Below are 43,627 nucleotides of genomic sequence, written 5' to 3'. Positions count from 1 at the left end.
TCGTCCTGAGCCAGGATCAAACTCTCCAAAGAATTTGATATAGCTCTTGAAAATGACGAAGCTTGCGCTTCATTCAAAAATTGTAAAACATTTTTTGCCTCATCGTTCAGTTTTCAAAGTTCGTCTGCCGCCCATTGGCAACTCTTAAAATAATACAAGTCATCGACACAGTTGTCAACCACTTTTTTTATTTCTTTCCGCTGCCATCAGCGGCAACGTTTATTAATTTACCGTATGTTGAACTGAAAGGCAAGTGTTTTTCAAAAACTTTTTAAAAATAATTTTTGACCTCATAAAAACACCCCCGTCCCAGTCAAGCTGGAACAGGGGCAACGTCACATCAAGTCGGCACTTATTGCTGATGACGCATTGTCGGGAAGAGCAAGACGTCACGAATCGATGGCGCATCTGTAAGCAACATGACAAGACGGTCGATCCCGATTCCAAGACCGCCAGTAGGTGGCATGCCATACTCGAGCGCCTCAAGGAAATCGTTGTCGAGCTCGTGCGCTTCGTCATTTCCTGCTTCCTTCTCAACCAACTGAGCTTCAAAACGCTCACGTTGGTCGATCGGGTCGTTCAACTCAGTGAACGCGTTCGCGTGCTCGCGACGAACGATGAACAGCTCAAAACGATCTGTGAAGCGTGGATCTTGATCATTCTTTTTCGCAAGCGGTGAGACTTCGACCGGATGACCTGTGACGAAAGTCGGTTGAAGCAACGTCTCTTCTACTTTTTGTTCGAAGAATTCATTCACAATATGACCGAACGTCATATGGTCTTGAATTTCGACGCCATGCTCTTTCGCAAGTGCACGGGCTTCTTCGTCCGACATTTGCTGCCAGAAGTCGACTCCAGTCTCTTCTTTCACCAAGTCGACCATGTGGGCACGTTTCCACCCAATGCCGAGATGAATCGTATCTTCCCCATACTGGACATCTGTCGTGCCAAGCACTTCTTTCGCCACGTGGGCAACCAATTCTTCCGTCAAATCCATAATGTCGTTGTAATCCGCATATGCTTCATATAGTTCGATCATGGTGAACTCTGGGTTGTGACGTGTCGAAATTCCCTCGTTTCGGAAGACGCGTCCGATTTCATAGACACGCTCAAGTCCACCGACGATGAGACGTTTCAAGTGGAGTTCGATCGCGATTCGCATATAAAGTTCCATATCAAGCGCATTGTGATGCGTCAAGAACGGACGAGCCGCTGCACCACCGGCGATCGTATGAAGCATCGGCGTCTCCACTTCAAGGTAACCACGTTGATTTAGGAAGTTACGGATTTCTGAGATAATCCGGCTACGCAAAATAAACGTCTGACGTGAATCATTATTTGTAATTAAGTCAAGATAACGTTGACGGTAACGTTGCTCCACATCTTTTAATCCGTGATATTTATCCGGAAGCGGACGCAATGCTTTCGTCAACAGTTCAAACGCTTCAACGTGAATCGACAATTCTCCCACGTTCGTTTTGAACAACTTCCCTTTCACACCCACGATATCACCAAGATCCGATGATTTGAACAAATCAAACGCCTCGTCACCGACATCATTCTTGCGAACATAAATTTGAATCTGGCCTGTGACATCTTGAATGTGGGCAAAGAAAACTTTCCCTTTTCCACGTTTCGTCATGATTCGGCCAGCAAGCGTCACGTCGACGTCTTGTTCAGCGAGCGCTTCTTTCTCGATCGCCTCATATTGTTCGTGCAATTCACCGGCATGGGCCGAGCGTTCGAACCGCTGTCCAAACGGGTCTAAACCACGTTCACGCATTTCCGTCATCTTTTCAAAACGCACCTGCATTTGGTCGTTCATTTCCAACTCGTGACTCACTACTCCATTCACTCCTCTATACGTATTGGGTTTCTCTCTAATAAAAAACTGTCGACCTAATGGCCAACAGCACAGCCTGAGCCGTTCGCTCATTGCGTAGCGCTTTTTCGCCAAACAAGCTTACCATAAATCACTTTTTTACACTAGTTCACACTTCTTGCATCTGTCGTTCGAGTTGCTCGACGAAATGGTACAAAATGATCCCGAACGTATCACGTGATTCAGCCTCATTGATTTGCTTGCGAACCGGGCCGCTCCCTTTCAATCCTTTTAAGTACCAAGCCGCGTGCTGACGCATCTCACGAACCGCCGTCAACTCACCTTTGATGGCAATCAAACGATCAAGGTGAAGCATACAAATATCAATCTTCTCCCGCGCTGCCGGTTCTGGCGGAAGCTCGCCCGTCTCCAAATATTGAACCGTCTGGTAAAGCATCCACGGGTTCCCTAAAGCGGCACGGCCAATCATGACGGCATCAACGCCGTAATGGTCAATCGCGTGTTTCGCTTCTTGCGGTGTCGAGATATCGCCATTCCCGATAATCGGGACGGTCGCAATCTTTTTCGCCTCGCCAATCCATTCCCAGTTCGCCGTTCCTTCATATTGTTGGGAACGGGTCCGGCCATGAATCGCAATCGCCGAGGCACCACCTGACTGGGCAGCACGTACATTATCAAGAATATAAATATGATCCTCATCCCAACCGAGACGCATTTTGACGGTGACCGGCTTTTCGACCGCGTTCGAGACGGCATTCACCATCTCATACACTTTCTCCGGGTCGAGCAACCACTTCGCCCCCGCCTCGCACTTCGTTACTTTCGGCACAGGACACCCCATGTTGATATCGATAATGTCCGCATTCGTGTTTTGATCGACATACGTCGCCGCCCGCACGAGCGTGTCTTTCGATCCGCCAAAGATTTGAAGACTGAGCGGTTTTTCACGCTCATCGACGTAAAGCATCCGAAGCGTCCGTGCGTTTTCTAGTAAAATCCCTTTATCACTCACCATCTCGGCGCAGACAAGCCCGGCACCGAACTCTTTCGCGATGAGACGAAATGCCGGATTCGTGACACCGGCCATCGGGGCAAGCACGGCCCGATTCTTAATGTCCACGTTTCCAATCTTAAATCCTGACATAGATCCACTTCCTTTTATAGACGTTAAACCGAATCAACGAGCGACTGTAACGATTCAAGCCGAACCACATCGCGTCGCTCCGTTTCCGGGAGCGCGAGGAATAGGTTTTGAACCGTCTGGCCTCTCACCTCGAGCGTCGGAGCGATTTCCGCGAGCGGGGCGAGGACAAAAGCGCGTTCATGCATCCGCGGATGCGGTACAGACAAGTGCTTCGATTGTATATCTTCGCCGTTATAAACCAAGATGTCAAGGTCGATTGTACGGGGTCCGTTCTTGAAGAGACGTTCCCGACCAAGCTGCCGCTCGATGTGTTGTAACCGCTCGAGCGCATCTTCAGCTGACCGTGCCGTGACGACTTGAACGACCATATTATAGAACGAAGGCTGTTCTATGTATCCGACTGGCGCCGTCTCATAAACCGACGACCGACTCGTGACACGAAGCCCCTCTGCCTCCATCGCTTCAATCGCTTCATGTAAGTAGCGGGCCCGATCACCGATATTTGACCCGAGTGCGACGTACATCATCCGTTTCGCCTCCGCGTCATCTCGATGGCGACCGAGTCGTAATGCCCTGGGATCGGCGGATCCGGTTTGATCACTTTGACGGTCACGCTTTGGATTTTATCGCTATGCGCAAGTACGGCTTGCGTGATCCGTTCCCCGAGCGTCTCGAGCAAATTGACCGGTTCACCCGTGACGATGTCTTCTGTCACTTGATACAAGCCGGCGTAACTTACTCCATCGTTTAAATCATCTGACATTCCAGCCGGGGCAAGGTCGAGTTCACACATCAAATCGATATTGAACCGTTGCCCGAGTCGATTCTCTTCTTCAAACACACCATGATACCCATAAAAGCGCATCCCGTTCACAAACATTTTATCCATGTTGTCCGCCTCCTAACATCACGTCCATCATCCGCGCGGCCCGTTTATTCGCACGTACGTCATGTACCCGCACCCAGGCACACCCTTTCATAATGCCGAGACACGTTGTCGCGATTGTCCCTTCGCCTCGTTCCTCGGTCGGTAAATCGAGCGCCTGTCCGATAAACGATTTCCGTGACGTCCCGAGGAGTACCGGATAGCCGAGGTTTGTGATGACGTCGAGTCGGTTCATCAGTTCGAGGTTCTGTTCATAGTCTTTCGCGAAGCCGATGCCCGGGTCGAGCCAAATCAATTCGTCAGGTAAACCTGCTTCATGAGCGAGTTCAATCGACTCCTGAAGATCTCCGACGACTTCTTCAATGAAATGCCCGTAATTTCGATTGTCGCGATTGTGCATTAAAATAATCGGCACGCGATATGTTTTCGCCACGGTCACCATCGAGCGGTCGCCCCATTTCGAACCCCACACATCGTTAATGATATCCGCTCCAGCCTCGAGGGCGGCACGCGCGACTTCCGGCTTGTACGTATCAATCGAAATCAACACGTCGAGCTCTTCTTTTAAACGGCGAATGACCGGAACGACCCGCTCAATCTCTTCCTCAGCCGTTACGAATTGCGCGCCCGGCCGTGTCGACTCACCCCCGACGTCGATTGCATCGGCCCCGTCTTCGACGAGCTGTTTCGCATGTGCGATCGCATCGTCAAGCGTCGTGTAACGACCGCCATCCGAGAACGAATCCGGTGTTACGTTCAAAATCCCCATTACGTTCGTCATCTCGCACTCTCCTTTTCAATCGTCTTCATCACGTGTCGCCACGCCTCCATAAACCGCGTTCCTTCTTTACCAGGGAAGTGTCGACCATAAAATTCTGTCACCGGTGCAATCTGTTGAACCGAGTTCGTCAACCAGATCTCTTCCGCCTCGGCCAACTCCTGAAACGTAACGTCTTGCTCTGATACGTCAAACGTCTCCATGACCCATTGCCGGGTCACACCGGCGAGCGCGCCCGAAGAAAGCGGCGTCGTAAAGAGACGACCGTCCCGCTCCGTCCAAAACACATTCGAGACAAGTCCTTCTACGACGTGGCCCAACTCATCCGCAAACAATCCTTCGGCTTCACGGTCCATCAGGGCACGCTTCCCGAGAATATTGTTCATATAATGATGGGACTTTAACCGAAACGCGGCTTCGGGACGACTCCGAGGGAGCGGTAACGCCTCGAGCCGTTTTTCAACTGGCGTAAACGCCTCAGCGAGCGGTTTCACGAGGAGTGTCACGTTCGGCCGCTCGTACCGCTCGTCATGAAGCCCAAGTGGCGCGACACCGGCTGATACGTTGAGGCGAATGTAGAGGTTCGGAGCCGCATTTTGCTCGACGACGGCTTGAATGGCTTGCTCGATGTCTTGTTTTCGGTAAGGCAAGTCAATCCATAGCGCCTCTAAACTATGGGTGAGCCGCTCCCAATGCGCGTCAAACAAGAACGGTTTCCCGTTAAACGTGCGAAACGTCTCAAACAAGCCCATCCCATACAAGAAACCATGATCGTACACAGGGACGGACACTTCTTCACTTCCACGTAACTCGCCGTTATGCCAGAGCCACATGACGGTACACCTCGATAAAGTTTCGAATCATCTCTTTCCCATGTTCCGTTAAAATCGCTTCCGGGTGATATTGTACCCCTTCAATCGACAATGTCTTATGACGAAGTGCCATGATTTCGCCTTCTCGCGTCTCAGCCGTCACGTCGAGGCAATCCGGAAGTGAGGTCCGACTGACCGCAAGAGAATGATATCGGGTGACTACTGTCTCTTGTGGGACACCTGTGAAAATGGTTTTCCCGTCATGCTGGATTTTAGACGTCTTCCCATGCATGAGCCGATCGGCGTGAACGACTTCTCCGCCGAACGCTTGCGCAATCGCTTGGTGCCCGAGACATACGCCAAGAATCGGGATTTTTCCGGCAAACGAACGAATCGCTTCTACACTGATGCCCGCCTCGTTCGGGGTACAGGGCCCTGGGGAGATGACAAGGTAGCTCGGAGCTAGCGTTTCGATTTCTTCGAGGGTAATGTCATCGTTTCGACGGACGACGAGCGCTTCCCCGAGTTCTCCAAAGTATTGAACCAAGTTATACGTAAATGAATCATAGTTGTCGATGAGTAAAATCATGTTGTCTCCTCCGCTTTCGCTTTCGCCGCCCAGAGCGCTTTCGCTTTTGACAACGATTCTTCATATTCTGCGACCGGGTCTGAGTCGATGACGATTCCTGCGCCTGCTTGAACATAAGCCGTACCGTCTTTGACAATCATCGTTCGAATCGTAATGTTAAAAACGAGGTCATCATCCCAACTGATCCAGCCGTACGACCCGGTATAGATTCCGCGGCGAACCGGTTCGAGTTCTTCGATAATCTCCATCGTCCGGATTTTCGGTGCGCCCGTGATCGTACCGCCTGGGAACATTGCCCCGAGCGCCTCGGCCCCTGAGACGCCGTCTTGAATCAGGCCGCGAACGTTCGAGACGATGTGTTGGACGTGCGAGTACTTTTCAATCACCATCAACTCGTCGACATGAACTGTGCCGTACGCGGCCACTTTTCCGAGGTCGTTTCGCTCCAAATCCACAAGCATAACGTGCTCAGCCCGCTCTTTCTCGTTATCTAGAAGGGTTCTAGCTAGCTCCATGTCTTCCGCCTCGTCACGTCCCCGCGGCCGTGTACCGGCAATCGGCCGCGTCGAGATGGCCGCTCCATATTTCTCAATCAGTAACTCCGGCGAAGCCGATACCATCGTTAACACATCGTCTTTGAAGTACCCCATATACGGCGACGGGTTCATCTCACGAAGCGTATCGTAGACGTATCGCGGATCGGCGAGGAGCGGTTCAGATTGTCTGACGCTCAAGTTGACTTGGAAAACATCGCCTTCCACAATGTAGTCTTGAATCGTCTGCACCGCCGCGACAAATTGTTCTTGAGAAAGCGAGCGCGCACGCTCCACATCACGATGGACGACAGGCGCGAAGGCATAATGTGTCTCCGTCTGCCAAAGCGCCGCGAAGCGATCAAGTTTTGCTTCGACGTGTTCTTCAGCCGTGACCATGAGGTAGAGCAACGAATCTTCCTCATCGAAAACGGCCACTTCGTCGAATAACAAGAAGGAGACGTCGGGCGTCGCCAAGTCATCAGCCGCTTCACGAGGTAATCGTTCGAGCGTTCGAGCCACGTCATAGCTCACATAGCCGATCATCCCGCCAAAGAATGGCGGGGCCCCATCCGGACGTTTAACCGCGTAACGCGAACGGACCGTTTCGACGATATCAAGTGGACGACCATGTAGCGCCTCAACCCCCGTTTCCGTCGTCAAGGTTCCCGTGTGATCTTTCACGTGAAGCGTTCCGAACGGCTCGACGCCCGCCATCGTATACCGACCGGCCCGTCCACTCTCGAGCCAGGCGTAATGCGACTTCCCTTCCGTCAACGTTAAATACGTGTCATACATCTTCTGTTTTGTCATGTGGATTGTTTTGAACGCTGTCGTCCGCACATTCGATTCCCCCGTTCTTCTAGTTCATGCCTCTAATTGTACACAAGAAAAGGCAGTTCCCGAAAGAAGTTGTCTCCTAGGAACTGCCTCATAGTTTATGAACGGACACTGTCCGATTCTTCGTCGAATTGGTAGAGCGGTGTGCTCAAATAGCGTTCGCCGTTTGACGGGATAATCGCGAGCACGTTCTTGCCTTTGCCGAGACGTTTCGCCGTATCGACCGCTGCCGCGATGGCTGCCCCTGACGAGATCCCACCGAGGACACCGTTCGTTCGTGCTGCAAGTCGAGCGTATTCAAACGCTTTGTCTGTCGTGATTTGCAGGACGCCTTCGTAAATCTCTGTATCGAGAATGGAAGGGACGAATCCGGCGCCGATGCCTTGGATTTTATGTGGCCCCGGCTTTCCGCCTGAAAGGACCGGTGAATCAACAGGTTCGACTGCCAAGATTTGAACGTCCGGGTATCTCGCCTTCACTACTTTCCCGGCACCTGTAATCGTGCCGCCCGTGCCAACACCGGCGATGAAGGCATCGACGTCTAATCCGGAAGCCTCGAACGCCTCGACAATCTCCGGTCCCGTCGTCATCTCGTGAACGTTCGGGTTAGCGACATTATTGAATTGTTGAGGGAGAAAGTAGCCGTTTGCTTCCGCTTCTTCCGTCGCGCGACGAATCGCGCCACCCATTCCTTCAGGGCCTGGTGTCAAGATGAGTTCCGCACCGTAGCCGCGGAGCAAGTTGCGACGCTCCATGCTCATCGTCTCCGGCATAACGAGAATCGCTTTATACCCTTTCGCCGCGCTAACCATCGCAAGCCCGATCCCCGTGTTTCCACTTGTCGGTTCGATAATGGTGTCGCCCGGCTTCAAGATGCCTTCTTTTTCAGCTGCCTCGATCATCGCGAGCGCGATTCGATCTTTTACGCTTGAACCTGGGTTCATATACTCTAACTTCATATAAACCGTTGCGTCTTCTGGACCGGTCAGTCCGTTCAATTTCACAATCGGTGTCTTCCCAATCAAGTCTGTCACTGAATCTACGATACGCATGTTACTTCCTCCTCATAATTCCGACTATTCCGATAATGTAATCATACCCTATCGAATTGAAAATATGCAATTTGGAATGAAGCCGCTTAACGTGCTTGTTGTTTCATCGCTTCTAACTGTTCTGCCGAGAAGTGATACTTTTCACCACAGAAGTGACAAACCGCTTCCGCGCCGCCATCTTCTTCAATCATTTGACGAATCTCTTCCGCGCCGAGACCGATAATCGCCCGTTCCATCCGCTCACGGCTACATGTGCAGTTGAACTGGACCGGTTTTTGGTCGAGCAATTCAAGGCTATCACCAAGAAGCATTTCAAGCATTTCTTCCGGTGTTTTCTCTTCGCCAATTAACACGGATACCGGCGGGAACGTCTTCAATGCGGTTTCGAGTTTTTGAATCGTCTCTTCTGACGCGTTTGGCATCAATTGAACGATGATACCACCTGCTGCGAGAATCGACTCGTCTTCAGGAAGAACGAGAACGCCGGCACCGACGACTGACGGCACTTGTTCCGAAGTGGCGAAGTAGTACGTGAAGTCTTCACTGATTTCGCCCGTTTGAATTTCAGATGACCCACCGACGTAATCTTTTAAACCGAGGTCTTTAATGACTGAAATCGTCCCACGCCCGACCGCTTCGCCGACTTTGAGCTTTGTAAGGCCATGGTCGTTGACGAACGTGCCACCTTCGACTCGCGGATGCGAGACGTATCCACGCACGTCGCCTGCCGTATCCGCGTCAACGATAATCTTTCCAATCGGGCCATCCCCTTCGACTTTAAGGGTGACACGCGCCGCCCCTTTTTGCATCGCCCCGATCATTGTCCCAATCGTCATCGTTCGACCGAGGGCTGCTGAAGCGACCGGTGTCGTCTGATGACGGAGTTGTGTTTCAAAAATCGTCTTTGTCGTGCGGACGGCAAAGGCACGGACCTCACCATTGAACCCGAGGGCACGGACGAGGTAATCGGCTTTCATTTGGTCAAGTAATGCTTGTTGTTCTGGTTGAATCATATCGTGTAACTCCTTTGTATTCATTTCTGGTTGCGTTCATAAATGAGGCGAAGCCCATCAAGCGTCAAGAACGAATCGACGACATCGATGGTTTCCGCATGTTCGCTAATCAATCGGGCGAGTCCCCCCGTCGCGATGACGGTTGCTTCCCCGACTTCTCGTTTCATGCGACTGACGATGCCATCGACTTGGGCGACATACCCATAGTACGTCCCCGACTGCATCGCTTGAATCGTGTTCTTTCCGATGACGGTCGGCGGAGTGGCAAGTTCGATGCGCGGTAACTTTGCGGCACGTTGATAGAGCGCCTCGACCGAGATCATAATACCCGGCGAGATAATACCGCCGTGATAACGCCGGTTCGCATCGATATAACAATACGTCGTCGCCGTCCCGAAGTCGACGATGATGAGCGGCCCGTCATATTTGGCAATTCCGGCGACCGCATTGACGATGCGGTCTGCACCGACTTCACGCGGATTGTCGACGTGAATATCGAGACCTGTCTTTACGCCAGGACCCACGACGATTGGACGGACGTTGAAGTAACGTTGCGACATCTGTTCGAGCGGAAAGATGACCGGCGGGACGACAGACGAGAGAATGACGCCATCGATTTGGTCAAAAGAGACGTTCGTATGGTCAAACAATGACTTAACGAGCATCCCGTACTCATCGGTCGTTTTCGTGCGGTCCGTCGAGATGCGCCAATGGTGAACGAGCGTCTCTCCATCGTACATCCCAAGAACAATATTTGTATTCCCAACATCGATCACTAAAATCATGATATGTTTCCTCACTTTGTTGTCAATTACAGTTCGCTCGAATTATAACACGAAAAAAGACGAATGCCTCATGAAGGGCATTCGTCTCTTCCACTTACCGTGAATCGTTGTTCGGCCGTTCTGTCGGTGTCGCTTCAGGCTTATCGCCTTCTGGGACGACATCCGGCTTCACTTCTTGAACAGACTCGGGTTGATCGATGACTTGTCCGTGCTTGACGGCCGCCTCATCTTTCTTTGCCTCGTCTGAATCGTTCGTTTCATCGGTCGGTTCTGCCGGCTCGTGCGGGAGGTACTCGCGCGTCTCAATCAAGTGACGAATTTGCTTCGAGTCGAGTGTTTCGACTTCAAGAAGCGTCTTCGCAACGAGTTCGAGATCAGCGCGACGATCCGTCAACACTTGCTTCGCTTTCGCGTAGCAACGGTTGATGATTTCACGAATCTCGAGATCGATTTCTTGCGCGATGGCATCCGAGTAGTTTTGTTCCGTTTGGAAATCACGGCCTAAGAACACTTGACCGCCATGGTTCGAACCGAGCTGGAGCGGTCCGAGCTTGTCGCTCATTCCGTAATCCATGACCATCTTCCGTGCGATTCCAGTCGCGCGTTGGAAGTCATTGCTCGCACCCGTCGATACTTCACCGAAAATAATATCTTCGGCGACACGACCGCCGAGGAGTCCGACGATCTTGTCTTCAAGCTCAGGTTTTGTCATGAAGTAACGGTCTTCTTTCGGAAGCATGACGACGTAACCGCCTGCGTTCCCACGTGGGACGATCGTTACTTTATGCACTTCATCGGCATTCTCAAGCTCAATTCCGATAATCGTATGACCTGCCTCGTGGTAAGCGACGATGTTTCGTTCTTTCTCCGAAATGACGCGACTCTTCTTCGAAGGACCGGCGATGACACGGTCAATCGCCTCTTCTACATCAACGATCGAGACCGCTGTCCGGTTTGAACGGGCTGCAACGAGTGCTGCCTCGTTGAGTAAGTTCTCCAAGTCCGCACCTGAGAAACCAGGTGTCCGCTGGGCGATCGACTTCAAGTCGACCGTCGAGTCGAGCGGCTTGTTGCGTGCGTGGACTTTCAACACTTCTTCACGGCCTTTGACGTCAGGGCGATCGACCGTGATTTGACGGTCAAAACGTCCCGGACGGAGAAGGGCCGGGTCAAGAATGTCCGGACGGTTCGTCGCGGCAATCATGATGATGCCTTCGTTATCACTGAATCCATCCATCTCAACAAGAAGTTGGTTAAGCGTCTGTTCACGCTCATCGTGGCCGCCACCTAAACCGGCACCACGTTGACGTCCGACCGCGTCAATCTCATCGATGAAGATGATACACGGTGCGTTTTTCTTCGCATTCTCGAACAAGTCACGGACACGTGATGCCCCGACCCCGACAAACATCTCAACGAAATCAGAACCTGAAATCGAGAAGAATGGTACGCCGGCTTCACCCGCCGCTGCACGAGCGAGGAGTGTCTTACCTGTCCCTGGAGGACCGACAAGAAGAACACCTTTTGGAATCCGCGCACCAAGTTTCGAGAACTTGCGCGGGTCTTTCAAGAACTCAACAACCTCAATCAGTTCTTGCTTCTCTTCGTCCGCTCCGGCAACGTCCTTGAACGTCACGCGGCGCTTCTCTTGGTCGTATAGTTTCGCCTTCGATTTCCCGAAGTTCATTACACGACCGCCACCGCCGCCACCTTGGGCTTGGTTGAGCAAGAAGAAGAACAAGATGAAGATGATGATGAACGGTAAGATCGCAAATACGATACTGAACCAGTTCCCGCTCGACTCCGCTTCTTCGACACTAATGTTCGTATTCGCACGAAGTGACGAGAGCACTTCGGCATATTCGGCCTCGTTGGCCGGGATGTTCGTTTCAAAACGCTGGTCGTCATCTCCTGTTAAATCACCTGTAATCGAGATGGCACCCGGAATTTCTTGCACGGTCGCCGTTTCAATCCGACCTTCTTCCACATATTCCAAGAACTCCGAGTACGTGAGCGTCTCGCTCTGGCTACTCGGGTTTTGTAAATATTGAAGGAACAAGATCAAGGCTAGGAAAATCACACCGAAAACTAAGGTGTTTTTCACTGCACGATTCATTCTCTGCCTCCTATTCCGAGAAACGATGTTCTCGCCCATTCAGTATATGTGTATACTTTGGGTATTTCTTTTATCTTACCACGTCACATTTTCAAAAGAAAAACGTTAGCCCCCGTAAACACTCGGCTTGAGCACACCGACGAAAGGAAGGTTGCGATATTTTTCTTCATAGTCGAGCCCGTAACCGACAACGAATTCGTGCGGAATAATAAAACCGCTATAATCTGCTGACAGTCCGTTCTTACGGCCCGATGGCTTGTCAAGTAACGTGACAATCTTCACTGACTTGGCTTTACGGTACTTGAGGAGGTCGACGAGATACGCGAGCGTGAGCCCACTGTCTATGATATCTTCTACAATCAAGATGTCGCGACCTTCTACAGACGTGTTTAAATCTTTCTCAATTTTTACTTCACCTGTCGATGACGTCCCACCGTGGTAAGTAGATACGTCCATGAAGTCCATCTCAAGATGAATGTCCATCTCTTTTACGAGGTCTGACATGAACGGCATCGCGCCTTTCAATACACAGACGAGAAGCGGAAACTCTTCTTTATATTCTTCGCTGAGTGTTGCCGCGAGTTCTTTCACTTTTTCTTGAATCTGTTCGCTCGAAATGAGCACCTTTTCCATATCGTTCTTTAATGACATCTTGAAATCCTCCTCTTTCTAATCCGACACAATCATCATTTTACCATTAATCGTGGGCATCTCGCATCCGACTTCTCCGGAAAATCGGAAACTCTTATTCCTACTATAGCGATAATTCGGCCAGTTGCGTCAACTAATAACGGGATGAGCGGTCGTTTTTCCTTCGGGACTTTTGCATCGATGAATACGCGAGCGACTTTCTTCGTTCCGACTGACAGAGTGATTCGATCTCCCGGACGTGTCGAACGGACATATAACGGTAGCTGAATTGAGTCGAGGGGAATTCCGTCTGTCCCCTCAACGCCCTCAATGGAGACGATACGGTCGCCAAATGGGATGCGTGCCGGAAGGGTATCGACGCGCACAGATGGCAAGGACACTGGGGCTGTCTGTGGCCTGAAGTAAATCCTTCCATCTTGTTTTTCTAAACGCCAACCGTTTTCGACATCATAATACCCAGTCCCGCTTCGACTTTCGTAAAGTCGTTCGATGCCTTCCGCTACTTGTACCCCAAATCGGTGGGATAGAAGCCGGCCAACGACATATCGCTCTTCTGCCGTTAACCGTGCGATCGCTTCAAGTTTCACATGAAACGCTTTCATTCCGACAGACACGTGTTGGTCCACCCAAGCTGTCATCGCGACGTAACGCTGTTGCCACATCTGCTGCTGTGCGTGCGCTGCTGTACATACATCTTTGACGAGGTTTGGCCAACACGTGCGTAGTTTCGGAATGATCAGATGACGCATTTGATTCCGTAAATAATCCGTGGTCGCATTTGTCGCATCTTCCCGCCATTCGAGATGATAGTGCTGCGCGTACGTTTTTATTTGTTTCTTTGTTTCATTTAATAGCGGTCGAACGAGTTCACCCCCACCGAACGGACGACGTTCTGGGATGCCCGTCACTTCAACGACGTTTCGATGTAGCTGAATCAATACGGTCTCGACGACATCGTCGGCATGGTGCGCCGTCATTAATTCCGGATAGCCATGCTCCCGCATCACCGTCTCAAAAAATGCATATCGTGCCTTCCGATACGCTGCTTGTGACGCTTTTTCGACGGTTAGCCGTTTTCCATGGAACGGCACGTTATATTGATGAGCGAGTCGTTCGACGAAAAGATACTCTTCGTTTGAAGCGAGACGTTGCCCGTGATGAACGTGCGCAATCGCGACGTCATGACCCTGCTGCACCATCCGATGAAGCAACACCACTGAATCCAATCCACCCGATACGGCAACCAATACGTTCGGCATCGTTCTTCCTCCTCGAGATAACAAAAAAAGCCACCTCAGATGAGATGACTTGTTCGCTTAGGTAAGTGACCCGTACGGGATTCGAACCCGTGTTACCGCCGTGAAAGGGCGGTGTCTTAACCGCTTGACCAACGGGCCTAAATAAAATGGTAGCGGCGGAGGGAGTCGAACCCACGACCTCACGGGTATGAACCGTACGCTCTAGCCAGCTGAGCTACACCGCCATGTTATTGTTGTGTCCTAAGCACATTTTCTATAATAACCAGTCACCACATTTGTGTCAATTCTTTTTTAAAAGTTTTTTATAAAAAGAATCGTGCATAGTGTCGTCTTTCCCACTATACACGATTTCCTGTTCATTTTACATCATGCTTCTGCTGTCACGCCTCGATATTTTTTCTTCCACGCAATTCTAAAATAACTCCATAGAAGTCCAAAACAAGCAAGTGAGGCGAAGGCTAGATAAGTTGTTGCCGACTGTAAATATTGAATGCCGTCATTCGAGAGAATCTCTTTGTATCCCGCGACCGTATATGTCATCGGCAAGAGCGTGTTAAATGGTTGAAGTGCGCTTGGAATCAACTCAAGCGGGAACGTTCCGGCCGACGTCGTCAATTGCAAAATGAGCAAGACGATGGCGACGAAACGACCTGGGTTGCCAAGTGTCGTCACGAGTAATTGCACGATTAATAAAAACGTGATGCTAACGAGCCAACTGAATCCGAAGAAGCGAAGCGGCGCTTCCACTTCTAGACCAAGGAGTTGAATCATCGCGACGTTCAAGACGAGCGCTTGCACGAATCCAACGACAACGAGCACTCCGGATTTAGAAAGGAGCCAAGATAGACTGCGCTTCGGTTTCCCGGCTGGATCGTATAACGGATATACAATCGACAACAATAGCGCTCCGACGAAAAGACCGAGTGACATGAAGTACGGCGCAAAACCAGTCCCATAGTTCGGTACTTTATGAATCGACTCATTGACAATCGTGACCGGTCCGGCCATCATATCGACGTTCTCGTCTCCAAGCTCGATGGACGCCTGCTCCGCACCTTCGGCCAATGCGTCACGTAGCGTGACGTTTCCTGATTCCAGTTCAGACAAGCCGTCTCTCAATTCACTGCTTCCTGACGCGACCGTCTTCCCGCCATCGGCGAGTTGCATTGCCCCATCAGTCAGCGTGCGTGTACCAGTCTCTGCGTCTTTCGCACCGGCGGCGAGTTTTTTACTTCCTTCTGTCAACGTGCCCGTCGCTTCCGTCAAACGTGTGCTACCAGAAGCCAATTCAGACGTTCCATCTCTCAACTGCCCTACACCCGCGTTCAACGCCGTGCTCGCTGATGCGAGCTCGTTCGAACTTGCGGCGGCTACTTTCGCTCCTTGCTCGAGTTGGGATGAACCAGTGGCGAGCGCCGTCGCCCCGTCACTCAATTTGGCTTGTCCTTGATCAAGGGTAACTAGACCAGAAGCAAGTTCATTCGCCCCCGCTTCCGCTTTCGTCAAACCGGCATCGAGTGCGGTTTGCCCATCTCGAATGCGGCTTGCTCCTAAAGCGAGCTCATCAAATCCTGCTGCTGTCGCCTGATTCCCTTCCGCAAGTCGATTGACGACTTGTTGAAGCACTTCTGGCGGAATCGATTGACCGGATTCTGCCAACGTCGAAAGTTGTTGCATCAATGCGTCTTGGCTAGCGAGTAATGTTGTTTTCATTTGACCGATGCCGTCAATTAGTTCGGTCTCTCCTGCCAAGAGTGCGGCGTTGCCTTGTTTGGCATTCGATATTCCATTCGCCAACTCACTAGATCCAGAGACGAGCTGTGCGCTACCAGCTTTCGCTTGGTTGAGTCCTGCGGCTAAATCTTGCATCCCTTCGTCAAGTGACGTGGTACCCGCATGCAATTCTGCTAATTTTGACGCGAACGTGGTCGTCCCTTCGACGAGTCGATTCGTCCCGTCTGAGAGGGCGGACGCTCCTTCGTCCACACGTCGTGCCCCGTCTGAGAGGGCCGCACTTCCTTCATACACTTGTTGACTTCCATCCGCCAAGTCGGTCGAACCGGTTGCAAGTTGGGACACACCCTCACCTAACTGCCCTGCTCCGTCTGCCAACTCTTGTTGTTTCGAAGCGAGAAGTGCAGTGCCATCGGCAAGTTCAGTCGCCCCTTTCTCGGCCGTCTTGGATCCGTCGGCGAGTTTAGCTGCCCCATCTGCCGCATCTTCAAGACCAGTTGCTGCATCTTGGATGCCATCTCGCATGGCGCTGACGTACTGTTTGGCGACCTCGGTCGATAACTCCCCTTTTACTTGCTCCATCGCCGAGCCGCCGATTTGAGCCGCTAGAAAATTATATGACTCATTCGCAATATATTTGAGCTCGAGCTGTTCAGGATTGTCCTCGAGTGCTGTCGTCGCTTTTTTTGAAAAATCTTTCGGGATTTCAATCGCCATGTAATAATCATGGTCGTTTAATCCCGATTCAGCCTCAGCTCGAGTCGTCTCGATAAAATCAAACGCCTCCGAGGTCAGAAGCTTATCGACGAGTTCATCTCCGACGGCGAGTGATGTGCCGTCGAACGTCGCCCCTTCGTCCTCGTTGACAATTGCGACAGGGAGATCCTTCATCTGACCATACGGATCCCAAAACGCCCATAAAAACATGCCCGCGTACATGAGCGGTACGAGTGCCACCGCCAAAATCGGAATCAAGACGCGAGGGTTTTTCGCGATGTTCCGCCACTCCGCTTTCCAAAGTTTCCATCCATTCATTTGTTTCTCCACCTTCACTTATAAAACATAACTATTTTTTCATGTTTCCTATTTTGCTCGCTCTTCATGAAAAAATCAACCCTTTTTAGTTATCTTTCATAACTTTAAACTAAAAAAACCACAGACGATGTTCGTCTGTGGTTCGTGCCTCTCCTACAGGAAGAGCTTAATATAATGAGTAGAAGCGAATTGGTGTTACGAAGGGTTACCCGCGCTTGGCGCCACGTCCACCGCGTTTTGAGTCGGTTTGACGTTTCAACGTTGTGAGACGCTCATCACTATCTTTCAAGAATTTGCTCATCAACGTGTCAAACGTTTCTGGTTCGCGTCGCACTTCACGACGTCCGCCACCACGTGGACCGCCACCGCGTGGGCCACCGCCGCCGCGTGGACCGCCTTGGCCTTGACCCGGGCCGCCTGGACGAGGACCGCGAGAGAAACGCTCACCGGCTGGGCGTTCAGGGCGTTCGCTCACAGGGCGATCGACCGCTTTCTTGATGGACAACCCGATTTTGCCATCGTTTTCGACGTTCAAGATTTTGACTGTGACTTCCTGGCCGACTGTGAGGACTTCGTTGATGTCTTTGACGTAAGAATCCGCCACTTCACTGATGTGGACCAAACCTGTCTTCCCGTTTGGAAGTTCTACGAACGCTCCGAAATGCGTAATCCCTGTAACCTTACCTTGTACTTTGCTTCCTACTTCAATTGACATAAAATAATGTACTCCTTTTTTGATTGATTCCCTACAATTATACGAGTCGTTTCGTCAACGGTCAACGAACCGACTTATTCCTCTGGGGAGAAGTAAAAAATAATCTCGCCATCTTTCGAGAACAACAACTCATTGCGCGCGAGGTTGGCGATATATTCTTCATCTTGTAAACGTTCGACCTGCTCCTTCAACTCTGCTTGCTCACCTTTTACTTCATTTAACTCGATTTGCGCTTCGTTTTGTTTGCGCTCTTGCTCTGAGACATAACCGACTTTCGAGAAGTAACTTTGACCGATGAGCACGATCATCAACAAAAAGAGAAGGGAAGCCGCAGCCAGGCGGCGTCGAAGATGGATACGTCGCCGGCTCTGATCTTTTTCCAGCTGTTCTCTCCGTTCATCGAGAGCCCGAATTCGCTGCTTTCGCTCTGTCGGGGTACGTCCATTCATCGAATCACCTTCCTCCTGTTCTGATACGTTCAGTATACCTTTTTTTTACGCTTCCGTACCACTGTTGACCTTTTCTTCTTTAATTAGGCGATACATTTCTTTCGCGTCTTCTTTACGGGCATGTTCTGCAATCGAATCGATGACGACCGTGACGATTTTGTTCCCGAAACGGATTTTCAGCTCGTCCCCGACTTTAACGTCGGTACTCGCTTTTGCGACTTGTCCGTTCAATTCGATTCGACCTTGATCCGCTACTTCTTTCGCTAACGTCCGGCGTTTGATTAACCGAGACACTTTCAAAAATTTATCCAACCTCATAGCCCTTGCTCCTTCGCTTCATTCCAGAGTCGATCCATCTGTTCGAGCGTCATGTCCTCGACGGAACCGTTCGCCTCGATGTATGCAAACCGTCTCTTGAATTTTTGATTCGTTCGTTCGAGCGCTTGCTCGGCGTTCAATTTATAATATCTAGCGACGTTGACGATTGAAAATAATACGTCCCCGAGCTCAGTCTCATCTTCCGGGTGTTCTCTCCACTCGCTTACTTCTTCTTCAAGTTTCGCGAACGCACCGCTCACATCATCCCATTCAAATCCAACGTGTGCAGCTTTTTTCTGCAGCTGTTCGGCTCGCATCAAACCCGGTTGTGTCATAAGTACGCCGTCTAGTTGCGATTTTCTCTTTTCCCCTTTTTCGGCCTTCTTAATCGCATTCCAGTTCGAAATCACATCATCGGCATCCGCGACCGTCACATTCCCGAAAACGTGCGGGTGTCGACGCACCATTTTCTCACTGATCGACCCGATGACGTCCCGGATATCGAAATAGCCCTCGTCCGCACCGATTTGTGCGTGAAGCATGACTTGAAGCAACACGTCCCCGAGCTCTTCGATGATGGCATCGTCGTCTTGTTCGTCAATCGCTTCAATCAATTCGTACGCTTCTTCAAGCAAATATTTGCGAAGCGACTCATGCGTCTGCTTCCGGTCCCATGGACATCCGTTTGGACCTCGGAGTGTTGCGATGATGTGGTGAAGCGTCGCAAACTCGCGAGCTAAATACGCTTCATCGGTCAACGGCGGCACGTAGAGCGTCGTCAAGTTGTCGACTTCGGCGACCCGATCCATCTCATAGAGCGGCACTTCTCGAATCTGCTCGTGTTTCGTCCCGGCCGCCGTGACGAGCTTCACGACGTGTTCATCGGGATAGCGTTCCATCAATTGAACTTTCACGTCCCCGGCGACGAAGCCGTCGTACACTTGTCCGATGAGGACGTGTTGCGTCACTTGCAACCGTTCGATATCGAGCGCGGTCGCATCGAGCAACTGAAATCCGTTGATTGGATCGATATGAAGCGCTTGGAACATCGCGTCTAAAAAGCTCTGTCCACCGAGAAACGTGACATTTGCCCCTCGTTCGACGAGCAACTCAACCGTCCGCTCGGCCACGAACGGATGACCTGGCACCGCATACGTGATGGCAAGCTCGTCGCTCTTTTCGATGAGGATGTCGACGATTCGCTCATAGACGTCTTCGAACGTTTCTGACGCTTCATAGACCGAATCAAACGACTCGAAACGCATTCCTTCCGCCTCAAGCTCGGCGACGACCGGGTGGTTTCTCGTTCGCAACCAGACGAGCGGTTGTCGTTTCAAATGTCGATACACGCCGAGTGGCAACTGTTCAAGTTCGCCGGAGCCAAGTCCGACGACCGTAATTCCAAAGCTCATATTAGTTCTCCTTTTTATCCATCAAATTGACGAAACGACTCCCTAAGGGAATCATCTCCCATTCTCCGATCGAGAGCACACGTTCACGCCATAATCGCCATGCATAGAGCCCGGCCCCGACGACGACCATCACCCCAAGCCAGACGAGGGCATCGAGACGATGGGGCATCCGATTAAGCGCTATGACGTTCAAACCAATCAAGACAATCCCCATCGGCGCGACCGTTCTAAACAGTAACGCATAATGCTTAACGCGCAGCATGCCGAGCGGAATGACCCGGTCGAGTCGGTTGAAGTTAAAGGCAGCCATCCCCAAAAACGCAAGCGAGGTCCCGACAGCCGCCCCTTCAATCCCGTAATTCGGAACGAGGACGATGTTGAGTGCAAGCTTCAATCCAATCGCGACAAGCATTCCGAGCGCAGCCGTCCGCTCCCGATCGATTGCCTGTAGACAGGTCATGCTGGCGACAGCGAGCGACGCAGCGAACGTACTCGTTGAGAGGATGATGAGCGCGAACGTTCCGTCCGCATTTTCAAATAGCGCCACGTTCAACGGTAACATTACCCCCATCAGCCCAATCGTCGCCGCAGCCGCGACAGCAGTCGTTACGCGAATCATCGAGCGAAGACCGCTCGCCGTCGCTTCAATCTGTCGAGCCCGGTAATGTCGGACAAGGCTCGGCACGTTGGCCATCCCGAGTGCAGTCGTAAACAAAATTGCAAATTGGACGAGTGGATAACCACGGTCGAACACGCCTTTACTCACTTTTGCCTCGAAGTCGCCCCCCATCAAATTGACGATTGTGAACGAGTCGACGAGTTGCATCCATAGAATACCGAGCGAGGCGAAGCCGACCGCAAAACCTGTCGTCATGATGATTCGAAACGCGGCCTGAAGCGTTTCCTGTTGGACCGGTACGAGCCGAAGCGTCAAGCCTTTCGCCCACATACCGAGGAAAAGAATGGCCACCATTCCGCCAACGAGCGTCGCCGCGTACGCATAACGGCTCAAGGCATATGCGTCGAGTCCGAAACGAACACCGATGACGAGTACAGCAAGGAGGACCGTGACACGTACGAGGTTTTCAAGTACTTGTGATAAGGCGCTCGGTTTCAAGTCGTCAACCGCTTGAAACGACCCCCTGAGCACCGCAAGCGCCGGCATGAGTAAATAACTCAGGCTGATGACGCGCAGCGTCGAGGAAAGGTTTGGGTCCCCGAGCCAATTTGCTAGGAGCGGCGCGAGCGACCACATTCCGATAACGAGCACGATGGCAAGTCCGAGTAGAATGTAAAAACTCCCCCATAACACTTCGAGTTTCCGTCTCGGTCCGTTCGCCCCGACGCCAATCTTCGCGATGACAACGGGCATCGCATACATGCCGAGCGAAGCGACGATCGCTGCGAATGGATATACCGTCTGATAGGCATACAACCCGAAATCTCCTGCAATGTTCTGATACGGGACCCGATATGCGAAGCTGATGACTTTTGTGATGTACCCTGCGAGGGCGAACAAGACGACGCCCGTCGCGAACTTACTGGACGGCCGCATGCGCCAACCTCTTCGTCAACTCTTCGAGGACCGTATCGGCGTCATTTAACAGTTCGACGACCGGCATGCGCCCGCTGAGCGAAAGCTTGAGCGCACCGTTATCTTGACCGACACCGAGTTTACGACCGAGCGGCATCGTCCACTCCATGAAGGACGGGACGTCGAGCGCTGTCGTCGACTCCATCGTCAAGACGATTTCAACACGATCTGGTACTTGTTTAATCCGAGCCACCCGCGCCATCTCCCCGTAAATACGGAGACGTGTCAATTGAATCAATAACGCGACCGGTTCCGGGAACTCCCCGAACCGCTCAATTAACTCGTCTTGAAGGGCGAATAACGCTTCCGGTGTATCCACGTATTTGAAACGTTTATACATTTCAATCTTCAGTTCGCTATCCGACAAGTAATCGTCTGGGATATACGCATCGGCTTGGAATGAGATTTCCGGTTTGAAGACGACTTGTTTCGCTTGTCCGCGCATACGGTCTTTCCGCTCTTCAATCGCTTCAGACAACATTTGCGAGTACAAGTCGAAACCGACCGAGTCAATGAAACCTGACTGCTGGGCGCCGAGCAAGTTACCGGCACCGCGAATCGACAAGTCACGCATCGCGATTTTGAAGCCGCTCCCTAGCTCGGTAAATTCTTTAATCGCCTGCAATCGGCTCTCGGCCACTTCCGTCAACCGTTTGTCTTTCCGGTACGTGAAGTAAGCGTAGGCGATTCGATTTGAACGCCCGACACGGCCGCGAAGCTGGTAAAGCTGCGACAGCCCCATCTTATCCGCGTCGTGGACGATAAGCGTGTTGACGTTCGGGATGTCGATGCCCGTCTCGATAATCGTCGTCGAGACGAGAATGTCGGCCTCGCCTTCTAAAAAACTGATGAGCTGACTTTCAAGCTCTGTCTCGGTCATCCGCCCGTGCGCCGTCGCAATGCGCGCTTCCGGCAAGAGCGCTCGAATCTCTTCGGCTTTCCGCTCGATACCTTCGACACGGTTATAGAGGAAGAACGCTTGACCGCCACGGGCGAGTTCGCGTTCGAGCGCCTCACGGAGCACGATGCCATCGTATTCCATGACGTACGTCTGGACGGGATAGCGGTTTTCCGGCGGTGTCTCGAGCACGGATAAGTCGCGAATGCCGATCATTGACATGTGTAGCGTCCGTGGGATCGGGGTCGCCGTCAACGTTAGGACGTCGATGTTTGTCTTCAACTGCTTGAGCCGCTCTTTATGCTTCACTCCGAAACGTTGCTCTTCATCGATGATGACGAGGCCGAGGTCAGCGAACGTGACGTCTTTTGACAAGACACGGTGCGTCCCGACGACGACATCGATCGTCCCTTCTTTCAAGCCTTTCTTCGTCGCTGCCATCTCGCTCTTCGAACGGAAACGGCTCATGACCGAGACGTTAATCGGAAACTCGCTGAACCGTTCGAGCATGGTCTCGTAATGTTGCTGGGCGAGGACGGTCGTCGGTACGAGGAAGGCGACTTGCTTCCCAGCGAGGACCGCTTTGAACGCAGCTCGAATCGCCACTTCCGTCTTCCCGTATCCGACGTCCCCACAAAGAAGGCGGTCCATCGGGCGCGAACGCTCCATGTCCGCTTTGATTTCCGCGATCGAGCGGACTTGGTCTTCAGTTTCGGCATATGGGAACGACGACTCGAACTGGCTCATCTCTTCGTCATCGCCCGGGAACGCATAACCGACGGACGCTTCCCGCGCCGCATAAAGTTTAATCAACTCGTCGGCGATATCTTCGACTGATTTCGCGACTTTTGATTTTACTTTCTTCCACTCCGTGCCACCGAGCTTATAAATTTTTGGCTCTTTACCTTCGGCGCCGACGTACTTTTGGACGAGGTCGATTTGGTCGACCGGAACGTACAACGCATCGTCACCGGCATAGACGAGATGCAAGTAGTCCTGGTGAATGCCGCCGACTTCGATCGTCTTAATCCCGAGGTACTTCCCAATCCCGTGGTGAATATGGACGACGTGGTCGTTTGGCTTCAGCTCTTGATAACTCTTGATGCGTTCGGCGTTCGTCAAATTCTTCGTCTGGCGCTTCCGCTTCGTGACCCGTTTGAACAACTCTTCTTCCGAGACGACGACGAGCCGGCTCGTCGAGAGTTCGAACCCACCTTCAATTTGACCGATCATGACGTGAGCGTGACGCGGCAACAGCTCGCCGTCCACATTCGTAAACGTGGACGTAATGCCGTAGTCTTCAAGTAGCGCCGCGACTTTATTGGCCCGATCCTTGTCTCCTGCGAGGAAGACGATGCGGTGGTCGCTTTGCTGCCAACGCTCGACTTCTTGCTTCAATAAATGCATTTGACCATGGAACGCCGGAAGGGGGCGACAACTGAGGTGAACGGTGTTCGCCTCTGGAATGCCAGATCGGCGTGACGGTAATAGCGAGAAGGCGACTTGTTTCAAGTCACGGAACACTTTATGCATCGGTACGGCGAGCGTGTAGTTGGAGACCGATTCTCCTCGTTCGATTAACGACGAGAACCATTCGGCTTCTTCACGGTCTTGCACATCGGCCGCATCTTCGATTCGCGCTACCTCGTCTAAAATGAGGACTGCTTCCGCACCGACGTAATCGAGGAGCGTCGCTTTATAGAGGAGTGGTGTGAATTTCCCGATTTGATTCGGGACGTCCCCTCGCTGAAGCGTCTCCATGTCGCCGGCGATCCCATCTTCGAGCGCTTGTCGAATCGTCTTCGTCTCGATGAGCGACAACGTCCGCTCATACTGCCGCTTTAACGCATCACCTGCTTTTTTCAGTTGGGTGGTCGATGCCACAAATTCCGTCGCTGGCGGGATGACGGCTTCTTTTGCCACACCAAGGGAGCGCTGGGTCTCGGCATCGAACGTAAAGACCGAGTCTACTTCCGTGTCGAATAAGTCGATGCGAAACGGTCGGGCCTCCGTAAGCGGATAGACATCGAGGATGCTACCGCGAACCGAGAATTCGCCGGGTGCCGTCACAGTCGCGGTCCGTTCATAGCCGAGGGTGACGAGTCGTTCCGCGAATGGCTTCAACTCTAACTCTTGTCCAGGTCGAATGACGTGATGACTCGCCTGCCAATCGTCTGGGCTTGGTATGAAACGGCGTAAGCCGCCGAGCGGCACGACAACGACGCCTCCCTGTTCATGAAGGAGACGCGTCCGGGCCTCGATTCGGGCCGCTAAGAGCTCTGGGCTCGATGTTAACGATAGTTCACCCGCGAGTGTCTCGTCGATTGGATAGAGCAACGCTTTGTCTGGTCCAATCAACGCCTCGAGTTGATCGTACATCTTCTGGGCCTGATACATATTGTGGGTGACGACGATGAGACGTCGTGACGTCTCTTTGGCGAGCCCTGCCAACACGAGCGCCTTCGCGCTCGTCGTCAATCCTGTCACGAGCTGACGGTCCACTTTCGGCAGCCTGTCCCGAATGATTTTCGTTTCAGGCAACGCCACCATAAATCTCTCTAGAGCGTTCATTTGTTTTCCTCCACCTCATACGACAAAAAAGGGTGCGGCGACCCTTTAGTTATATCGATTCATGAGCGCGATCCACTCGGTATCCACGAAATCGGTTGCCGCGGATACGGCTTGATCGAGCGTATCATTCAATTCTGGCATATCTTCTTTTCGATAATTCATGAGCACCCAGTCGACGACTTTCACCGGATGGGGCGGACGACCGATTCCGAGCTTCAAGCGTTTAAAGTCTTGTGTACCGAAGTGCTGAATCAATGACTTGATCCCGTTATGGCCACCCGCGCTCCCTTTTGGACGAAACCGAAGTTTGCCGGGCACCATATCGAGGTCGTCATAGATGACGAGCAAGTCGTCGAGGTCAATCTTGTAATAGTCTAAAATCGGACGAACCGATTCACCCGATAAATTCATGTACGTGAGCGGCTTGACGAGCACGACACGTTCTCCATTGATTCTTCCCGTTCCGATCAACGCTTTAAACTTCGCTTCGTTCAATTGAATGCCATGTTTTTCAGCGAGGCGATCAATCGCCAAAAAGCCGACGTTGTGGCGGGTCATCTCATATTTTTTGCCTGGATTCCCAAGCCCGACGATGCATTTCATCCGTTTCCTCCTGAACAAAAAAGCCCAAAGGCGGACGCCTTCGGGCCTCGTTTTTTAATCGAATAACGTGCTCACCGATTTGTGCTCGTGGACACGCATAATGGCTTCTCCAAGCAAACGGGCGACCGACATTTGCCTGATCTTGCTTGAACACTCACGACCTTGTAAGTCGATCGTGTTCAAGACAACAAGTTCTTTGATTGACGAGTTGTCGATGCGCTCCATCGCTGGGCCAGACAATACCGGATGCGTACATGACGCGTACACTTCTTTCGCACCGGCTTGGACAATCGCATCCGCTGCAAGTGTGATCGTTCCGGCTGTGTCGATGATGTCATCGATTAAGATGGCCGTCTTGCCTTCAACGCTGCCGACGATGTTCATTACTTCCGCCACGTTCGCTTCCGGGCGGCGTTTGTCAATGATGGCAATCGGTGCCTTCAAACGCTCGGCCAATTTACGAGCGCGTGTGACACCACCGTGATCTGGTGACACGACGACGATATCTTTTGATTTGAATTCTTCTGTCTCGAAATACGTTGAAATAAGGGGAACTCCTAACAATTGGTCTACTGGAATATTGAAGAAACCTTGAATTTGAGCAGCGTGCAAGTCCATTGTAATCAATCGCGTCGCACCCGCTACCGTGAGAAGGTCAGCTACAAGTTTTGCCGTAATCGGCTCACGCGAGCGCGCCTTACGATCTTGGCGCGCGTAGCCGTAATATGGCATAACGACGTTAATCGTACGGACCGAGGCACGTTTTAATGCGTCAATCATGACGAGCAACTCCATGAGCGTCTCGTTGACCGGCGAGCTCGTCGATTGGATGATGTACACATCGTCTCCGCGTACGCTCTCCTCGATGTTGATGTAAAGTTCTCCATCGCTGAACCGCTTCACTTGGCAATCGCTGAGTGGGATTCCGATTTCTTTTGAAATCTCTTCAGCGAGTGGGCGGTTGGAATTTAAGCTAAATAGGCGAATTTCACGTTCATATACAGTAGACATGTTTAGGATTCTCCTCCATCGTGTTCAATAGTAATTGGCAGCAACTTATCGTTTTGTGTAACCTTCTTTATTTGTTTGACGCTCACGGGCGATCGCGAGCGCCTCTTCTGGCACGTTGTCCGTAATCGTCGAGCCGGCAGCGACAATCGCCCCTTTTCCGACCGTGACGGGTGCGATCAAGTTGACGTTGCACCCGACGAACGCATCCGCTTCGACGACCGTCTCGAACTTGTTCGTTCCATCGTAGTTGACTGTGATTGACCCACAGCCGAGGTTGACGCGTTCCCCAATCGACGCATCCCCGATGTAACTAAGGTGCGAGGCTTTCGCCCCGTCCCCGAACGTCGACTTCTTGATTTCGACAAAGTTGCCGACGCGCGTGTTGGCGCCGAGTACAGCTTGTTGACGGAGGTGGGCAAACGGGCCAACTTGCGCGTTGCTACCGACACGGCTGTCACTTAAGACCGATTGGCGCACTGTCGCGCCGTCTTCGATGACGCTATCGCGGATATCTGAGTTCGGTCCGATAATACATTCCGAACCGATGACCGTTTTTCCGAGAATGACCGTACCTGGATAAATGATTGTATCTGAACCGATCGTCGCATCCGGCGAGATGTAAGTTGAAGCTGGGTCCATGAACGTGACGCCTTCTCGCATGAAGCGCTCATTCGTCCGTTTACGCATAATCGTTTCCGCTTGTGAGAGCGCGACTCGGTCGTTGACACCAATCGTCTCGTCAAATGTCGGAGCTGTGTGTGCGGCCACGACTTCGCCTGCCTCTTTTGCGATTGAGATGACGTCTGGCAAGTAATATTCGCCTTGCGCATTGTCGTTGCCGACTTGACGAAGCGCCTCGAACAACAATTCGTTGTCGAAAACGTACGTACCCGTGTTAATTTCACGGATTTCAAGTTCTGCTTCAGAAGCGTCTTTATGCTCGACGACTTTCGTCACGTTTCCGTCTTCGCCACGAATGACACGACCATATCCGGTCGCATCGTCCGCAATGGCGGTAAGGACCGTCACTTTCGCTTCTTGCGCTTCGTGATGAGCGAGTAGCGCTTCAAGCGTCTCGGCTGTCAAAAGCGGCGTGTCCCCACAGACGACAAGTGTTGCACCCGATTTTCCGGCGAGCTCCGTCTCTGCCATCTGGACGGCATGGCCCGTTCCGAGTTGCTCTTCTTGAACCGCGTATTCGACACGAGATCCGAGTGTGTCTTGTACCGCTTCAGCCCCATGGCCGACGATGACGATTTGACGACTAACCCCGATTTTGTCGAGTTGGTCGACGACATGCTCGACCATTGGTTTGCCAAGGACCGGATGAAGTACTTTATAAAGCTTCGACTTCATGCGCGTCCCTTTACCTGCTGCCAAAATGACTGCAAAACGATTCATTCTTGATTCGCTCCTATCTCAATCGACTGTAATTTTGTAGCTATAGTTCGGTTTTTCTGCATATAAATCCTATTTACACCGTTTCTACTATATCGAAACGGCGACTTCGTTTCAACCGTTGTACTGATTCGTAACCAAACGCACGCAAAAAAGCAGCGGAACGATACTTCGTTCCGCTGGCTTATTATGATTCGTGCATCTCTTCCATCTCATAGACGGCGACGTCAATCTCAGCATATGCTTCTAGTACAGCTGCCTCGACTTTTTGGCGCATATCGCCGTTAATTGGATGCGCGATATCGCGAAAGATTCCTTCTGGCGTTCGTTTGCTCGGCATGGCGACGAACAACCCGGTGCTCCCTTCGATAATCCGAAGGTCGTGGACCACGAACTCGTGATCGAGCGTGATCGAGGCGAGCGCCTTCATTCTACCTTCCGTTGTCACTTTGCGAATTTTTACGTCTGTGATCTGCATGTTTCGCATCCCCTTTTCATCGTTGTCTGTACCAAGGTGTCCTTCATAAAAGGTAAAGGTGACTTCTAGCGAACGTAACTAATTCCGTATGACTTCTATACCCTTTCATCATAAAACGAAATCAATTTTTTGCCAATCACTTTAAGAACTGTTCGACGTTTCCGCGTGAAATTGTGACGAGACCTTCGTCTGAATCCACGTTCGTCAACTTCATCAAACTGACGTATTCGCTCACCATTTTCTTTTCGGCGCCTTCCGCTTCCATGAGCACACCGACTCCAGCAAGATTGGCTTCGAATTCGTTCAACAAGCTCATCATCCCGCGAATCGTTCCCCCGGCTTTCATGAAATCGTCAATGAGTAAGACGTTCGCACCGCGTGGCAAGCTGCGACGAGCAAGTGCCATCGTCCGAATCGCTTTTGACGAGCCCGATACGTAATTGATACTCACGGTTGACCCTTCCGTCACCCGACTATCCGAGCGGACGATGACAAATGGCACACCGAGCTGTTCGGCGACTGCATACGCGAGCGGGATTCCTTTTGTCGCAATCGTCATGACGACGTCGACTTTTCGGTCTCCGAATACCGAGGCGAACACTTGCCCCATCGGCTTCACTTGACGCGGGTTACCGAGCACGTCGGTCAAATAGAGGTACCCTCCCGGAAGCAAGCGTTCCGGTTTTGACAATTGGTCACACAAGCTGTCAATCATCGAGAGCGATTTTTCTTTGCTCCAACCCGGAATGAACATGACACCACCGGCCGCCCCAGGAACGGTGACAAGCTTACCGGTACCGTCGTGGGCGAGCATTTCACTAACGATAACTAAGTCTTCACTGATTGACGACTTAGCAGCTTTATAGCGACTCGAAAACATCGACAACGAGACGAGCTGATGTGGATGGTCGAGCAAATAACGGGTCATATCGACGAGACGACCACTTCTACGGATTTTCATACGGATTCCCCTTCACTTTTCCAATAATAGACGAATGTTCTAAACAGAATATATCAGACTCATTCGTCTTTGTTCAATGTTTTTTACCGAGAATCCGAACGACGAACACTTCTGGACAGAATCCTTTCAGTCCATTATAAACGCGATGGGCTTTCTGTTCATGTTCGATGAGGGCAAACACGGTCGGACCACTCCCGCTCATGAGCACCCCGTCGGCCCCGCAGTGACGCATCGTTTCCTTGATTTGACGAACTTCTGGATGTAATTCAAGCGTGACTGCTTCGAGTGCATTGCCGAGGTGATCGCAAATCGCGTGAAAATCCCGCTCATGAATCGCTCGGACCATCGCTTCTGTATCCGGGTGGACGATTTTTTCCATATCGACGGCGCGATAGACGTCAGCTGTCGAGACCCCGATTTTCGGCTTCGCTAGGACGACATAACACGGTGGCGGTGACGGGATGAGTTCTAACTGCTCGCCCCGACCTCGTGCGACTGCTGTGCCACCCATGACGCAAAACGAGACGTCAGATCCGACCTCGGCCCCGAGCTCAGCTAAAGCCTCGAGCGACAAGCCGAGGTCGAATAGTTCATTCATTCCTCGAAGTGTAGCTGCTGCGTCACTTGACCCTCCGGCCAGTCCGGCTGCGACCGGAATATGTTTATCAAGCACGATTTCGACTCCTTGCGTGAGGCCGAACCGTTTCCGTAACAAGTCGGCCGCCCGATACGCCAAGTTCCGATGATCACTCGGCACGTAGGCGTGCTCCGATTGAATCCGAATCTCATCGGTCTCGAGGACCGTAAGTTCTAGACGATCAGACAAGTCCACCGTCGTCATGACCATTTCTACTTCATGATAGCCGTCCGTTCGCTTCCCGAGAACGTCGAGCGTCAAATTGATTTTTGCCGGCGCTTTCACACTAATCGTGCGCATATCGTTCACCCTTCCCATGTATCTCCTGTTCGCCATTGTACCGTAAACGAGCGCACAAAAAAAGAAGCAGCTGCCAATGCATCCGCCCCTCATTTATCGTTCAATTGCTGAATTCAATTTTAACTGTATCCGTTAGGACATCAGCGTAGCTATATGAGACACGTTCCACGTTATGATGGTCTTCATCCAATTTAACGACGAACACCGCGGGATACGTCTCAACGAGCGTTCCAAACCGAGTAACGACTTTCTTACGACCGCCGTTTGCTTTCAACGTCAATCGTTCTCCAACATGCGATTCGAGTTTTTGTCTGATTTCTTGTAACGTCTTTGGCATACGCTTCACCTCACTGTTACAAGTATAACACATTCAAAAAAGAAAATAAAGATTAAATATTATAGCGACTCATAATCCGGTCGTCAACTATTTTTAAGTGGTAAAATTGTGTCGGCAAGGCGTGCAAACTCCTCAAGTGACAGCGTTTCACCTCGGCGCTTCGGATCGATTCCCGCTTCGTTTAACAGGCGCTCGAGTTCGACTTTTTTATCTTTGCCGAGATGATTCGTCAAGTTATTCAAGATGGTTTTGCGACGTTGCGCAAAGCTAGCACGAGCGACTTCGAAGAAGAAGGCCTCATCCTTCACCTCGACCGCAGGCTGTGGGCGCATCTTCAACGTGATGACGGCGGAGTCGACGTTCGGGGCCGGTATGAAGACGTTTTTCGGAACGATGAAACTCACATCGGCCTCGGCATAGTATTGAATCGCGATGGAGAGCGAACCATACGCCTTCGTTCCAGGCTTCGCCCCGATCCGTTCTGCTACTTCTTTTTGAATCATCATGACGAGCGAACGGAACGGGACTTTACTTTCGAGCAAACGCATGATGATCGGTGTCGTCACGTAATACGGTAAGTTGGCGACGACCGAGATATCATCGATCCCTTCTTTCAAAAACTCACGCTCGACGATCGCCGGAAGGTCGAGTTCGAGCGCATCTCCGTGAATGACGTGGACGTGCGGGTAAGGTGCCATCGTGTCTTCTAGAATCGGCAACAAGCGTTGATCGATCTCGAGTGCGACGACTTTTTTCGCGCGTTTCGCAGACTGCTCTGTCAGCGAGCCGATCCCCGGACCAATTTCGAGCACGCCACTCGCTTCACCGAGTTCGGCCGCATCGACGATTTTATTTAAGATGTTCAAGTCGATCAAAAAGTTTTGACCGAGCGACTTTTTGAACGAGAAGCCATGCCGTTCTAAAATGGCTTTCGTCCGATGAATGGTTGCAATGTCTTTCAATGATTTTCCTCCTCTAACTGCTTGAGCGCTCGTTCCCACTCCTCGGTCGTAACGCGCATCGCCTCGACCCGCTTCACAAATTGTTTCGCGTTCGGTTCGCCGATTCGAAGCAACACCCCAAGACGTTTTCGTCGCCTCGACGCCTCTGCGCCACCAATCAAATCGGCATCGAGCACCATTTTTCGCGTAACGAGCGGCAAATCGGTCTCGACTCGGTCTTCATATACCGCCTCGAGTACACGACGAATCGTGTCTGGCGTCGCGTGTTCGACGCCGATTTTCCCACGCTTGTCTCTCGCCTCGGCACGAGGCAAGTAGGCGTGTTTACAACCGGGAACGTGCTCATCGACGATGGCACGAATGCGGTCACCTGGATAATCTGGGTCCGTCAATATAATCACACCGCGCGTTTCTTGGGCACGCCTCACTCGCTCGAGCGTCTGTTTGGAGACAGCCGACCCGTTCGTCTCAATCGTATCGACGTCATATACTTCTTGGAGCCGGGTCGTATCGTCCCGTCCCTCGACGACAATCACTTCTTGAATTTTTTCACGCATCTTCGTTTCCTTCTTTCTCTTCTTGCTTCGGGATGACCCAAATCGTGAGCGGCTTCCGTCCGAATGTGACCGCTTCTTCTTTCGTGTCCATCATAATGTCAATGATATTTCCTTTGATGGCACTGCCGGTGTCGAGGGCGATTGCCATACCGAACCCTTCCACGTACACCCGTGTCCCGAGCGGAATGATGGATGGGTCGACCGCGATAATTCGCATGCCCTCATATAGAATCGTATCGGTCACATCGTACCCACTCCGTGTCAGGACGCGACCGTCGAATGTGATTGTATCTTCTGGATTGTTCGTGTAGGCGGTTGCTTCAACAAGAAGTTGTTTGGCCGCCGAAAAATCGAGCACATCCTCGGGCAGTGGTGTATCTTCGATTTTAATTTCCGCCTCTTCGCGGAACGGGCTCTCGGGTTCTGTCGGAACCGTCTCGGGTTCGTCCGAGGATTCAGGCACCGGTTTCGTCCCGATTTTGATGATTTGCGGACGCACGGTCTGCAACATTTCGACACTTGTCTCGGTCCGATTTGTAATTGTACCATTTTCAACTGTCACTGCATACCGCGTCCGTTCGAGGCCCGGCACCCCGACTTGCGCGACCTCGGTTTGACCGATTTCAAGCGTATCATCGTCTTCTTTCACGATTTCAAACGGGATGAGCCGATTCTCATATTGGACGACATCCCGACTCGTATTCACGGTGATCGTCATGCCTTCTCGAAGCGCCGTCGAGAGCGCCGGTGCGATTGTATCGCGCTCTGACACCGTAATTCCAGCTTCGCGCAATACTTGCTCGACCGTTTTCGCCATCGTATTTAACGTTTTGGCTTCATCTTCTACGATTAAATTGACCGCGAGTACCGGCTGATACCGAATCGTCATTCCAGATGTGACCGGTGTCCGTACGTCTGGATAGACGTCATCCCCATCACGCACGGTCACCCCGTATCGGAGCAACACGTCTCGGACGGTTCGCTCTCGCGTCTCAATCATCTCCGTCTGCCCATAACCGATTTGAAGCGAAACGGTATTCGCGCGTTCAATATAAATGATGCGTTCGGCAGGTAGCTCAGCACTGAGGGCCGGCGTCACATAATCGGAATCCTTGATCGTGATGCCGGTCTCTTCGAGCACGTCGAATACGGACGTCGCACGCGTCTCGTGCTCAATCCGGTTCGCTCCGTCGATAATTGTCACGGTCTCCGGTTGGGTCAACGTATAGGCGAGTACCGCTGTCACAAGGACGATAGCGCTCAGCGCGATTCGTTTCACCATCACGGTAGACGGAACAGTCGCTTCGCGTTCGCGGTCGTCGCTTCAGCAAGTTCCTCAAGCGAGATACCTCGTAGCGCGGCGATTTCTTCGGCGACATAGGTGACGTAGGCTGGCTCGTTCCGTTTACCGCGGAACGGGGTCGGCGTCAAATACGGGCAGTCCGTCTCGACCAACAGGCGATCAAGTGGAACTTGTTTTGCCACTTCTTTCGGGACTTTCGCATTCTTAAACGTGACCGGTCCCCCGAGTGAGATATAGAAGTTTAAGCGTAGGCACCGCTCAAGCAGTTCAACCGACATGCTGTAGCTATGAAATACGCCACCAATCTCTTCGGCGTGCTCGTCTTCTAACAGATCGAGTACGTCCGCCGTCGCTTCGCGATTATGGATGACGATTGGCATATTTGTCTGTCTTGCGATGGCAATTTGTTCCCGGAATACGCGCTGTTGGACTTCTTTTGGCGACTTGTCCCAATGATAGTCGAGCCCAATTTCACCGAGCGCCATCACTTTTGGATGACCCATCAACGCCTCAATGCGTTTCAGGTCATCTGGTGTACAGTCAATCGCATCGACCGGGTGCCAGCCAACGATCGCGTAAATGTCTTCGTACGTCTCGGCGAGTTCGATGGCGCGCGTAATGGTTTCATCATCGAAACCGACAACGAGCATCGGTGATACTCCGGCTGCGCGCGCACGTTCAATCGTTGCTTCGACATCCTCTTTGAACTGGTCGGCATTAATATGTGTATGCGTGTCAATTAGCATCCTGTATCCTCCTTATTTAAACGAAGAGAGGGAGACCGAAGTCTCCCTCAAAAGTTATTTGACGATGGCCCCGTTCGGCATATTCTCAGATACGGTTGCAAGTTCAAGCTTCCCGTCTTTATCGGCTGCTAAAATCATCCCTTGCGACAACTCACCCCGGAGTTTGACCGGCTTTAAGTTGGCGACGACGATGACTTTCTTCCCGACCAACTCTTCCGGTGTATACCATTCGGCGATGCCCGAGACGATTTGGCGTGTTTCACTGCCGAGGTCGACTTGAAGTTTTAACAACTTTTTCGCTTTTTTGATTTTGTCGGCTTCGACGATTTGACCGACACGGAACTCGACTTGGTCAAAGACGTCAATCGTGATTTCCGGACGAACGTCTTCATCTGCCACTTCTTCTTGAACTTCCTCTTCGACACGTGCTTTCGAAGCTTGACGCATCATCTCTTGAATCGCGTCCACTTCTTCTTTCACATCGCGCCGCGGGAAGATTGGTGTACCGTCTGTAACGACTGCTCCGTCAAAGGCTGCGAACGTATCGAGTGCTTCCCATGACATATCTTGCCCCTCGAGGCCGAGTTGACGGAACATCTCTTTTGGTGCTCGCGTCATGAACGGTTGAATCATCACAGCGACGTGACGCAAGACGCCAGCTAAGTGCGTCATGACTGACGCGAGTTCGTCTCGCTTCGCTTCATCTTTGGCAAGCACCCACGGTTGCGTCTCATCGATATACTTGTTCGCACGACTGACGAGTTGCCAGATGTTTGTGAGCGCGACCGAAAACTCCATATGCTCCATCGCAGCTTCTGTTTTCGAGGTCGTCTCTTCGACGACGCGTCGCAATTCGGCGTCAAACGCTGTCACGTTTCCGGCATAGGCCGGTACGTTCCCGTCAAAGTACTTCTTGATCATCGCGACGGTCCGGTTTAACAAGTTACCGAGGTCGTTCGCGAGGTCGAAGTTCAATCGATCGACGAACGCTTCTGGTGTGAACGTGCCGTCCGCGCCAAACGGGACTTCACGCAACAAGTAGTAACGAAGCGAATCGAGGCCGTAACGATCAATGAGCGGAATCGGATCGACGACGTTCCCTTTTGATTTCGACATCTTGCCGTCTTTCATGAGGAGCCAACCGTGCGCAAATACTTGTTTTGGCAACGGAAGCTCAAGCGCCATGAGGAGGGCTGGCCAAATGATCGTATGGAAACGAACGATTTCTTTTCCGACTAAATGGACGTCAGCTGGCCAGTAGCGGTTGAACAACTCGTCGTTGTCTGTCCCGTAACCAAGTGACGAAATATAGTTCGTCAGTGCGTCCACCCATACGTAGACGACATGTTTTGGGTTCGACGGGACTTGGACACCCCAATCGAACGTTGTCCGAGAGACGGCCAAGTCTTGAAGACCCGGCTTCAAGAAATTGTTGATCATCTCGGTCTTCCGCGACTCCGGTAAGATGAACTCTGGATGTGACTCAAAATACTCGATGAGACGGTCTGCATACTTACTGAGACGGAAGAAGTAACATTCTTCCCGTACGAGTTCGACTGGATGTCCGCTGTCAGGACTCTTCCCATCGACAAGTTGCGACTCAGTATAATATGTCTCATCCGGCACCGAATACCAGCCTTCATATTCACCGAGGTAAATGTCTCCATTCTTAAGAAGCGTTTCAAAGACGTGCTCCACGACAGCCTTATGACGGTCTTCCGTCGTACGAATATAATCGTCGTACGAAATCTCAAGGCGGTCCCATAATACTTTGATGTCTTTCACGACTTCATCGACGAATGCCTGCGGAGTGACGCCGGCTTCTTTCGCTTTCTCTTGAATCTTTTGTCCATGCTCGTCAGTACCCGTCAAATAACGGACGTCAAATCCTTTTAACCGTTTGTAACGGGCGATCGCGTCACCTGCTACGGTCGTGTAGGCATGACCGATGTGCAACTTCGCACTCGGGTAATAAATCGGGGTCGTAATATAAAAAGTAGGCTTCGCCATAGTTGTTCTCCATCCTTTCGACATTTGCAATTTCCATTATACACGGTTCGACAAACGTTTTTCCAAACCAATTGTTTGGAATTAATTTGTTGACCCTTCAAATAAATGTTCCAAAAAAACCCTTTCTCTGTTTAAACGCATACCTTTCGGGGAAATTTAGGTATATATCGTTCCTTTATCGTCTTTTTTCGAAAATGTATAATTCCAATAGTAAGCAGTTGACTACAATTGGAAAGTTTAGTATGCTTTTTGCTGTAGCCACATTGTCGAATTTTGACGATTCATGTCACCAAGAGATTTCGACATCATCAGAGGAGGAAACACAAAATGAAATCAACAGGTATCGTACGGAAAGTGGACGAGCTCGGTCGGGTCGTTATTCCAATCGAATTGCGCCGCACACTCGGAATTGCTGAGAAAGATGCACTTGAAATTTACGTCGACAACGATCAAATCGTGTTGAAAAAATATAAGCCAAACATGACGTGCCAAGTCACTGGCGAAGTATCAGACGATAACTTCAAATTGGCAGATGGAAAGTTGATTCTTTCACCAGAAGGTGCACAACGCGTTCTCGTCGAGTTGAAAAACATGCTCGAGAATTACTACAACGAAGAGTAAGCAAGGGACTCCTTGCTTACTCTTTTTTGTCGACTTCATGATAGGCGTCATAGACATCGTTACGTGAAAGCCCACGCTCTTTTGCCACTTGTTTAATCGCCGCGTTCGGCTTCAAGCCGTCCTCGATATAGCGATCGACGTGTTCGAGCGGGGAGAGCGCCTCCCACCAATCTTGTGTCGGGGCCGACTCGGTCGAACCGCTCACTAACACGACGAACTCTCCGCGGATTTCCCCTTCGCACCAAGCGAGCGCCTCGTCGATCGTGCCTCGTAAAAACTCTTCAAACGTTTTCGTCAATTCCCGTCCGAGTACGACATCGCGATTCCCGAACACCGCCTTCACCCCGTGAAGCATTTCTTTCAAACGATGCGGGGCCTCATAGAAGACGAGCGTCCCTGGTTCATATTGAAGTGATGCCAACACGTCGGCTCGCTCTTTCTTTTTGCGCGGTAAAAAACCGTAATATAAAAAACGTTCTGTCGGCAACCCCGACGCGACGAGCGCCGTAAGCGCCGCATTCGCCCCTGGTAAGACGACGACCGGCAATTTCGCTTGAATCGCGAGCCGAACAAGATCACTCCCGGGGTCAGAAATCCCAGGCATCCCAGCATCGGATACGACAGCAACCGACTTCCCGTTCTCGATATCTTCGATCAGCCGTGGCCCGCTCACGTGTTTATTATGTTCATGGTAACTGACAAGCTTCGTTTCGATTTCAAAGTGACGACACAGTTTCATCGTTTGGCGTGTATCTTCTGCCGCAATCAAATCCACTTCCCGCAACGTGCGCACAGCGCGATACGTCATGTCTTCTAGATTACCAATTGGAGTCGGTACGATGTACAGCGTCGGTCCATCAGTCTGATAACTTTTCTGTGAGTTCATTGCTCGTCCCCTCCATCAACGTTTGTTTTTGAGCGCGCGTCAATTGCTTGATTGACCACTCATAACGCATGGCCTCTCGCTTCGTGTCAAACGATTTCACGTAACAGAGCGTTACGGGTAAGCGCGCCCGCGTGTATTTCGCACCTTTTCCAGCGTTGTGGGTACGAAGCCGCTTATCGAGATCGTTCGTATAACCCGTATAATACGTATGATCTTGACACTCTAAAATATACACATAATGCTTACGCATCGAGGATGTCTCGCATCGCTTTCGTATACGTGTCATCATCCTCATAGACGATAAGCGGTGGTAAAATCGTGAGCCCTGCTTTTCCATCTTTCGACCCCTCTATCAGTAATGTGTTCGCCTCTCGTCCCGCTTTCGGATAGACGAGCTGCATCCGCTTCGGTTCGATTCGATATGCCCGCATGAGCGTGATGATGTCGAGTAACCGCTCAGGACGGTGGACAAATGCTACTTTCCCACCTGGTTTCACGAGTTGGCTCGCCGCTTTAATGCAATCCTCGAGTGTGCAAAGCACTTCATGGCGTGCAATCGTATGGTGCTCGTTTTGATTACGGAGTGACGTCTCGTTGGCAAGAAAATAAGGCGGATTACACGTCACCACATCGTAACGGGCGTGGCCGAGCCGGACCGCCGCTTCTTTAACGTCGCCTTCTACAATCTGCAATCGATGCTCAAGACGGTTCACCGCGATGCTTCGGTTCGCCATATCGACGAGCTTCGGTTGAATCTCGACGCCCGTCACGTTCCCTTTCGTCCGATAAGACAAGAAGAGCGGAATCGCACCCGTCCCGGCGCATAAATCGACTAAGTTTCCTTTTTGAATCGGCACCCAGACGAATTCAGCGAGTAACACCGCATCGAGCGAGAACGAAAATACCTCGTCGCTTTGAATAATTTTTCCGGGGCGTCCAAGTAAATCATCGAGCCGCTCCCCTTGTTGTACAGTCACGCTTCGTTCCCTCCTACATAACGACAAAGGCGACGGACGGGTGACTTCCCCGTCTATCGCCCCAATGTATTAGTGTTTATTTAACATCGACATACAAAACAGACAATCGCCATCTTTTCTTACTTGTCCGTAATGCAAGTTACAAATGTGGAACCCTTCTTGATACAAGGCGGCCAAGTTGTTCTGCCCTTTGCCCGACAATGCGATGTGCGCATCGCCGTCTGGCGTCTCCACTTCTGCGAGTTGCTCAACTTTTTCGCGCAAGTGATGATTCTCGAGATACATATGCTGATTCTCTTCAAGTAAATAGGCCAACTGTTCTTTCAGTACACCTAAATGCTCCGTCAACAGCTGCATTTGTTGCTCGATGGCATCGACGCGCATCATAACTTCCTTTTTATCCATTCGTTCCACTGCTCAGCACCCCATCACTGTTTCGACGGTTTTCGTTTGATCGCACCGACCTCAACGAGTTCGTCAATCGTATACGTCACAACACGGGTCCGGTCACTCAACTCGACTTGAATCAGTTGATCCAAAATGTTGAGGCCGATGACACGTCCGTCACCTTCAGGAATCTTGATTCGCTTCCCAACATCCGGCAAGTCGCGCTTCAACTCTTCATACGTGTCATTCTCATATTTCAAGCAACACATGAGACGGCCGCACACACCAGAAATTTTATTCGGGTTCAAGGAAAGGTTTTGATCTTTCGCCATCTTAATCGAAACCGGTTCAAACTCTCCTAAGAAGGAAGAACAACATAAGACACGGCCGCATGGACCAATCCCACTAAGTAACTTCGCTTCATCCCGGACTCCGATTTGACGGAGTTCGATGCGAGTGCGGAAGACGCTCGCTAAATCTTTAACGAGTTCTCGAAAATCGACCCGACCTTCTGCCGTGAAATAAAAGATGACTTTATTGCGATCAAATGTATATTCAACATCGACAAGTTTCATCTCAAGTCGATGTTCACGTATTTTTTCTTCACAGACGGCGTGAGCGTCAAAAGCTGCCAATCGATTTTCTTGGACGATTTGAGCATCTTTTTGATCAGCGACACGAAGAATCGTTTTTAAAGGTAAAACGACTTCATCTTCTCCAAGCTGTTTCCCAACTTGGACGATTTCCCCGTATTCAATGCCACGCACCGTCTCGACGATGACATGGTCCCCACGTTCAAGCGTTGCTTCGCCTGGTGAAAAGTAATAGATTTTTCCCGCTTCTTTAAAACGGACTCCGACTACTTCAAGCACGCTCTCTTATCCTTTCTGTAAATCGAACGTTAACCGTTCGAACGTTAATTGAGGATTGACGTTTGCCTCGAGTCGTCGAATCGCCTCATGGACGTGTTCAATCGCATGGACAATCTTATGCGCCGAACGATTACTAATGAACGCCTGATATAAGGCCTGTTCACGTGTGAACAGGTGCGGCGTGTAATCCGTCCGAACTTTGAACCGGAGCGACTCTTCTAACCAGCTCTCAAACAATTCGAGGCCCACCCGTAACTCATTGCGTCCTTTAAAATGGCCGAGCCACTTCTCTTGGGCAAATAAGAGTAACTCTTGTGGTCGTTTAGTCAATACTTCAACTAATTGTACCACTAGCCCATACGACTGTACAAACCAGTCGTTGTGAAGCACTTCACGGGCGTCATCCCATTTCGGATAAACCGCTAGCGCCAAGCGTGCCATATCTGTCGTACATGCCACGTCCGCAGACAACTGATCCGCCAACTCATTCCGATCAATCGGTCGGAAGACGAGCTGTTGGGCTCTTGAGCGAATCGTCGGCAGCAACAGTTGCGGCTGTGTCGTTACAAGAATCGCGAGCTTCCCGACACCGGGCTCTTCAAAAAACTTAAGCAAACTATTCGCCGCTTGTGTCGTCATTTTATGCGCTTGATGAATCACATACACTTGACGATCCCCTTCGGCTCCACGTAACGACAAATCGCTAAGCAATTGCTGAATTTGCTCTTTCTTAATACTTGCCCCGTCCGGCTCCATCTCGATGTAATCGACAAGGTTTCCTGAATCCATCCGCCGACAATTCCGACATTCTCCACAAGGTTCCACCCCGTCTGGCGCCTCGCAAAAGAGCGACTTTGCAAACAGTTGAGCGGTCTCAATCAAGTAAGGTTCATAATCACCTGAAAAGATATAGGCGTGCCCGACTTTCTCAGACCGAATCGAGTTCTCAATCACTTTTGCGACAACGGTTTGAGACGCGGCTAATTGCTCAAAACGCATCGATCTCACTCCCATTAAAACTGATGGAATCCTTCAATCGGCAAGACAAACACTGTGGCGCCGCCCACTTGTACTTCTACCGGATACGGGATGTATGAATCGGCGTGTCCACCCATTGGAGAAATCGGTGTGATCATCTGATCACGGCTCGAGCAGTTCGACTTGATGAGTGAAAGCAAATCATCGAGTCGTTCTTTCGGTACACCGATCATGAACGTCGTATTCCCTTCTTTCAAGAAACCACCGGTCGTCGCAAGTTTCGTCGCTCGAAAATCCTCTTCAATTAAAGCGTCAGATAAACGGGCGCTATCTTTATCATGTACAATCGCAATTACCATTTTCATGCCTTGTTCACTCCTCTTTCATTTAATCGCTCATGGGTGATATCTAGTACTTCATCTTGTATCGTTTCAATTGTCTCATTCGCATCGATTCGCACCATCCGATTAGGGTGTTGTGCCAGCAAGGTTTGAAAACCGTCATAGACCCGTTGGTGGAACGCTTCATCCCGGCTTTCGATACGGTCCAATTGCCCACGTTCTCGCATGCGGTGACTTGCTTGACTTGGTGTTAAATCGAAAAGAAACGTTAAGTCTGGGGTTAAGCCCCCTGTCGCCCACTCATTTAACGAGAGCACTTGGTCTAAATCGTATCCTAATCCAAAGCCTTGATAAGCAATTGAGGCGTCGATGAAGCGATCGCAGACGACAATCGCACCACGAGACAGGGCAGGTCGGATCACCTGTTCGACGTTTTGGGCGCGAGAGGCTGCATATAACATCATCTCTACCCGGGCCGTCATCTCGTCATGCTCAGGGGATAACAGAATCTCACGGATACTGTTCCCGACTTTCGTTCCCCCTGGCTCTCGTGTGGTGACGACTTCATATCCTTGAGCGCTTAATGCTTGCTCGAGTAACTTTAATTGTGTCGTTTTTCCAGAGCCATCCGGCCCCTCCACTGTAATAAACATCCCATTCACTCTTAAAACTCCTCTACGATAACATCGATTTGTTTCATCATAACATGTCTGCTCGCTTGAAGCTTCCGCCCGAGAGAAATCCACTCGACTAACACGCGAACTTTTTCCTCTGTCACCACTTCACCTTTTAAGATCCACGGAATACCTGGAGGATAAGGGATAATCGTTTCCGCTGCAATTTTACCGATTGCATTTTGGAAAGAAAGCCTCATCGTTTTCATATCGTCATGAAGCACCTTTAATTTCGAGACTTGTTCCGTAGCAGGGTAAGGATAAATCGTTTCATCATCCTCAATCAGCGGCACATGTTTCGATGCATTTTGAATCAGTTTCACCCAATGATGGATCTCCTCCATCTTTATTTCCCGTAACGGCAAACAGAGTAACACATGATCTTCAGCGGCAAGCTCGATATCTATACCAATCGATGCTAAATGGCGACTAAAGATTAGCCCATTTTTCGGATACGTTAAAATCGTAACTTTTGTAAAGTCGTCGCCGACTTTAACGGCAAAACCAGCTCGCTTCACTTCCATAATGAAAGCGAAATGACTCGTTTGAATCGTTGACCAGTCTCGCTCTGTCAAATTTTCAAGATAAGTACGCGCATGATCTAACGACGCCATAATCAAATAAGACGGACTAGACGTTTGAAACGAAGACAAAGCATGAAATAATCGTTTCTCATCAATATTCTCTTTGTAATGCAACCAGGCACCCATGGTAAAAGCGGGTAACGTTTTATGGGCCGACTGGACAACTGCGCTTGCTCCTTCAAAAATCGCGGAACGTCTTGGTAATCCATCATAAATCAAGTGTGCGCCATGCGCTTCATCGACGAGTAACGGAATCGCATGTTGGCTCAAGTAAGTACTAATGGAGTGAACGTCTGCCATATCCCCATAATAGGTCGGTGACGTGAGCAGTAATGCTTTGCCACCAGGATAGCGCTCGACAGCCTCTTGAACCGTAGCTAAACTAACGACTGTAGGAAGACCACTTCCACGTTCCAATTCAGGAGCCAATAAGATTGGTTCTAAGCCCAACCATTCAATCGCATTCCACACAGACTTATGTGAATTGCGTTGTACATACACGCGTTCGCCGCGTTTTACAGTTGCAGCCAACATACTCCAATTGCCCGCGGTCGAACCATTGACCAACCATTTACTTTTACTTTCATAGAGCCTCCCGAGCGCTTCTTCACCTTGCTGGATAATTCCATCAGCTTGATGTAAATCATCCAAGTGCTCAAGCTCGGTTAAATCGTAAGGCATGATTTTATGAAACGCTGTCGGCAAACTCGAATCATAAACCGTACCGTTATGGTGACCAGGCACATGAAAAGATACACGACTTTCCCGCACATGCTGTTCTAACACTTCCATAAATGTAAAGGGGTTCTTTTTAGGTCGACGTGTCATCATAAAACCTCCCGAATCGTTTGAATATAGACAAAAAAAGACGATCGAGCATTCTGCTCAACCGTCTCATGTTGCCTGGCAACGTCCTATCCTCACAGGGGGAGACCCCCAACTACTTTCGGCGCTGAAGCGCTTAACTTCCGTGTTCG

General features: G+C 51.0%; 43 protein-coding genes, 2 tRNA genes and 1 rRNA gene. 1 reads left to right on the top strand and 45 read right to left on the bottom strand.

Translation table 11 applies throughout. The features are described from left to right. Positions 1-352 precede the first annotated feature (352 nt). The 35 genes from lysS to metG form a co-directional block, all read right to left on the bottom strand. Positions 353-1,843, bottom strand: a complete 1,491-nt coding sequence (gene lysS / locus KNP92_RS15205) for a lysine--tRNA ligase (protein WP_214842001.1) — start codon at positions 1,841-1,843, stop codon at positions 353-355. Positions 1,844-1,991: 148 nt separating this feature from the next. Continuing rightward, entirely contained in the window at positions 1,992-2,987 is a 996-nt protein-coding gene (dusB, locus tag KNP92_RS15200; RefSeq protein WP_214841998.1) for a tRNA dihydrouridine synthase DusB, read from the bottom strand. Between the two features lie 23 nt (positions 2,988-3,010). After that, positions 3,011-3,514 (bottom strand): 2-amino-4-hydroxy-6-hydroxymethyldihydropteridine diphosphokinase, encoded by a 504-nt coding sequence (gene folK, locus KNP92_RS15195; RefSeq protein WP_214841995.1) that lies wholly within the window; start codon positions 3,512-3,514, stop codon positions 3,011-3,013. Beyond that, complete coding sequence (folB, locus tag KNP92_RS15190) at positions 3,511-3,876, bottom strand: dihydroneopterin aldolase (RefSeq protein ID WP_214841992.1); 366 nt, start codon at positions 3,874-3,876, stop codon at positions 3,511-3,513. The genes folK and folB overlap by 4 nt, the downstream gene beginning before the upstream one ends. Further along, positions 3,869-4,654 (bottom strand): dihydropteroate synthase, encoded by a 786-nt coding sequence (gene folP, locus KNP92_RS15185; RefSeq protein ID WP_214841989.1) that lies wholly within the window; start codon positions 4,652-4,654, stop codon positions 3,869-3,871. The genes folB and folP overlap by 8 nt, the downstream gene beginning before the upstream one ends. After that, positions 4,651-5,484, bottom strand: coding sequence for an aminotransferase class IV (locus KNP92_RS15180; RefSeq protein ID WP_214841987.1), 834 nt, complete (start codon positions 5,482-5,484; stop codon positions 4,651-4,653). Before KNP92_RS15180 ends, folP begins: the two co-directional genes overlap by 4 nt. After that, on the bottom strand, positions 5,468-6,052 hold the full coding sequence (gene pabA / locus KNP92_RS15175) for an aminodeoxychorismate/anthranilate synthase component II (RefSeq protein WP_214841984.1): 585 nt from the start codon (positions 6,050-6,052) through the stop codon (positions 5,468-5,470). Before pabA ends, KNP92_RS15180 begins: the two co-directional genes overlap by 17 nt. Further along, positions 6,049-7,398, bottom strand: coding sequence for an anthranilate synthase component I family protein (locus tag KNP92_RS15170; RefSeq protein WP_214841980.1), 1,350 nt, complete (start codon positions 7,396-7,398; stop codon positions 6,049-6,051). The genes pabA and KNP92_RS15170 overlap by 4 nt, the downstream gene beginning before the upstream one ends. A gap of 125 nt (positions 7,399-7,523) precedes the next feature. Continuing rightward, a complete protein-coding gene (gene cysK, locus KNP92_RS15165; protein ID WP_214841977.1) occupies positions 7,524-8,477 on the bottom strand; it encodes a cysteine synthase A in 954 nt (317 codons plus the stop codon). A gap of 86 nt (positions 8,478-8,563) precedes the next feature. Continuing rightward, positions 8,564-9,490, bottom strand: a complete 927-nt coding sequence (gene hslO, locus KNP92_RS15160) for an Hsp33 family molecular chaperone HslO (protein WP_285801082.1) — start codon at positions 9,488-9,490, stop codon at positions 8,564-8,566. A gap of 20 nt (positions 9,491-9,510) precedes the next feature. Continuing rightward, positions 9,511-10,275, bottom strand: a complete 765-nt coding sequence (locus KNP92_RS15155; protein WP_214841975.1) for a type III pantothenate kinase — start codon at positions 10,273-10,275, stop codon at positions 9,511-9,513. 94 nt (positions 10,276-10,369) lie between these two features. Further along, the gene (gene ftsH, locus KNP92_RS15150) at positions 10,370-12,391 is read right to left on the bottom strand and encodes an ATP-dependent zinc metalloprotease FtsH (RefSeq protein WP_214841971.1); all 2,022 of its coding nucleotides are present in this window, start codon (positions 12,389-12,391) and stop codon (positions 10,370-10,372) included. Between the two features lie 105 nt (positions 12,392-12,496). Continuing rightward, positions 12,497-13,042 carry a hypoxanthine phosphoribosyltransferase gene (gene hpt / locus KNP92_RS15145; protein WP_214841968.1) on the bottom strand — a complete coding sequence of 182 codons (546 nt, stop codon included), beginning with the start codon at positions 13,040-13,042 and terminating at the stop codon, positions 12,497-12,499. Positions 13,043-13,077: 35 nt separating this feature from the next. Continuing rightward, on the bottom strand, positions 13,078-14,301 hold the full coding sequence (tilS, locus tag KNP92_RS15140) for a tRNA lysidine(34) synthetase TilS (RefSeq protein ID WP_214841965.1): 1,224 nt from the start codon (positions 14,299-14,301) through the stop codon (positions 13,078-13,080). 66 nt (positions 14,302-14,367) lie between these two features. Continuing rightward, positions 14,368-14,439: transfer RNA gene (locus KNP92_RS15135), tRNA-Glu, on the bottom strand. Positions 14,440-14,448: 9 nt separating this feature from the next. Then, positions 14,449-14,525 (bottom strand) — tRNA-Met (locus tag KNP92_RS15130). 142 nt (positions 14,526-14,667) lie between these two features. Further along, the gene (locus KNP92_RS15125) at positions 14,668-17,070 is read right to left on the bottom strand and encodes a YhgE/Pip domain-containing protein (RefSeq protein WP_214841955.1); all 2,403 of its coding nucleotides are present in this window, start codon (positions 17,068-17,070) and stop codon (positions 14,668-14,670) included. A gap of 205 nt (positions 17,071-17,275) precedes the next feature. Then, a complete protein-coding gene (locus tag KNP92_RS15120) occupies positions 17,276-17,785 on the bottom strand; it encodes a S1 domain-containing RNA-binding protein (protein ID WP_034803728.1) in 510 nt (169 codons plus the stop codon). Between the two features lie 74 nt (positions 17,786-17,859). Then, positions 17,860-18,234: an FtsB family cell division protein gene (locus KNP92_RS15115; protein ID WP_214841952.1), complete on the bottom strand. Its 375-nt coding sequence runs from the start codon at positions 18,232-18,234 to the stop codon at positions 17,860-17,862. Between the two features lie 45 nt (positions 18,235-18,279). Next, positions 18,280-18,552, bottom strand: a complete 273-nt coding sequence (locus KNP92_RS15110; protein WP_034803723.1) for an RNA-binding S4 domain-containing protein — start codon at positions 18,550-18,552, stop codon at positions 18,280-18,282. Next, positions 18,549-19,964 carry a bifunctional methyltransferase/pyrophosphohydrolase YabN gene (yabN, locus tag KNP92_RS15105; protein WP_214841948.1) on the bottom strand — a complete coding sequence of 472 codons (1,416 nt, stop codon included), beginning with the start codon at positions 19,962-19,964 and terminating at the stop codon, positions 18,549-18,551. Before yabN ends, KNP92_RS15110 begins: the two co-directional genes overlap by 4 nt. 1 nt (position 19,965) lies before the next feature. Continuing rightward, entirely contained in the window at positions 19,966-21,519 is a 1,554-nt protein-coding gene (locus tag KNP92_RS15100) for a polysaccharide biosynthesis protein (RefSeq protein ID WP_214841945.1), read from the bottom strand. Then, complete coding sequence (mfd, locus tag KNP92_RS15095; protein ID WP_214841942.1) at positions 21,503-25,027, bottom strand: transcription-repair coupling factor; 3,525 nt, start codon at positions 25,025-25,027, stop codon at positions 21,503-21,505. Before mfd ends, KNP92_RS15100 begins: the two co-directional genes overlap by 17 nt. 45 nt (positions 25,028-25,072) lie before the next feature. Continuing rightward, entirely contained in the window at positions 25,073-25,630 is a 558-nt protein-coding gene (pth, locus tag KNP92_RS15090; protein ID WP_214841938.1) for an aminoacyl-tRNA hydrolase, read from the bottom strand. Between the two features lie 54 nt (positions 25,631-25,684). Then, positions 25,685-26,641, bottom strand: a complete 957-nt coding sequence (locus KNP92_RS15085; protein ID WP_214841935.1) for a ribose-phosphate diphosphokinase — start codon at positions 26,639-26,641, stop codon at positions 25,685-25,687. A 45-nt stretch (positions 26,642-26,686) separates the two neighbouring features. Beyond that, entirely contained in the window at positions 26,687-28,042 is a 1,356-nt protein-coding gene (gene glmU / locus KNP92_RS15080) for a bifunctional UDP-N-acetylglucosamine diphosphorylase/glucosamine-1-phosphate N-acetyltransferase GlmU (protein ID WP_214841932.1), read from the bottom strand. Between the two features lie 184 nt (positions 28,043-28,226). Beyond that, positions 28,227-28,517 (bottom strand): septation regulator SpoVG, encoded by a 291-nt coding sequence (spoVG, locus tag KNP92_RS15075; RefSeq protein ID WP_214841929.1) that lies wholly within the window; start codon positions 28,515-28,517, stop codon positions 28,227-28,229. 136 nt (positions 28,518-28,653) lie between these two features. After that, positions 28,654-29,478, bottom strand: coding sequence for a pur operon repressor (gene purR, locus KNP92_RS15070; RefSeq protein ID WP_214841926.1), 825 nt, complete (start codon positions 29,476-29,478; stop codon positions 28,654-28,656). Positions 29,479-29,551: 73 nt separating this feature from the next. Next, positions 29,552-30,415, bottom strand: a complete 864-nt coding sequence (gene ispE / locus KNP92_RS15065; protein ID WP_214841923.1) for a 4-(cytidine 5'-diphospho)-2-C-methyl-D-erythritol kinase — start codon at positions 30,413-30,415, stop codon at positions 29,552-29,554. Between the two features lie 100 nt (positions 30,416-30,515). After that, entirely contained in the window at positions 30,516-30,752 is a 237-nt protein-coding gene (locus tag KNP92_RS15060) for a Veg family protein (protein WP_021065751.1), read from the bottom strand. Between the two features lie 83 nt (positions 30,753-30,835). Continuing rightward, positions 30,836-31,714, bottom strand: a complete 879-nt coding sequence (rsmA, locus tag KNP92_RS15055) for a 16S rRNA (adenine(1518)-N(6)/adenine(1519)-N(6))-dimethyltransferase RsmA (protein ID WP_214841920.1) — start codon at positions 31,712-31,714, stop codon at positions 30,836-30,838. After that, a complete protein-coding gene (gene rnmV / locus KNP92_RS15050) occupies positions 31,711-32,271 on the bottom strand; it encodes a ribonuclease M5 (protein WP_214841917.1) in 561 nt (186 codons plus the stop codon). The genes rsmA and rnmV overlap by 4 nt, the downstream gene beginning before the upstream one ends. Next, positions 32,264-33,553 carry a 3D domain-containing protein gene (locus KNP92_RS15045; RefSeq protein ID WP_214841915.1) on the bottom strand — a complete coding sequence of 430 codons (1,290 nt, stop codon included), beginning with the start codon at positions 33,551-33,553 and terminating at the stop codon, positions 32,264-32,266. Before KNP92_RS15045 ends, rnmV begins: the two co-directional genes overlap by 8 nt. Beyond that, positions 33,553-34,320, bottom strand: a complete 768-nt coding sequence (locus tag KNP92_RS15040) for a TatD family hydrolase (protein ID WP_214841913.1) — start codon at positions 34,318-34,320, stop codon at positions 33,553-33,555. Before KNP92_RS15040 ends, KNP92_RS15045 begins: the two co-directional genes overlap by 1 nt. Before the next feature lie 54 nt (positions 34,321-34,374). Then, positions 34,375-36,330 carry a methionine--tRNA ligase gene (gene metG, locus KNP92_RS15035; RefSeq protein WP_214841911.1) on the bottom strand — a complete coding sequence of 652 codons (1,956 nt, stop codon included), beginning with the start codon at positions 36,328-36,330 and terminating at the stop codon, positions 34,375-34,377. Between the two features lie 327 nt (positions 36,331-36,657). On the opposite strand from metG, the gene KNP92_RS15030 reads away from it, so the two are divergent. Next, positions 36,658-36,951: a transition state genes transcriptional regulator AbrB gene (locus KNP92_RS15030; protein WP_214841909.1), complete on the top strand. Its 294-nt coding sequence runs from the start codon at positions 36,658-36,660 to the stop codon at positions 36,949-36,951. A gap of 16 nt (positions 36,952-36,967) precedes the next feature. On the opposite strand, the gene rsmI is transcribed toward KNP92_RS15030, so the two are convergent. The 10 genes from rsmI to rrf all read right to left on the bottom strand — a co-directional run. After that, positions 36,968-37,837, bottom strand: a complete 870-nt coding sequence (rsmI, locus tag KNP92_RS15025; RefSeq protein ID WP_214841907.1) for a 16S rRNA (cytidine(1402)-2'-O)-methyltransferase — start codon at positions 37,835-37,837, stop codon at positions 36,968-36,970. Next, on the bottom strand, positions 37,809-38,087 hold the full coding sequence (locus tag KNP92_RS15020; RefSeq protein ID WP_214841905.1) for a GIY-YIG nuclease family protein: 279 nt from the start codon (positions 38,085-38,087) through the stop codon (positions 37,809-37,811). Before KNP92_RS15020 ends, rsmI begins: the two co-directional genes overlap by 29 nt. Next, entirely contained in the window at positions 38,080-38,814 is a 735-nt protein-coding gene (locus KNP92_RS15015; protein ID WP_214841903.1) for a tRNA1(Val) (adenine(37)-N6)-methyltransferase, read from the bottom strand. Before KNP92_RS15015 ends, KNP92_RS15020 begins: the two co-directional genes overlap by 8 nt. 69 nt (positions 38,815-38,883) lie before the next feature. Further along, complete coding sequence (gene yabA, locus KNP92_RS15010; protein WP_214841901.1) at positions 38,884-39,219, bottom strand: DNA replication initiation control protein YabA; 336 nt, start codon at positions 39,217-39,219, stop codon at positions 38,884-38,886. A 23-nt stretch (positions 39,220-39,242) separates the two neighbouring features. Further along, a complete protein-coding gene (locus tag KNP92_RS15005) occupies positions 39,243-40,073 on the bottom strand; it encodes a PSP1 domain-containing protein (protein WP_034817188.1) in 831 nt (276 codons plus the stop codon). Positions 40,074-40,079: 6 nt separating this feature from the next. Then, positions 40,080-41,072, bottom strand: a complete 993-nt coding sequence (locus KNP92_RS15000; RefSeq protein ID WP_214841898.1) for a DNA polymerase III subunit delta' — start codon at positions 41,070-41,072, stop codon at positions 40,080-40,082. 14 nt (positions 41,073-41,086) lie between these two features. Further along, complete coding sequence (locus tag KNP92_RS14995; protein ID WP_024372336.1) at positions 41,087-41,416, bottom strand: cyclic-di-AMP receptor; 330 nt, start codon at positions 41,414-41,416, stop codon at positions 41,087-41,089. Next, entirely contained in the window at positions 41,413-42,054 is a 642-nt protein-coding gene (gene tmk / locus KNP92_RS14990) for a dTMP kinase (RefSeq protein ID WP_214841896.1), read from the bottom strand. The genes KNP92_RS14995 and tmk overlap by 4 nt, the downstream gene beginning before the upstream one ends. A 2-nt stretch (positions 42,055-42,056) precedes the next feature. After that, a complete protein-coding gene (locus tag KNP92_RS14985; protein ID WP_251136631.1) occupies positions 42,057-43,478 on the bottom strand; it encodes an aminotransferase class I/II-fold pyridoxal phosphate-dependent enzyme in 1,422 nt (473 codons plus the stop codon). Between the two features lie 73 nt (positions 43,479-43,551). Next, a 5S ribosomal RNA gene (gene rrf / locus KNP92_RS15965) occupies positions 43,552-43,627 on the bottom strand; the annotation flags it as partial.

Source organism: Exiguobacterium sp. s122, assembly GCF_018618475.1.
GTDB classification, from domain to species: domain Bacteria; phylum Bacillota; class Bacilli; order Exiguobacteriales; family Exiguobacteriaceae; genus Exiguobacterium; species Exiguobacterium himgiriensis.
The sequence above is the reverse complement of the archived record's forward strand: the minus strand, read 5'-3'. Positions and strand labels throughout refer to the sequence as shown.

Bases quoted from the DNA above. Each gene is read 5' to 3' on its own strand.
- dusB (WP_214841998.1), bottom strand. From the start codon at position 2,987: ATGTCAGGATTTAAGATTGGAAACGTGGACATTAAGAATCGGGCCGTG.
- folK (WP_214841995.1), bottom strand. From the start codon at position 3,514: ATGATGTACGTCGCACTCGGGTCAAATATCGGTGATCGGGCCCGCTAC.
- folB (WP_214841992.1), bottom strand. From the start codon at position 3,876: ATGGATAAAATGTTTGTGAACGGGATGCGCTTTTATGGGTATCATGGT.
- folP (WP_214841989.1), bottom strand. From the start codon at position 4,654: ATGACGAACGTAATGGGGATTTTGAACGTAACACCGGATTCGTTCTCG.
- KNP92_RS15180 (WP_214841987.1), bottom strand. From the start codon at position 5,484: ATGTGGCTCTGGCATAACGGCGAGTTACGTGGAAGTGAAGAAGTGTCC.
- pabA (WP_214841984.1), bottom strand. From the start codon at position 6,052: ATGATTTTACTCATCGACAACTATGATTCATTTACGTATAACTTGGTT.
- KNP92_RS15170 (WP_214841980.1), bottom strand. From the start codon at position 7,398: ATGACAAAACAGAAGATGTATGACACGTATTTAACGTTGACGGAAGGG.
- cysK (WP_214841977.1), bottom strand. From the start codon at position 8,477: ATGCGTATCGTAGATTCAGTGACAGACTTGATTGGGAAGACACCGATT.
- hslO (WP_285801082.1), bottom strand. From the start codon at position 9,490: ATGATTCAACCAGAACAACAAGCATTACTTGACCAAATGAAAGCCGAT.
- KNP92_RS15155 (WP_214841975.1), bottom strand. From the start codon at position 10,275: ATGATTTTAGTGATCGATGTTGGGAATACAAATATTGTTCTTGGGATG.
- ftsH (WP_214841971.1), bottom strand. From the start codon at position 12,391: ATGAATCGTGCAGTGAAAAACACCTTAGTTTTCGGTGTGATTTTCCTA.
- hpt (WP_214841968.1), bottom strand. From the start codon at position 13,042: ATGTCATTAAAGAACGATATGGAAAAGGTGCTCATTTCGAGCGAACAG.
- tilS (WP_214841965.1), bottom strand. From the start codon at position 14,301: ATGCCGAACGTATTGGTTGCCGTATCGGGTGGATTGGATTCAGTGGTG.
- KNP92_RS15125 (WP_214841955.1), bottom strand. From the start codon at position 17,070: ATGAATGGATGGAAACTTTGGAAAGCGGAGTGGCGGAACATCGCGAAA.
- KNP92_RS15120 (WP_034803728.1), bottom strand. From the start codon at position 17,785: ATGTCAATTGAAGTAGGAAGCAAAGTACAAGGTAAGGTTACAGGGATT.
- KNP92_RS15115 (WP_214841952.1), bottom strand. From the start codon at position 18,234: ATGAATGGACGTACCCCGACAGAGCGAAAGCAGCGAATTCGGGCTCTC.
- KNP92_RS15110 (WP_034803723.1), bottom strand. From the start codon at position 18,552: ATGAGGTTGGATAAATTTTTGAAAGTGTCTCGGTTAATCAAACGCCGG.
- yabN (WP_214841948.1), bottom strand. From the start codon at position 19,964: ATGAGCTTTGGAATTACGGTCGTCGGACTTGGCTCCGGCGAACTTGAA.
- KNP92_RS15100 (WP_214841945.1), bottom strand. From the start codon at position 21,519: ATGCGGCCGTCCAGTAAGTTCGCGACGGGCGTCGTCTTGTTCGCCCTC.
- mfd (WP_214841942.1), bottom strand. From the start codon at position 25,027: ATGAACGCTCTAGAGAGATTTATGGTGGCGTTGCCTGAAACGAAAATC.
- pth (WP_214841938.1), bottom strand. From the start codon at position 25,630: ATGAAATGCATCGTCGGGCTTGGGAATCCAGGCAAAAAATATGAGATG.
- KNP92_RS15085 (WP_214841935.1), bottom strand. From the start codon at position 26,641: ATGTCTACTGTATATGAACGTGAAATTCGCCTATTTAGCTTAAATTCC.
- glmU (WP_214841932.1), bottom strand. From the start codon at position 28,042: ATGAATCGTTTTGCAGTCATTTTGGCAGCAGGTAAAGGGACGCGCATG.
- spoVG (WP_214841929.1), bottom strand. From the start codon at position 28,517: ATGCAGATCACAGACGTAAAAATTCGCAAAGTGACAACGGAAGGTAGA.
- purR (WP_214841926.1), bottom strand. From the start codon at position 29,478: ATGAAAATCCGTAGAAGTGGTCGTCTCGTCGATATGACCCGTTATTTG.
- ispE (WP_214841923.1), bottom strand. From the start codon at position 30,415: ATGCGCACGATTAGTGTGAAAGCGCCGGCAAAAATCAATTTGACGCTC.
- KNP92_RS15060 (WP_021065751.1), bottom strand. From the start codon at position 30,752: ATGCCAAAGACGTTACAAGAAATCAGACAAAAACTCGAATCGCATGTT.
- rnmV (WP_214841917.1), bottom strand. From the start codon at position 32,271: ATGCGTGAAAAAATTCAAGAAGTGATTGTCGTCGAGGGACGGGACGAT.
- KNP92_RS15045 (WP_214841915.1), bottom strand. From the start codon at position 33,553: ATGGTGAAACGAATCGCGCTGAGCGCTATCGTCCTTGTGACAGCGGTA.
- KNP92_RS15040 (WP_214841913.1), bottom strand. From the start codon at position 34,320: ATGCTAATTGACACGCATACACATATTAATGCCGACCAGTTCAAAGAG.
- metG (WP_214841911.1), bottom strand. From the start codon at position 36,330: ATGGCGAAGCCTACTTTTTATATTACGACCCCGATTTATTACCCGAGT.
- KNP92_RS15030 (WP_214841909.1), top strand. From the start codon at position 36,658: ATGAAATCAACAGGTATCGTACGGAAAGTGGACGAGCTCGGTCGGGTC.
- rsmI (WP_214841907.1), bottom strand. From the start codon at position 37,837: ATGAACTCACAGAAAAGTTATCAGACTGATGGACCGACGCTGTACATC.
- KNP92_RS15020 (WP_214841905.1), bottom strand. From the start codon at position 38,087: ATGCGTAAGCATTATGTGTATATTTTAGAGTGTCAAGATCATACGTAT.
- yabA (WP_214841901.1), bottom strand. From the start codon at position 39,219: ATGGATAAAAAGGAAGTTATGATGCGCGTCGATGCCATCGAGCAACAA.
- KNP92_RS15000 (WP_214841898.1), bottom strand. From the start codon at position 41,072: ATGCGTTTTGAGCAATTAGCCGCGTCTCAAACCGTTGTCGCAAAAGTG.
- KNP92_RS14995 (WP_024372336.1), bottom strand. From the start codon at position 41,416: ATGAAAATGGTAATTGCGATTGTACATGATAAAGATAGCGCCCGTTTA.
- KNP92_RS14985 (WP_251136631.1), bottom strand. From the start codon at position 43,478: ATGACACGTCGACCTAAAAAGAACCCCTTTACATTTATGGAAGTGTTA.